This is a genomic window from Paenibacillus rhizosphaerae, assembly GCF_014192015.1.
Lineage (GTDB): Bacteria > Bacillota > Bacilli > Paenibacillales > Paenibacillaceae > Paenibacillus_AQ > Paenibacillus_AQ rhizosphaerae.
In genome coordinates this window covers 1-42293 of record NZ_JACHXJ010000014.1, presented here as the reverse complement: position 1 = coordinate 42293, position 42293 = coordinate 1, and the positions used below count along the sequence as shown (strand labels likewise).

The following is a 42293-nucleotide window of genomic DNA, read 5'->3' as shown; positions in this document are numbered from 1 at the left end:
GGCTCTAACCTGAGAGGAGAGTTAATTATTAATAAACATTTTATAAGCAGCTTTGTGTTCGCGCTTTTAGGTGTAGTACTTATATTTGTAGGCTTTGCAAAAGGAAGAGCTCTGGCAATACAGTTTTCTAAGCCTCCTAACACTCAAGCGTGGATTACTTCAAATGGACTAATGAATGCATTCACTTACACACCTGTTGCTTTAGGAATAACACTTTTAATTCTATCTTTGATCATCTTTACAATTACGTTTTGGTTTGAAAATAAAGATGGAGGCGGTGCCTGATATGGCTTCAAAATTCAAGCCTTTGCAGCAAGTAACGGCTCTTCAGGTAGGCTGGTAAACCACGAGTCACGAGTCTATTCGAACCAGTGATGGCACGACTGTGACGATCGTGACGCTTAAACTTGGACGTATTCAAAGCTCCTATTCTTTCTTCTCTAAGAGATGAGCAAAAAGATATTGATCAAATGATCATAATTCCTCCTGTCGTAGAGAGAAATACATCCGATAAAGAGGAAATCATAGACAAAGTCAAAGAATATCTCTCAGAAGACAGATATCATATTAAATTGGATGACATAGTGAATCAACAACTGAGACAAATGTTGACCTATCTCGGTGAAAACTTCTCTATAGAAGGCATTATTAGCCAGGATGAAGTCCTTGAAAAGTTGAAAAAATATGAGGATGCAAGTGAGAATTTACAAACGATAATGGCAGCTATTGCTTATTGGGGAGATGAGAGAAAAGAAGTAATTGTAAGGAAAGTTATCAGTCGCCTATCCGAAGCCAACGAAACTCGCTCAGGAAGTGTAGTTTTGCTTAATCTGAGGTGGTATCCTTTGATACTAATGTTGTATAGTACTGGAATCAGTGCTATAGCTACTGAAAATTATGGAATGCTTGCTACTTTGCTTACAACTAAAGTTAGAAATGAACGGCGTGGTAGAACTCAAGAAATTATAAAGGTTTTCCCTCACAATCGAGAATTTGAGGAAATATTTAAAGCAATTCCTGATCATGATCGTATGTATGTACCTAGAAGCGAATACTTGTTCAAGGAAATTCAACCTGTCCTTGATGACTTGTTTTTCATGGGAAAAAGTTATGAAGAAACCTTTGATAAATTTGAAGTTTTTTATGCCTTAGTCTACGCAGATATTTACTATGATGGTGAGGATCGTGTTTGGGGACCGCCAGGAAGATTCGCATGGAAACATTCTGCCTATCAAGACAGTGTTTTAAATGATTTGATAACAGAAGCAGAACAAAAGCAGAATGAATGGTTGCCGTTAAAAGCAGGTCTTTTCGGCGGTTCATATGAGAGATTTAAACTTATTAGTAGTAAGTATGTTTCGTTAATTGAAAAGCTCCATTGGTAATAGGAAGAAGCTGCCGCGCTGATGATGTCGAAGGACAAGAACATAGTCCCATTGAAAGTCGCTATGTTAGCGGCTTTTTTGTTTTATCGGTACAAATTCTTGTCCCGAGCTCAGGACAAGAACTTGTTCCGATTGCCGTAATAGACAAGAACATGAGCCGATTACCGATAAGATAAGTATTTAACATCCATGCAATCTCATTAAGCTAACGGGCAGGATAATGTAATGATTTCTAATATATTTCCATGCACAGGTTACAAAAATCCATCCTACATCTAATACACAAAATGTAAACTATTATTATGATTTATTTAAGTTTTATTTCTGATGGCTAGAAATGCAATAATAAGGGGTTTACTAAAATGGAGGGTGTGTAAATGGATTACATACAACATTTAAGGTCAATGGTAGGAAACGAGAAGGTTATTATGGTTGTTGCGGGTGCATTCGTTTTTGATATAAAAAATCGAGTACTGATGCAGAAACGTTCTGATACTGGTCAATGGGGTTTTCCAGGTGGGTTTATGGATTTAGGAGAAAGCGTTCAAGATACAGCGAGAAGAGAAGTCTACGAAGAGACAGGTCTTAAATTGGATGTACTTGAGTTATTTGGGATTTATTCTGGTCCTCAATATGACAAGACATTTTCTAATGGCGACCAAGTATCACTGGTTCTAATATCATTTATTTGTAAACAGTATAGTGGTGAGTTAGTTGAAAGTAACGAGGAGTCGATACAGAATAAATTTTATTCACTTAAAGAGTTACCAGAGAATATTTTCACCGAACATAAGATGCTTATCGATGATTTATTATCGAAAAAACAACTACCGATTATTGGGTAAAAATAAATTAATAAACGGATACAATAGCACCATGAGGAGTAGGCTGCCGGCAAGGATCGATAGCCGCGTTGCGCTTACGGGCAGGATAGCATAATATTTAGCAAGAATAGAGGTCAAAAGTGGGGGAGTAAATGAAGTTTTGCATAGCGTCCAGTCTACCGGGTACGGTATCAAGCCTTTTAACGTCGTATACGAAGATTTTATTCAGGACTATGAAGGAACCGTTATACGTGTGCTGGATTTCTTGGGCATCCAGGCGGATAACGTAAAGATTCACCCCCCTGCATTCGATAAACTTGCAGACGATACGACAAAGCAATGGGTGCAGATGTGTAGGCAGGAAAGCCAGAAGGGATGGGATAACGTGCGATAGTAACGTATATCATCCGCAACTCCATGGTAGGTGTAAGACAACAAAACCTGCACGCTTAATAACCGCGTAACAGCGGTTTTTTGTTTAAACGATATATGTTCTTGTCAAAATTCGACGACAAGAACATATATCGTTTGCCGAAGAAGACAAGAATGGATATGGTTAGCCAGCTGATTAAAGGGGGCAGTTAAACTTATATACATTGTTGGATTCATGTTGGCCAAATGAGAAATAAATTAGATAACTTTTTTTAAAAAATGCATTGCTTTTTATAGTAAATATAATTACTCTATAAAGTAAATACATTCTAATTGGGAGGAATAACCATTGTTACTTCAGAAAGCATCCTTGATCGATAATAATGAAGTTTCATCAAATGATCATTTGGCCGAAATGTTAAACCGATACGCTACAATAGAACCATATGTAAATGCTTTTGTTCGAGAAGTAGATCTTAGTGAGCGATTGCTTCTTAATATGGAGAATTTATTACATACATTTCCTGATGAGAAACCAGCACTTTTTGGTATTCCCTTCGCAATAAAGGATTTAATCCATGTCGATGGATTACCAACTCAGGCTGGTTCCAATTTGCCTGTAAATATTCTGACCAGGAAAGAAGGATCTTTTATTACGAATCTCCGTTCAAAGGGGGCCTTAATCGCGGGTAAAACCGTAACAGAAGAATTTGCATACCACAGTGTGACCCCGACACGAAATCCCCATAACATTGAACACACGCCTGGTGGTTCTAGTGCAGGATCTGCGGCTTCAGTCGCTGCAGGTATATGTCCGATAGCTGTTGGCACTCAAACCCTTCGTTCTGTCATTGCTCCCGCTTCGTTTTGCGGTGTAGTTGGGTTTAAGCCCAGTTATGAACGTATTGCATTAGATGGCGCTATTTTGCTTTCCCCTTCATTTGACACCATCGGATTTTTTACGCAAAACATAGAAAGCATGATTTATGCAGGTACTCATTTAATTCCTAACTGGCGTCCTTTTCACTCTAATCGAAAGCCAACTCTGGGTGTTCCAAAAGGCCAATATATGAGCCTGATGTTCGATGATGTTAAATGTGCTTTTGAAAAACAGCTTGAAACCTTGGAACGTGCAGGTTTTGCCATTCGTTATGTAGAGATGCCTTGGGATGAAGACTTTATAACGGGTGATGGCATGCTTCGAATGGTGCAAGGTGAGATGGCTCAAGTTCACGAAAGTTGGTTCCGACAGTATGAACATTTATATGGTTTTCCGGTTCAGTCAGCAATCCGAAAAGGCCAAACCGTACTATTGGAAGAATTAGAACGATACCGTGCTGGCCAATTGAAATTAAGGATGGATCTGCAGAATTCAAAGGTAAAGAACGGTATAGATTTGTGGATTTCTCCTGCTCAAGGAGGAGTGGCACCAAAAGGCTATAAAAAAACAGGATGGGCGGGAATGACTGCAATCTGGACATATGCAGGTCTTCCTACGATAAGCTTGCCTTTGGCAAAAATAGATGGAATGCCTTTAGGTCTCCAATGTATTGATACATATGGCAATGACGAGATTTTATTATTTTGGGCAAGAGAGTTAGTTTGGAATTTGCAGTCAGAGCAAAGGTAACGAAAAAGAAGGGTGTCGCGAGTTCTATGCAAGGGGGAACGATAGTTGAATAAACGACCAAGACTAAGCTGCCGGCGCTGATCGGTGGCTTCATTACGCTAACGGGCAGTTTAAGTTCATTAACATTTTGTAAATAAGGTACTTACGTATGAAGGATTAACAGTCAAGTTATCGAAAGAGACCCTGTAAAGAATGTCCTTTTTTAAAGACAGAAATATGCGAAAATCATTAAGTGAGGGTCGGTTATCAGGAATAGTGATTCACTATTGAGCAATGTATATGGAAGTATTCCCATGTCATAAAACAATTGATTATGGGGATTTAGATGATGATGGTATTCCAGTTAATAGGTCTGAAGAACAACATTGCCTCGATTCTATGGTATATTTACAGAAAGTAGGACGCCCACATGTAAGCCAGCGAAGAAGTTATCGTTTATCCTGTAAGTGCATACAAAAAATTGGACCTAATTGGTATATTTTAATATAAAGAAGGAGAAGAAAAGCTTATGAGTGAACCAGCCAAGCAACAAAGTAATCCATTCTCTACCGGTGGAGGTGGAGGGAACTTTGAGACACGTGTCCAAGCAGCGTTTGTTGTCCTGATGCTAACTGGACGAATAGCTCCCTGCCTACCGCCTTGGCCGATCACAAGAATAAAACTTCAAGGTCGTTACGCGGGTTTCCATACAGATGACTTCATTGTGTATACACAAGATCCACTATCTGGGACTGAGGCGAGATTACTAGCACAATTAAAACATTCTATTAGCATTACTGAGGGAAATGATACCTTTGGGGAAGTAATTCAGGCGGCTTGGAATGATTTCAATGATCCGTCTCTTTTCAATATTGAAACCGACGCTTTTGCTCTAATTACTGGTCCTTTAAGTGCTGCTGAAATCAATAACACTCGTACTCTTCTGGAATGGGCACGGCATTGTGTGGATTCAAAAGAATTTTTACATAAAGTCAATACTAGTGGTTTTAGCAATGAAACAAAGAGAAGTAAGTTAGAGGTCCTTAAATATCATCTGAAAAGATCTAATGGCGGGAACGATCTTTCTGATGAACAACTTTGGAAATTCTTAAAAAGCTTTCATCTACTTGGGTACGATTTGGATACGGAATCGGGAAGTTCACTTTCTCTTATACAATCATTGATCGCACTAAGTTCCACGGAGAATGCTTCTTTACTATGGTCAAGTATATTAGATGCAGTTCAAACAGGAAACCAAACTGCAGGGACACTCACCCTTGAAAATTTACCGGAAGGTATTAGAAGAGAATTCAACACAGTAAAGTACTCTGAATGGGATCAAGATCTTAAAAAGCTGAAAGCACATGGGGAGTACATTATCGAGGGAATCAAGTCGGATATTGGTGAAGTTCATATCAATCGTACTGAGTATTTCGACAAGATCATTGAGGTAACTGAAGGCGATAAGTTTGTTTTTCTAACAGGGGAACGTGGATGTGGCAAATCAGGCTTGATAAAGGAATTTGCAGAGCATATGAAAGATCGCGCTCCGGTTTTTTGTCTTCGTACAGAGGATTTGGACAAGCCGCATCTTGATCAGGTATTTTCTGGAATAGGCTTATCAAGCTCTCTAAATGAACTTGAGGCAGGATTCGCCTTGATCCCCAAAAAGTATTTGTTATTAGAATCTCTTGAAAAGCTACTTGAACTAAAGAATACTGCTGCATTTACAGATCTCATTCGATTTGTGCTGAGAAACCAAGGATGGACAATCATTGCTAGTGGACGTGACTATGCTTATCAGCAAATAATGTTCAATTACTTAAGCCCGGCAGGTGTGAAGTGCTCCTCATTATTAATAGAGAATTTTAAAGACGAAGAAATCCAGACACTTTGTGCTAGATTTGAACATTTGCAACCGCTTTCGCACAATCAGTTGCTTAAGAACCCATATTATGCAGAATTGGCGTATAGAGTTGTTGAAACTGGTACTCGCTTCTCTAGCAATGATGGTGAACGAGAATTTAAAATTGCGGTTTGGAGAAATGTAATCTCGAAGGAACAAGTCCGGATAGCTGGCATGCCATTAAAACGAATAAGGACGTTTATCGATATTGCTGTTAGCAGAGCGAAACAGATGGTTTATGGTGTGCCGGAAATTAGTTTCGATTATGATGCTTTATTAAAGCTGGAAGAGGATAATTTAATTCGTCGGGACTCATCGAATGGATTGGTCAGTCTGTCGCATGACATTCTTGAGGATTGGGGACTTGAACGTTACATCGATGAGGCTTTTCAAGCCAATTTCAGAAGAAGTGTTAGAGAGTTTCTTAATGCGATAGGACACGAACCTGCCATGAATCGGGCATATCGCTTATGGTTACAGCAGAAAATGAAATCTGGCGAAAGCGTTTCTCATCTTATTATTCCCATTTTGAATGATAAGACAATCGAAAGTTGTTGGCGAGATGAAACTATTACAGCGGTACTGCTTTGCGATAATCCTTATGATTTTCTAAATGAATTGAAAAACCAACTTTTTGAAAATGACGGCGAACTTCTGAAGCGTTTCTGTTTTATACTTCGCATTTCTTGTAAAACGCCAAATCAAGAATTGGTAAAACAGTTTCCAGATGAAATAGCAGGGAGATTAAGTGCGATGTTTCTTAAACCTTATGGAGTGGGATGGCAGGCCATTATTCGTTTCCTGTTTGAAAACCGAGTTTTCGTTGTACAAAAGTTTGTCCCCTCTGTAACGGCAGTTTTAAAAGACTGGTCTGCTTTAATTCATATCGATAAAGAACTACCTGATTTATCTCGAGAAGCGGGTTTGCTGGCTTTGCATTTACTCGATATGCTTAAGGATTCATATCGTGATGAAGGTGACAGAAAAAAAATACTCGGAGTAATCATCGGAGCTGCCCCAGTCATCTTTAATGAATTCAGTGAACTTTTAGATAGAGATGTGTTTGTTGATGTTGATGGGAGACGCCGAAAATCTTATGTTAAAGAATTACTTGAGTTGGCTTTAACGGGTATAGAAACAATCTATTTATGTAAGCATATTCCAGACACAGTGATCAGGCTTGCAAAACATGAATGGGCAATTAATGAAAGTAAACCGCATAATATATGGGATCAATTTAGACATAAAGACGTACCGGAATACTTTGGACTTGATAACAATAGATCACAAGCCTTTTCTCCTGCCAGCGGAGCCAAGGGACCTTTTGTGCATCTTCTTCGCTTCCATCCAAGGAAAGGATTAGATTTCATTATTGAACTTTTAAATTATAGCGCTGAGAAATATGCTCATTCTGATTTAGATTCACCAGAAGAAAAGTATTCACTTCTTCCTATAGAAATTTATCGATCAGATGTAGAACAAATCGAGTTCATATTGGATGACGGTACAACGATTAAACAGTACTCATCTCAAAGACTGTGGGATGCCTATCGTGGCCATTCTGTGGTTCCGGCTGTACTTCAATCTGCTCTTATGGCATTAGAGAATTGGTTGATCGCCACAGTGGAAGGTACAGATAATATGGAAGCGATCGAATGGATTTTCAACCATATTATGAGAAATAGCAATTCGGTAATGCCAACGGCAGTATTAGTTTCAGTTGCCACGGGTCATCCTGGTAAACTAGCAAAGGTTGCATTTCCTCTTATGAGAGTGCCTGAGCTGTATGAAATGGACTTGATTAGATCTGTCCATGAAATGGGAGAGAGAGGACCGAACTGGCATGCACTAAGTAGGGACACGCTGGCAAAAGTTTATTCTGAAGAACGGCGTACCGCGGCGTTGAGATCGTGGAGAAAAGAGCATCTTGAGAACTTGATAACGTGCCTTCAGTTTACTGAGCATAGGGAAGAGACGCTTACAATTATTGATGACCTTCGTTCGAGAGTATCTAGTGACGAGAGTTGGCAATTTAGGTTCCATCGAATTGACAGTCGAGGATGGGAGCCGGAAGTGGACGAAGAAAACAACCAGATAGTGTTTACCTCTAAAAATCTGGAACCTCATTTAAAAGAAATTCAACAAAAGAGCGAAGCACAGCAGGAAATTACTAACCGATTTATGGCACTTCTTCTGTGGTCAGAAAAGGTACTGAAGAATGAACCTCTTGAGAGTGAATATTTCTCCAACTGGAGTGACGCGCTAAAAGAGTCAAAAAGCTTGTATACAATTGTACTTAATGGTGAATTAAATGAGTTTTCACGATTGCACCCTGACGCTATAACAAAAGCGGTTACTATCTTCATTAGGGATCATTCTACAGAGATGGAAGAAGATGATCTATCTTGGTGCAAAGAGCTTTTAACTCAAGCAGTGTTGAAAAATGCAGATAATGAGGGCAGAGATGTCACTTTAGATAATACGGATCTCTATGGTGCTTCTGCAGCAGCTACAGTGCTTCCAAAGATTTTTGATTTTATAGAAGAAACTGATAAATATTTTGTTAAGAACCTGATAGCTGTTGCTCTCACACATTCGAATTCTTCTGTCAGAGTAGCTGCTTCGAATGGTGTAAAAATGCATTTATGGGTGCGTGATTCAGATTTTGCCGACAAATGTGTTGCAGGTGCTATCGAATTTTCCAAATTGGAGTCGGAGGAGCTTTCAAAAAATAGGAATCTTGCATGGGAAGATTTTAAAAATGATGAGGGCGATGAGGAATCGCTCTCTTGGGTAAAAAATTTCCGTAACCGGCTCGTAAGCGGAGATGTTACAGCTGATATTGAAAGTATTTCTTTCCTTACACATAGTCCGTGGAACATTTTAAACTCCTGTTTGATGATTCCGGATGGGTCTACTGAACCTGATCACATTTTGCTTTTTTCTCGAATGCTAATTCTCTTGTTTGAAGCTGAGGAAGCAAAGAGAGCACATCGTTATGAACAGGAAAATGAATTAAATATTCCTTACGAATTACCGATTAAGTTTGCAGAAAGGTTCGCTAACTACTTTTTAAGCATTTTTGATTCTAAAACAAATGTGTTTATTGAGGAGTTACGGTGTGGATGTGATTCTGCACCAGAATTTATGAGTTCGATTTTGCTCCACATAGAATACCAATCTGAAAAATTGGGCAATAAGGAAATTTATTGGAGACTTTGGAAACAGCTTTCCGACAAGGTTCAAGGTATTTCTTTAGATATTGCTAGTAAACAAGGTTTGGGCTACAGGGGTGATGATAGGACTAAATTGATCCGGAATATGCTGCATGTAGATCTTTCGTGGCAAAAAGTCGACTATGAAAGTCAAGACATTGCTCTTGGTAAGGAAGCGATAATAGAATTTGTTAAAAACACAGGTGTAAATTCTGATGTTTTTGAAGCAATGGCTTCCCTCATGTATCACTTCCCTTCAGTTTTCCTTGACCCTGGATTGTTAATTATTTCAAAATACCAGAGGGATGTAGGTGGAACGCAATTACTTTCTGGGGTGAATACAACTTATTACTTGCTAAGGTGTATTCAGCGGTTTTTATTAGTTGATAATACTGAGACGATATCAAGTGAATGGTATCAAGCATGTTTGATTTTACTTGATGCAATTGTGGAAATGGCTTCTTCGGAAGCATATTACCTCCGAGAGCATCTAATTAGGTCACGTAGAATTGTTAACGGTCTTGCAGGACTTTATTGAAATTAAACAGGATAGCCATAAGTAAAGCTCATATTGGTAATGTGAAAGGTGAACTTTGAGTCCCAATAATCATAAATGATTATCGGGACTTTTTTTATTTTCACATGGGAGGTGAGTGAGGCCGCTACACCATGGTCGGTAGGTGTTGGGTGACAAAAACATAGATAACATTCCCGACTGATGACAAGAACATGGTTACATTCCCGATCTGATCTCATCGATGGCGGCAGACGCCCTTTTATTAAACTAACGGGCAGGATAGTTACAATAAATGGTTGAATTATAAATGGAATAAGCAGCACTCCAAACATGCTCTAGGAGGTGTAAGCCATTTTGAGGTCATTATTTATATTTGGGGACATAGGTGATAATTTTGATGTTACTTCGTTGCCATTTATACAAGCCGCATCCGTTACTAATGAATCCAGAATCTGCGTGTTAGGAATTGGCGGACCATCCTGGGATACATATTTTCAGAGAGTTTTTTATGAGCGTTGGATTAGATTAGGGGTCAAAAATGTAACACCTATTACGCTAGATGTGAATTCTGAACCTTCGATAGATGTATATGAAGAACTTAGCAACTGTACAGGATTGCTGATTTGTGGTGGAGACACACGTGAGTATTATAAGACTTGTGTCTGCAATTCAGAAATGAAAAATAAAATCAATTCATTATATAGAAGTGGAATCCCCATTGCTGGAGTTTCGGCAGGTGCATTAATTTCTAGTTCACCATGTACTGTGTGGGGGAGTAAGGTAACGTCACAGGATAACGAATTTATTGTAAGAAGTGTCTATGATAATACAGTTCCAGAACAGGAGTTAATAACGGGTGATGGACTTGGACTTTTAACGGGCTGTCTTATAGAGCCTCATTTTAGTGAATACGGTGGTTTTCCAAGATTATTAGCTGCCATGCAGAAAACTTCAATGCAACAAGGGATTGGTTGTGATGAACCAATATGTCTTGAAATAAAAAATGAATTGCATGTAAAAATTTATGGAAGAGGTCGTACATACTTCATAAAAAAGGATACAAACATGAACCATCATACTGTCCAAGTTTTTGAACCAGGACAAGAGTTTTACCTGAGTAAGACTTTAAGAGGCAAGGTCGTTAGTGGGCAAGGTAACTTCTCTTACTGGATAAATAAGTTGAGTAGTTACTTCAAAGCTAAGACAGGAATGACCTTATATCCTGGTACATTAAATATCATGCTCGATGAACCTTATGATTTGCCTACAGATGTTATTCGATTAGAAAAAGAAGAATACGGCGGCTCCGTTTCAATCAGTATTCAAGATTGTGAATTTTTGGGGAGAAAAGCATTTATTCTTAGGACAGACGGCAATGCATCCGGAAATGGTGATCACCCTAAATCCATTATTGAATTGGCAACTGACATAAAATTAAGGGATTATTACAGTCTTATAGATGGTGACATTGTAGAGGTTAATTTAAACTACTGAGGAACGATAGTTGAATAACACTCGAAAATAGCTGTCGACGCTGATCGGCAGCTAATCGTTATTGACCAGTGAAGGGATGTTAAGCATAAACAATCTGTTAAACTAACGGGATACGATAGCTCAATAAAGACAAGAAACCAGCCGGTCACTTTGACCGGCTGGCTTCATTCAACTAACAGGCAGAATAGTGTAACTTCTTTTAGCATCGCTTTACTTACAGCAGTGAAATTCGCGTACCCGCCGGATCCGGTGAATATCATCGAGAACAGATTTGGGCAATACTTGTCGTCCGTTAGCACCACATTTGTCCTTGAATTCCATTTCACGTGCCTTTATGCCGGGAATCAAAACGCCTACACGGTGCCTTTTTGTTCGTCTGGTATCGTGTAGGTATTTTTTATTACGTCATAATAAAATTACGAGAGCTGTATCCAAAAAAGTCAATGATTTGAGCCACTCTGAATTTCGCTTTTCTTAATTGATCTTTGGACTCCCCTTGCATATTTCAACAGTTCATTATCTTCATAAGCAACATAAGCATCAGGTGGAAGAGGAGGATCAAAGGGTTTAAATCCAAGAGAGGCGACTTTTTCTATATAAACCTTTTCTATCTCAGACGCTAATCCACCCAACTTCATTGGATTGTCTAAACCTTCAACCAGTAATGTTCCTATCCCTTTACCAAAATCAGGCAACTTAGAGAACTCAGTATACAACCATTTTTCATAAGGAGCATATTTTTTACTTAATAAGAAACCGGATTTCATGGCATATTCCGCAAATCGCCCCCAATTAAACCGAGCCGAGGTAATATCACCCCGTATCACAGCTCTTTTAATATACTTGACGCTCCATAACCAGAGATTTGATAAGGTTTCTGACAACCTCATTTTCCAAATATCCTCAGGGTACGTAGCGAATTTTTGAAATCGTCGGCTTACCTCGCCACTCGCATCATAAAAAATCGGACGATGTGTAATTTCGAAAAGATTTTCTTCTTTGATGTTTAACCATTCCAAATCATTTTCTGGAGCGTCTTCATAACCGGTAATCTGCTTAATATATGAATTGATTTCGAATATAGGACAAGCGCGTTGAGCTCCTTTGGACCATTTGTAATTCAAGTACTCCTTGGGAAGTTTGTCTAATGTCTTTTGTAAACTTTCTCCATACAGGTCCTTATTTTCCTTGCTTAACCATACACCAAATCCTGGTCCCCATCCGTGATCTCTTGAGACTTCATCATCATTTCCATGACACTGAGATCCACCAAACAACCCAGCTGCTAAAAACGGCAAGACTTCAGGAATCTCTTTTTTTATTTGGGGGAGACCAATTTCAAAAAAGAATTTTTCGCAGATTTCAAGACCCTTCATAAAACACCTCATTTGATTGGATTTATGTCCATAGCCCAAGGAGATTTTAGTCTACGCCATTTATTATACATCTTCAGGTATGCCGGATTAGCGTTCGCGTCCATCAAGAGTTAATCCTGGGAAAACAGTATAGGATTTTATTACTTCTTTCCCTTTTACCCAAATGCCATCGATTAGATAAACACCTTTCTTATTAAAAACATCAATATCTAATTGAAGCTTCTCAAAATGAGTCGGGATTACCTCCATATTAGTGTACTTCACTACTTCCACGCGGAATTTAAACCTGTAGGGATCATCTAGAGTGCCGATAAATTTCGCATCGATAATGCGGTAGTCAATGATCTTGTCTTGGACCTTCGATATGATGGTTTTCGGGTCTACAAAATCACTTTTGAATGTTGACGTTACCAAATCATCGTAACCGGTTTCTTTAGTGTTATAATAGTTAAAATACGAATGGAATAAATTATCAATTTCGATGATATTAGTACTGATAAAATTTAAGTCATCGTTCCAAATATCTGGTTTCGAATTAATGATTACGGACTGCGTTTTCGCATTCCATTGGACACCCGACCCCAGTGCCTTCGAAATCGTACTGATAGGGACGAGAACACGCCCGTTTTCATTTTTGGGAGCAACATCCGCTGCAGCCTCTTTACCGTCGACGATGATTTTGATTTTACCAGTCGCCGCAAAAATTGTGCCGCACAATAAGATTGAAGCCATAAGAACGGTAATCCCAACAAGAATTTTATTTTTCAAAATGTAATCCCTCCGAAAAATGCCTTAATCTGAATCGTCTTACAGTATAAGAACGCAAACAAAAGAATAAAGTTACAAAACCCAACGGGCTTCATTTGAAACAGAATTTCTAAGTTTCGATTTAAAAGACCTTACATCCATTTATTACACTGGAAGGCAAAGTTCTTTATTTTATGGTAAAATTTACATATATGAAAGTATATAGTAATAAAATAAAAAGGGAAGTGTACTTATGAATAAAGTTACATTAAGCATTGCTACCCTAATATTTTCGGCAACATTTCTAGCGGCTTGTGGAAATCAAGAACAAGCAGTATCCAATAATACCGCAGAGTCTGTCACTCCGGATACAGGTTCCATAACAGAAACAGATAACAGATCTACACTCTCCAGTAGCGATAACGTCAAATGGAGTGAGATTAAAGATCCGCTAATTGATGATGCCATAAAAGAAAAGCTCAAGGCATCAATTGAGGCGATCGTCGCTAAGGATGTACAAGCGTTCCATAAGACGCTAAGTCCGAATATCGGTACCGAGCATGACTATCTCTTAGACAATCCCGTAAATTTCACGGATGTTGATAAAGCGCATGAAGAAGGCGGGCGCACTCTGGTGCAAGTGAGAGGAAAAGAACAAGGTGATGGAGCAAAGGAAATGGGATATACATTCTATTTTGAAAAAGATCAAAGTGGTGAATGGCAGATTATAACCATAGACTAAAGATTCCTATCAGACACTATAGGAAAGAATAAAGTAAGGTGAACAAGGAGGGGTTCAAATAAAAGCAGATAACTTTTTACCGGTTATCGGGTGGGCAACAACAACAACGGGGATATTATATTTCCCACCAATATTACAGTTCTTTTGGGGTGTAGAATCGGCGGAATTGAGCTTAATATGGTGTTTTATTCAAATCTTTTTGGGAATCGCGATATACTCAAAAGGTTGGCATCGTATGCGAAAGCCCATATTTTTACTTAATTTCACGTATCAGTTGACTTGGGGGTTTTTAATAATAGACCAAATGGCAAGAATTCCAGAAAGATATATTGAATACTCACCTTATCTGTTACATCTTGTAATCGCTTTTAGTTCAGGGTGGTATTACTGTAAGTACAAAAACAAATTATCCTCGTTAGGCTAACGGGAAACGATAGTTGAATAATCGACCAGGAAGAAGCTGCCGGTGCTGATCGGCAGCTTCATTACGCTAACGGGCAGTACAGTTTAATCCAAGGCACAAAAGTCAGAACAAACGTTCTTTACATATGTGTTGTTAATGGATAAAATTAACTTATTTGCATATCTGAAATGGAGGTTAAATAAATGAGTAATAAAGCAGCTTTAAGTTATGGTCAGACAGCAGAAGAAATACTGAAGTATAAAGAATTCGATGAACAACGTCTTCTTGAGCCAATAAGTGAGGGTAAGTGGTCAGTCAAGGAAATCATAGGACATCTATATTATTGGGATAAGTTCATTTTAGGGAATCATGTACCATATATGAATGAGGGTGCAAACTTGAACGCTTTCCCTGATCATGACTTACATAATAGAGAAGCCATCGAATACATAAATGTTTTTACAACAATAGGTTCTTTAATAGATGAGTTTGTCCTGAATCGAAGACTATTAATTGAAGCCATATCTGGAATCGACAGTAATGCTAAGTTCACAATTGGTTCTGGGAAACGTCAATTTACAGTTGATAAATACTTGAAGATATTCATTGATCACGATATCCATCACCTTAAACAAATGAATGGGCGACTAAGCTAACGAGAAACGATAGTTGAATAAACAAACGTTTGAAGAAGCTGCCGGCGCTGTTCGGCAGCTTCATTACGCTAACGGGCAGTTTAGTACAACAAGCCTGCTGCGGCGATTGGAAAATGAATTGATAAGTAGTGAGAACTTATTAGATACAATCATTTTTCGAAAAAATTCCATTGAAAAGAGGGGATTATTTACTTAGTGGAGAATGTATGTTTCCATTAATGGAAAATGGGGAGGAGGATAATGGTGAACAAGGTAACTGACAATGCATTGATCAGTGAAATGCTAGAAAACGATGAAATAACCGACAACTCGGATTCAAATATCGCATGTCACTCTAGGATTCAGACGATATGTAGGAAGAAATTTTTCTAGGAGATGCGAGGTAGATCACATATGAATCCCATTCGAATCCGAGATGCGAGACTCCATAACTTACAATCGTTATCCCTAGATATTCCAAAAGGGAAATTCGTAGTTATTACTGGAGTCAGTGGATCAGGGAAATCGACGCTGGCGTTTGATTTGCTCTATCGGGAAGGCAGACGCAGATATGAACGGGCTATTGGTTCGTCTCCAACGATGGAAGAGGAACTATACGATGCAATAACGGGCATCGTGCCAACCGTCGCTGTTGAGCAGGGGATCATTAGGCAATCTAATCCTCGAAGCATGGTAGGGACGCGGACGAGATTGCTTGGTCTGATGCAGCTTGTCTACTCGCTTGGTGGGCAATATCAGTGTACATGTGGGGAACGAACGGATCATTCCCGAATTTGCCACGCTTGTAGGCAACAGACGGAAGCACTATCTGTTGAGTGCTTTAACTTTCTTTCGCCGCAAGGCATGTGTCTGCGGTGCTTGGGTACAGGAAGCATCTCCACATTAACGGAAGAGCAGGCGCTAGTCGAGCGGCATTTCGAGCGGTATTCGATCATCCGGGGAACGCCAGGCAAGTTGAAAGATGGCTTGAGACGACTTGCGAAAGCCTATCACTTCGATCTCGATGACTCCTATTATCATCTAGCTCACGAAGTTCAACAAGCCTATCTCCATGGGGACCTATCTGTTGGATACGAAGGATTAATGCCTTTCCTGAGAAGGATCCAACTCGGGACAGACAGTAAGGCTAAGACAATCTGCACTTCTTGTCACGGCGCTAGAATCGGAGAAGAAGCAAGACAGGTAACTATTGCAGGACTGGATATTAGTGCGCTGGCCGAGAAGACATTGAATGAACAAGCCGATTTCTGGGAGGCACATGAATCGCGAATTACCAATGCGATTCCTAATCTCGCGCGTGTGTTGCAGCAAATTCGGAAACAGCTTCATGATCTCAGCGATCTAGGGTTGTCCCACCTCTCATTATATCGGCGTACACCTTCGTTAAGCGGCGGAGAACTCCAGCGACTGTTTCTTGCATCACATTTGGAGTCGGAGCTGGAAGGTCTCATCTATATTTTTGACGAGCCTACAGTTGGATTGCATGAGAGAGAGAAAGCGAAGGTCATCGATCGGTTAAAAGAACTTCAACAGCAAGGGAACAGCGTCATCGTTGTTGAGCATGATCTTGGTGTGATTCGGTCAGCCGACTGGATCATCGAGATCGGTCCGGGAGCAGGGACAGAAGGAGGCAGACTTGTCTACGAAGGAGACTTGGAGGGCTATTTGGAGTGCGTGACATCATCTATCGCACCTTATCTTCAAACGAAAGCTGGCACGATCCATGAAAGCTATTCTGTGTTTCGTCAAGGGATGCCAATTACCGATACAACGCCCAGACTGACAATCAAGCATGCTATAACCCATAATCTGAAGGATATAACTGTCGATATACCACTAGGGAGGTTGGTCGGCGTAGCTGGCGTTTCGGGAAGCGGAAAAAGCTCGCTGATCTCCGCAACGTTGGTCCCACTTCTCGAGCAATGCTTCACACGATCCAAGATTGCCGCTGAAGTGGAGATGGAGGAAGCACACTCTGATGAAGAGCAGCTGTTAGAAATTAATCATGCGGGAACAGCACTCGAAGGCCAATCCGACCTAGGCGGCGTATCTGTCGTTACCCAATCCCCAATCGGGCGGTCTAAGACATCCACGCCAGCAAGCTACATCGGGATCTTTGATCATATTCGTGGGTTTTTCGCTCATCTGCAATCGTCCAAGGAACAGGGATTCACTGTAGGGGATTTCTCGTTTAATTCCACTGGTGGATGTTCTGAATGTCAAGGTGAGGGATCCATTCAGAAGGAGACGCGTGGATATGTCTTTACATGGACTTGTCATGTGTGCGGGGGATTGCGATACCAACGAGATGTACTGGACATTAAGTTAAATGGTAAGAACATTGCGGAAGTGCTTGAGATGTCGGTTACAGAAGCGATCAACTTTTTCGCGCAAGAAACTCGGATTTCTGAACCACTTCATCTATTAGAGAAGATCGGCATGGGATATTTAAGGTTAGGACAGCCGGCGACAACAATTAGCGGTGGTGAAGCGCAACGGATTAAGCTTGCCAAAGCTTTAGGAAGAAGCCGTAGTGGCGGGATACTCTATATTCTGGATGAACCTACATCGGGACTTAGCTGCGCGGATGCAGAGCGGCTCATGGACGTATTGCGAAGCCTAGTCGATCATGGTAATTCGGTGTTGATTATTGAGCATGATTTGTCGGTGCTAAAGGTATGCGATTGGATCATTGAACTCGGTCCAAACGGGGGAGAGGAAGGTGGCAGAGTTATAGCTGAAGGTTCGCCTGCTGAGCTTATGCGTCAGCCAAATTCCATAATCGGTACATATTTCTAAGGAGGTCGCACCATGGAAGCTTCATCATGGGTTCAAGCAGATACGGAGATTATCGCGAAATATCCGAATGTCCTTAGTATGGTCATACTACGTAACGGTGCTATCGTTCATGAGCGTTATTATCGTAATACCGGGCCTGAGGATGCTTTCCCGGTGATGTCGGTCAATAAGAGCATTTTATCTGCCCTTGTTGGGATTGCATTGAATAAAGGGATCATCTCGGATCTTGATCGGTACGTATTGGACTTCTTTCCTGAGATGAATAGGAAAGATGTGGACCCTCAAACATCACGGCTAACACTGCGACATCTCCTGACGATGAGTTCAGGATTCTATTACCCGCGGTTAGCAGGAGACGCTCAGCCCATCTGGGAGCGAACGATGCGGAGTCGCCATTGGGTAGAATTCAGTCTAACCCTTCCAGTAAGAGACGTAATGGGTCAGCAAATGGTCTACAAGAATACGGATGCACTTCTCCTTGCAGCCTGTCTGTGCCGATCTACGAGTAGGAAGATTGGAGAGATCGCGCAGGAATGGTTATTCGAACCGCTCGAATTATCGATCAATCCTTGGCATGCAGAGGATCCACAGCAATTAGGGATTGGTATATTATCGATGACCGGACGAGATATGGCTACTATCGGTCAACTCTATCTGCAGCAGGGCATGTGGAGTGGGCGTCAACTTATTCCTAAGGAATGGATCCATGCATCGACAAGCCGGCAGATCGGGAACTACGGATTTTTATGGTGGGTCGAGGAAGACGGGTATTCAGCATCCGGTGCAGGTGGATCATTGATCCGCGTGATCCCAGAGCAGAGTATGGTGGTCGTATTCCAGACTAAACATCTCAAGCGATTCAAGGATCCAAGGGAAATCGTTGATCGATTGTTGAAATAAGGGGGCGGGGAGTCTGCCACATCTGCCGGCAACTTTCGGAGATGATTTTGCGGTGACAGTGGCGTTTCGTATCAAGCGCATCAATAGTTTCAGCGCATCCAGGTAGAACAGATGCAAATGGAGGCCAGTTGATAATGTGCAATGGACCGTCAACCTATACTATAATTGATTCAACACAGTAGGAGGATTGCCCGCTAGCCAATACAATGAAGCTTTCAATTAAAAAGAGCAGCACGCTGATTTAGCGTGGCTGCTCTTTTATATTTGGACGAATTCTTCAAACACCGGGAGCCTTAAATATCCTTCATCTGTCCAGTGTCTGAATCGAACCCTGACTTGGATTTCAGGTAACACAAAAACGAAGTTTTTGTTTTCGCTAACCTTGGTATTTAACAGGATCGGAAAAGCCTTTTTCCGAATGGTGTCCGTAAGACCGTACTTCAGCGTCCCGGCAGGAACCAGTTGGCCATTCCGGAGAACGCCGAGGGTCCAGGCAACTTCCTTTTTCGAATATCCGGTAATAAAACAGTCCTCACGCTGATAAACTACTACACGCTGCCAAAGCTCTTTAGGTCGCTTGCCCGCGTGGTACAGGCTGCTTCGCTGTTTTAAGACAATTCCTTCAAGCCCTTGCTGGCGGCAGAGCTCAAACAAAGGGACGAAGCCATGTTCCATAAAGCGAATCCTTTTGAAGATATCATTTTCTTGGACCGCCTCTTCGAGGAGCTGCTTTCGTTTCATTAGGGGGAGGGATCTTGTGGACTCTCCTTTGTATGAAAGTATATCGAACGCTACAAAGGTGAGTCCGGGAGTGTGTTTTAATCTCGGAGTACTCTGAAACCGCCTCATCGTTGCAGCAAAGTCAGGTTTCCCGCTCTCTGTATCACAGACGACCAGCTCACCGTCCAATATCGTTCCTGTTGCTACAGCCGATTCAGCTGCAGAAACTACTTCTTGAAATCGATAGGTGATCTCATTTTGATGACGGGTATATATGCGGGAACGCTGATTTCTTGAAATAATCGAGCGGATCCCGTCAATTTTAAGTTCAGCGATATGGTCCTGAGATTCAAAAGGTTTCTCTAAATCATCTAATAACATGGGATCAATATACATAGGTATCACCATATTTAGCGTATCATATGGCCTTTTGGTAAAACACAGGTAGATGTTACCTTGAACGAAAGGAAGGGGAGGGATTCCAGGTTTTAGGGAAAGCTCGGTTTCCCGAGCTAGCTTTAGTCACTGAAAAAGTGCTGAAGTCAGTTTCAAGTACACCAAGCGAGCCAATCCCGGATTACTTCTTTATGTACTGGCGGCTATGATATCGCCAAACTTAATCCATTCCCATTCATCTTGGTCTATGCTGAGCTTGATCTCCTTACGGAATGTATTAATGACCGTGACGAAACCTGTAAGATTCCTTATATTAAATGGATCAAATATGCTTAGGGTTACTTTCGCATGGTTATTAAATGAATCTTGAAGTAGCTGCCCAATCAGCTGCCACTCCTGCTCATCGAGGACTGGCTTAGCCAAGCGATTTAGTTCCTTCTGGTGAACCAGAATGGTCTCTTTATGCTGCGGTAACATCATTCGAGAGCTGTCAAACAGCCCATTATCGGTCAGTTTCTTGCTCATGGTTTACCTCCTCAGTTAATACATGGTCCAGTAATCTGATCCTCGGCTGATGTTTGGACTCCTGGGCGAAGCTGTATCTCTTTCCCATGCTTGCAAAATCATGATGTTTTCCACAGAGGATTTGTTCTCCCATCGGATACGTTCCTGTTTCTCCAGTTCTTTTAGCGTCTGTAATATTTGATCCTTACGCTTGCCGGCCATAGTCTCCAACTGCTCAAGGTTCGGCAGCTTATTGTGCCGGGATAGATAATTACTAAGGATCCGCAGTATCTTGCGCCCGATGTCTTTTAACAATCCTGATGACCCCATACACAAACATTAGTTCTCATAAGGCATTATAACCAAATGTGTGTTCGATTCTCAATGTAAAAATTCCCCCGCCTGTCCAGACAGCTCCTCGTCACGGCCTTGAGGAACATTGGAAATACAGAAGGAGCCAGATCGACATTATGGAATCGCCAATGGAGGACTGGCTAGGAAATTTTTAAAAGTAACTTCAAGTGTAAGGAGAGGGGTTGTATGAGGTATTTCAGCTCAAAAGACACAGTTGCTCCAATCGTCGAACAGCTACAAAGTTGGGATATCGGTCATATTATGTTTTATTTATTTCGAACCATGTCGAGGGACAAGTAGATGATTCCAAAGAAAGTCGCTAATTTGGTCATAACCCTGTAAAGTAGACAGTACAAAAAAGACATGATTTAAGCTGCGACCGTTTCTCGGTATTCTACTGGGGAACGGTCGTTTAATTTTTTTCTGGAATCGGTTCTGGTTATAGAACAGAATGTATTCATTCACTTGCTGTTCAACCTCCGCTTTGTTTCGGTCTTTAGATGAGAGAAGAAAGACTCGATACAGCCATTGTCCAGGCAATTTCCTCGCCTAGAGTGACCAAGAATCGTAGACCAAAGAATAACTTTAATTACATATACTTATAAACATCAAAAAAAAGATTCGATATTTATAAGTATTAATAATATCGGAGATGATAATAATACTAATAGAAGTTAATAGAGTATAAAGGAGAAAAGACAATGACAATTGGAAGAGTAAAGTTCGGTATAGCATTAGTAACAGCTAAGGGATTGCAATTTAATGAGAAACTTTATACAAACTCTCAAATGATAAGGCACCAATGGTTTGAACATGCAGCTAAATATGGGGAATGGGAATGTCCAATTGGATACATCGAATCTAACCTTGAATTTATTGTGCTGTTTGATAAAGAAGAAATGGAAGTGGCATCTAGTATCGAACTTAATGGAACACTCAAAGATGAAAATGTAATACAAGCATATTATGAAGGGATTAATAATTTAAAAGCAAGACTTATCTCAATACGGGATGATAAAAAATAATTTGATATTTGGCCTTACAGGAGGTGAGCCTTTTGGTTTTTGAAATAACAGAAGACATGAAGAAAAAAATAAGAGCGTGGGACACTTGTAAAGCAATTGACGTTAGCGGTGCCAAGTTTGCCTACACATTCATTCCAACAAGTATTGGATTATTTATAGTAGTTCATTGTGATGTTTGTAATAGAAGGTTGACTCTTTCTGATATCTCATGAAGTAAACGCTACATGTGTTGAATGCTAAGAACTATGAATAAAGCCTGATACTTGATTGTAAAAAAAGAAACACTTCTGCTTTGAATGAGGAAATGAAGATCCTTCCTATTCCTCATTCAAAGCAGAAGCTTTTTTTAGTCCAATAATATTGTAAGTATTTGATACTTCTCAGTTCCTTCTAAGTTTTCTTAATGCGAGCTGATTCTTTGTTTCAACAGCACTATTTTGCCCTTGATGTTTAATTCCAAATGAATGCCTTAACTGCCAAGTGGTAATTACATTTTCTCCGTACTTATTTGAATATTTTTAACCATTTTTTGTATTGCTGTTTTAGTTATCCGCTAACCAATACTTTGACCTATGCCCTAAAAACCATTGATAATATAACCAATAATTATATTAAAAGAAAAAAGTTAAGGAGCCTCAATCACCGTTATTCAACGGGGTAGAAGGCTCCTTATTAGTTAAAGTTATGTGAAAATTTCATCGATTAATCGATTTAATTTCCGTAAATCAGCTGTAGACATCCCAACTATTTTATTATGAATTTCACTAAGAAAAACATCCTTAGCGTTACTTTTTGAACGTATTATTTGCCCGTTATATATAAAGATTTCGTGCAGTGGAACATTGAGGGCTGCAGCAATCTTCTCAAGATTAAGAAGAGTAATATTCTTCTGACCGCGTTCCAATCCTCCAATATATGAGAAATGAAATCCCGCAAGTTCCCCAAGTTGTTCTTGAGAAAGATTATTCTGTTTACGAAGATCCCTAATTCGTTGACCGATTAGGGTAAGTACTGAATTATCCATGGATACACCTCATCCTCAGTGTAATCAATGGCTTAATCCAGATACATGCTTGTATATATATCATCTTCATATTTTAATACATATATGTATCATTTCATCTTTTTATGGGCAGAATATGTATTGATATAAAGATTAGTGGAAGAAATGGATAGATACATGCGGACTAGCTACAGTCAAAGTTAAGTATTACTATCCAATGTTTACTACTTAATTGCTAGCGTACATAAATCACAATTTTTTGCATTTGATGAACCTTAAGGTTGCTAACATTCCCGATACTTTATGAGGTAAATGAATATCTTCATATCATTTTAAGGGGAAGCGATCATCTGGACTTGCTTCGACGGTTGAGCATCATAATGATCCTACTGTTATTTAAAGATACCAGGAGGAGACTAGATGATTAAAGTTTCTGCTCTCTATGCTGCGAAAGCATTGACTCTACAAGATTTACAAATGATTCATCCAGAACAGTTAGTAATTCATAAAGCGTATATACACTTAAATGGTGCCTTCCTGTCTCAATATTGGAAAGGGAGGACCTAGATAAATGAAAATTATTACATATTTCGGATTGTGTTAAGCGACAGCTTTTTCGCAACTCTTTCAGGTATTGGCCAAGCCATCGATAAAATTCATCTTCGCTCACGTAATTCCCTCCAATCTATAAACCTATGAAACTATTATGTACTGATAGATTCACTAATATACAAGGAGTTTGTATAAATTTTGAGATTAATGATTATGATTATAAGCAAAAATGTTTGTAATGGGCATCAAAACCATTCTTTTGAACTTTGTGACATTGAGGTGAGAAGCCATTTATCAACCAAAAGTAATGCCTAGAAGTGCGAAGTACGGAAGTAATTACTGGAATACTGAAGGGCCCAAGGTAAACATGAGGGAAGTTGTATTATACAGCGACTTAGAATTTGATAACTGGGTTTTTGTTGAGTCAGATTCAAATGTCGAAACATATTGCGAACAATATCCCGAAATTTCCTATGTATACGACGGAGTTCTTCACACGAGTGTATTTGATATGTGGATTAAAAATCATGATGGATCCAAGATATATCGCGAGGTAAAGTATGAGGCAGAACTAAACGAGAATGATCCTCGCAATGAAAGAACTATACGCCAGATTAAAGCACAAAGGGCTTACTGCATTGAAAACAACTTTACATATGAGGTTGTAACAGAAAAGATGCTACGAAGAAGTCATCAAGAATTGGAGAACCGATTGAAGATAATTTCATTCATTAAGAATAATCAAAAACCAAAAGCTGCTGATCACGTACTTAGTCATATAAATAATAAGCGGCGCAGCCTGCAGACCATATCAGAATTAACTTCAACGCCTTACGCTTTAATCCATGATTCTTGTCTATGGCTTTATTATCATGGAGCAATTCAAATCAATTTAGATGAAACAATTATCTGTAAGCAGTCGGAGGTTTGGTTACATGAGTAGATTGAAAGTCATTCATAATGGCAGATTAGCCACTGCACAAATTGATCAAGATTTATGGATGAAAGTAGATGAAAGCTTGTTAGGGGAGGATGATCGAGCGATATTTTTGAAACGTAAAGAAGCTATAGATCTTTATGTGGCAAATAAAATAAGCTTAAACGAAATATTCGAAATAACCGGTATTAACCGAATTAATTTATTTCGCTTGTTTAATAGGTGCATTACATTTGATCCTTATGGTGTACCTTGGGGCTATCGTGGGCTCATACCGAACAAAAATCTAAAAAAATACGAGTTGAGTCCTTTAAATAACTTATTTAATGAATCAAGAAAGACAGGGGAATTTGGATTACTTTTAGAAAAATATCCGGCGATACGTGATGAAATAGATAATTTATTTTTTGGCAGAAAGAAGCTTTCAGAACCTGTCATGCGGCCTAAATATATACATAAAAAGTTTGCAAATAAATGCCGCGAAATCGGGATATCTAGAAGCGAATATCCCTTTAACACATCACATTTAGGCTATAGGGCATTGTGCAGGTATTTAGAAGGTCTTAAAAATACTCACTTTGGTAAAGCATCGTATCGCTATGGAAAAGATGCCGAACAAAAAGCAAAGAACTCAGGTACTGGTCAGTTAAATTACCCGCAAACCATAACACCATATCAACATGTTGAATTCGATGGCCATCGTTTAGATGGCATGTTTGTAATTAAAGTGACAACTAATCAAGGGGATGAAGCAATTCTTACTTTGGATCGACTTTGGTTCCTTAGCTTTATTGATCGTGCCACTGATACAGTAATAGGCAGACCGCATATTTGTATCAATAAGGAGTATAACGCTAGCGATGTAATGATTGCTGCTAGAAAAGCAATTATGCCTGTAACAAAATTAAAACTATCTATTCCTGGTTTGTGTTATCAGCCAACAGGGGGTTATCCTTCAGAACGTTTTCCTGAATTAGAATGGGCAGTATGGGATGTGGTCCATTTTGATAATGCTAAAGCACACTTAGCAACTATGGTACGTGAACGTTTTCGTAATTTAATCGGGTGTACTACATGCTTAGGGGCAGTAGACAGACCTATGAGACGTCCGCACATTGAGCGCTTTCACCAAACCTTAACTACAAGCAGTATTCAACGTATGGTTAATACAACGGGAAGTCATCCGAGTGACCCTCGACGTACAGATCCTGAAAAAATGGCTATCCGTTATGAAATGACTTATGAGCACTTAGAGGAGATTCTTGATGTTGTTGTCGCAAATTATAATGGCACTCCACATGGCTCCTATTTCTACAATTCGCCGCTTGAGGTGTTAGAGCAACGAGTAAACAAGGGGATGATACCCAGAGTGCTACAAGAATCCAAACGATCAGAATTTACTTTCACACAAGTTGAACAAGCAAAAACAATACGTGGCAATATTCGCACTGGTAAGCGCCCTTACATCGAATACATGGGGGTTGAATACCGAAATGAGTTGTTAGCCCAATCCGCACATATGATCAACACGAAGGTAACAGTACATGTGAATGTTGATGATCTGCGCACTATTCGAGTATACCTACCAGATGGGAGCGAATTCGGAGAGCTAGTAGCTGCTGGCAAATGGTCATTAACTCCTCATTCTTTACAAATGAGAAAAACGATTAATATGCTAAAAGCTAAGAAGTTAATTCATTTCACTCAATGGGACGACCCGATCTTTGTGTATCATGAGTATCTCTTGTCACAAACAAAGTACAAGAAAAAAGATACTGGTAATAAAATCGCTAAGGTACAACAAGTTATACGGAAAAGCAAGGAAGAAAAAGGCAAACAACAAAGTGAGGAATTATTAAAGCAGCACGAAGAAATCGATGCTTTAGATAAAGCCAGGGAGCAGCAAGAAAATCTCCAAAATGTGAATATACCATCAACAACTTCTGTCCGGAGGTTTAAAACAATTACTCTTTAGGAAGGTGGCAACTTCATTTAAGAAAAGTGTTTAATATGCTATCCATTTCAGTCAATGGGACGATCCGGTCTTTGTGTATCATGAGTATCTATTGTCACAAGCAGAGCATAAGAAGAAGGATATTGCTAATAAAATCTGTAAGGATCAACAAATACAAAATGAAAGGAAGAAAAAGGAAAACAACAAAGTGAGGAATTATTAAAGCTGCACGAAGAAATCGACGCTATAGATAAAGGGCAACAAGAATTCTCTTAAATGTGAATATACCGTCAACAACTACTGTCATAGCTTTAAAACAATTGCACTTTAGAAAGGTGGCAAACGTCATTGAGTAGGCCGATAATTCCATCAGGCACACATCCGATAGAACAAGGAATTTATGTTCTACCGACATTAGAGATCCACAGATTAATGGACAAGATCGTCCAAATCATAACGGATGGGGCGCCAGGAATGATTGTATATGGGCGACCAAGACTAGGTAAAACTAAAGCAACTACATTTGCTGTAAATTATTTGCCAGAAGTATTGGAATACAAACTTCCTGTTTTTGTAGCAGATAGCAAAAGCTATAAGGTTCCATCAGCAGAGAAGTTTTTCAGAGATATGCTTACAGATTTTAACTTTGGGTTTCCTACAAAGAAAGATGAAATTGTACTGAGGAATCAAATAGTAAGTATAATGCATGAGAAGGCTGAGCAGTGCGCTCATCGAAGAGTAGCTCTGATTATGGATGAAGCTCATAAGATGACGGAGTGGCAGTATGATTGCTTAATTGATATATATAATCAACTTCTTAGAAGAAACGTTAGGTTGACCACAATATCAATTGGCCAAGAACAGCTCGTGGAACGTCGCACATTTTTTTTAGCAAATTCTAAAACCCACATAATCGGTCGGTTTATGCCTTCTGAATATCGTTTTAGAGGGGTTACCAATCAAGAAGAAATGGAATTTGTACTTCAAAGCTATGATGAGTCTGAGTTTCCTGCTAATAGCGGGTGGTACTACACTAGATATTACTTTCCTGAAGCATACGAAGCGGGAAAGAGAGTTACAGACTTCTCAAAAACCTTATTCAATCTCTTTCTAGAAATCAGACAAGAGTATGGACTTTCCAGCAAAATGGTTGAATTACCAATGGAGTATCTAGCTTTCACAGTTGAGAATGTTCTAAAGATAAATGGTTCAAATGGAAAGAGGACGGAGTGGCTTTCTACAGATCAATGGAGAGAGGCTATTCAAAGATCAGGTTATATCGAATCAGAAATCTACATGGCGATTGCTAAGAAGGCGACTTAAGATGATTGTCTGGAAATCGGAATGGGTTAATGTTTACGAGACACCGTGGTCGATTTTTGAAAAGTTGTGTTTTGCTAACCATATTACACGTACAGACGTTATAAGAACACTCGGCAGCAAGGAGATACAACAAATTAAAAATGTGATAATTGGGGATAAATGGAGGGAACTAATTAAGTTAAGCGGGTTTGATCATCAAATGTTACATAACTACATTGGTTTTAACATAGCGGATCAAATTAATACTGACATAAATCTCATTTTAAAACCAATTGAGTACATATACGAAAATATACTTACTTGGTTTCCTAAAAGCATTCGTTGGTGTCCGGACTGCATGAGCAAAGGATATCATAGTTGGGTTCACCAGTTTACACTGACTCAACAGTGTCCGTATCATGCAAATAAAATTATTAATTCATGTCCCAATTGTTCAAATGAAATTCCATTTTTGTTGAGTGACCGTAGTATGGATGAACCATTTACTTGCACATGTGGTTATAAGTTGGCTGAGTTCTCACATTGGAGAGAATGGAATCAAAACATTGATATCAAAGATCCTTCTATGGCATATTGGTTGAAGGGAGCAGGTAGGAGTAACACAGAACGCTTTATATTTGATCCAATTACAGTAGGTTTAAATTTGTTTAACTCAAAACCAACCATCATGTACAAAACAATACATAGGGCAACTAACAAAAGAAGATATTTGGATCAATTATTTACTGAAAATATAAATTGTTTCAAAGCCATCGATCGGTATATCCATAAGAAATATTTAAAAAGACACAAAATGTGTATCTCTTCTTTTCAAGAACTTCTAAAGCTTGAGCAAGGAGACTTTCCACCAATTTGCCCCTACGCATACGCATATGTGTTATGGAAACATACGTTACTTCAAACATCTACGTTTTATAATAATTCTAAGCATGGTGACCTTAACGAATATGATGGAAAATCATATGTCACAAAGTTATTCAAAAAGAATATTGATTACATAAAAAAAATACTGAGTTCTCAATTGAATCTTTCTGATATTGATAGCAGGCCAGTATTTCATCAAATTCTGAATCGTTACACGACAGAATTACTTTTGAATTATTTCCACCAATGGTTAGCCATTGCTGAAAAAGGGGCAAGACTTGCTGTTGCACCAAAATGGAAACAGATTAATGAAATGATTGAAATGAGCTTACCGTCGATAATCTTTAAGTTAGATGCTGATTTAGGAAAGAAGATTGATACAGTTCAAGTCTATTATAAAAATAATAGACTTGATCTACCAATTAGTTTGGTGTGTACGAATAGTTCTAGCAATATGAAGAATGAAATCCGAAAAATGACATCGTTTATTCCATCAATGGTTGCGATGAGAATATTTGACAACCCAACACAAGAAAATAAATTACTACGTGAATACGTTGATAACTATGTAGACAGATTTTCATTTTAAAGTAAACAAACCATCATTCAAGAAATACAATGATGGTTTGTTTTTTGACTAATTAAATTATAATGTGAGAAGGAGCTGTGGGGAATGTTATCAAGATCTTGTCATTTATGTTATCAAGTTCTTGTCATCCGACATAAACGCGGTTGGTTGACTGGACGACAAAAATTAAGCTGGAATTATAATTACGTAAAATAATAATTTGACGAATAAATGTAAATGAGATATTCTGTACATAAGGAGGTTTAGCAATAAATGGATAAAAACATGAAGCTGCATTACATGAAACGGGTTGATGATAAATGTGCGGAGCTTCCTTGGTACGTGACCGAATACGTCGATAGCCGCAAACGCAAGCTGTCGCACACGACGCTGCTGAATTATTGCCACGATTACCTCATCTTTTTTGATTGGCTTGTGGCTGAGAAACTGGCTGCAGATGACCGTAAAGACATCGAACTGACTGTCCTGGAATCGCTGACCGTGCGTGAAATCGAAAATTTTCTTTCGTTTCTGGAGTATCAACTGGGCAACAACAAATACACGATCAACCGGAAATTGTCGGCGTTAAAGTCGCTGTTTGATTACCTGCAAAACAAGGCCGAAACGTCCGACCTCAAGCCGTACATCCAACGAAATGTGATGGCCAAGATCGACTTTAATTCCATTAAAGAAAGCCAGGAAACCGTCGCGAACCGTATCGAAGGCAAAATATTACGAGAAGACGATTTTGAGAAGTTTCGGCAGTTTGTAGCGCATGATTTCGGTGAACTGAACAGAACCAACAAACGCATGGTTCGTTTCCATGAATTTAACCGCGAGCGGGATACGGCTATCGTATCGCTGATCCTCGGTTCCGGATTGCGTTTATCCGAGGTAGCGGGAATCAACATTGAGGATTTGGATATGAACAAAGGCCAAGTGCGCGTACTGCGCAAAGGCAATAAGGAACAATATGTGTATTTTAGCCATCAAGCCTTATTGGACCTGGAAAGCTATTTGAAGATCCGGGAAACGCGATATGTACCGGAAAAATCAGAAAATTACTTATTTATAGCAGCGCCGATCGGCCGCAAAGGCAAAAGCCGGCGTTTAACACCGAGATCGATTGAAAAGCTGATCGAAAAATACGCTGCAGCGTTTGGCAAACCGGCGCTAACAGTGCATTCCTTAAGACATTCATTCGCAACCCGCTATCACCTGGAAAACAACGATGTGCCGAGGCTGAAGAATCAGCTGGGGCATTCATCGATCCAGACGACGATGATCTATACACATTTAACGGATGAAGAGATGAGAAAAGCCGTTAATAATATGGATAAGTGAATTAAGTAGAGAGTAAATGTAAATTAGATAAATTGGCCGTTATCCGGCTGTTTCTTTAACACATTTTCACAAAACTCGTATTTTGTACATATGTCTCACCACACGTTCCGTTCTAAGTGTGAAGCATTTCGTCGTACTCTCTTGCGATTCTTCTTAAACGACTTCTCTACATTGATCCGATTTCCACGAAAAATCCATTCTTGGAATAAAGTTGGCATGTTCCTCAGAAGTATTAAAGGGGATTGTAGGTAGCACATATGCATTCAATTGTCTTCCATAAGCGATTGCATATAATTCAGCAATAAGAGTATCTAAATGCATGGGCAAATACGGTCCAAATTGTTCCGTTGCTCCAACCGATAAAATTGCAGTATCAACCCCACTGCTTGAAATATCCGTTGTTGTGTTTCTAAAACTTAGCATAATAACACCCCCAAATAGGCTGACTTTTTTTCTTTATTGAGCTATCGTTTCCCCGTTAGTTTAATATCATCAATCTTTGCCTCATGGTAAGCTCCAAACTTCAATGAAATTTCCATCCAGGTCGTAGAATGAAAATGATTTCCCCTGATAATCAAAAAATTCACCAACCTTAATCCCTATTCTGCATCGTCCACCATAAAGCCATAGGACGATTGAACCGCTCCATTGGGATAGGTGAAATGAGAATTGAGGTTATGTTCATTTTGTTGGAGTAGGATTTTAACCCCTGATTCATTTTGTAATTCTACGTAAATCGCGTCTTCTGTTGTTACCTTAAAACCGAAGTGTTCTCCATACCAATCCGCAGAGTTGTTAAAGCTTACTGACGGGAATAGTTAGATACGCTGAATTAAGTTTCAACCCCACCCTAAACTCCCCTTTCACCTCCCATATTTTACTAAAATCATAACAAACAGATGTTCGTGTGTAAAGTACGAAAAAACACCCCTTTTTTGATTATGTATGAACATATTATTTTGAATGGTAATTACGTTATCCTTCCAGTTAGCTTAATGAATTTGTGAAGTGAAATGTAGTTTGATGCTTATCTAATCGGTAATCGGATTATGTTCTTGTCCTTTACGGCAAGCTTTAAAATTCAGTTAGATATTTATCTAATCGGTAATCGGAACATGTTCTTGTCCATTACGGCAAAAGGTACAAGTTCTTGTCCTCGACTCGGGACAAGAACTTGTACCGATAAAACAAAAAAAGCCACTAAAATAGCGACTTCAAATGGGACCATGTTCTTGTCCCCCGACATATCCTGCCACGTGATTGAGGAAAAGGCAGCCGGCTTTGGGGTCGGCTGCCTTCAAATGTCTTCATTTAGCTATCGTCCCCCGTTAGTTCAATAAGAATCAAAATTCCTATTAGTAAACGATTGTACATATTTGTTTAGATCTTCTCGAAACACTTCAGTATACTGGCCAGCGGTATAGTGGTTTACTACGTCCCGCCAAAAATGTATTGCTGGTTCATTCGTTTTCATCTGGACTACTTTCCAATTAGCACGGTATAGATTAAATGCTTGTACTGCCGCCAACTTTCCTAATCCTCTTCTTCGGTATTTACTTATGATCAAAAAATCAAAAATAACATGTGTTGGATCGGGGTCAGTATCGTAATTTTCAAAGAGGATAATTAAAAAACCAATAATCCGCTTTTCACTCCATATCAAAAAAGGATTCCACCGTGGATCTTCCCAATAATGTTCCAAGTCAATTTCAAAACGCCCTTCAAGGCCCAAATCTTCTTCGGAATACGGACTAAAATCATATTGGTAATATTGATAAAGATTATAGAGGACGTCTTTGTTTTCTATATCAACAGCCTTAAGTGTTATTTCCACGCTCTTTTCTCCCACCTTTAGAATAATATAGCCTTTAATAGGGTAGTAGTTGGAAAAAAATATCACTGAACTATCCTGCCCGTTAGCGTAATGAAGCTACCGATCAGCACCGGCAGCTTCTTCTTAGTCGTTTATTCAACTAACGTATCCCGTTAGTTGAATCAACAACTTCTAGGTATCAGTTGAAATGTAGTTTGTTCGAGTCCAGGATAAAAACCAAGATTATAATATAGTGCTTCCGCTGAATTTCCTATTGTGACAAAAAGACGAAGGACTTCATATTCTCCATTCAAAACAGTCAATGCTCTTCTTAGTAGCTTTGATGCAATTCGGTTTGAGCGGTATCTCGGGATTACAGCGATATTCGACACCAAAGGAATTTCTTCCCACAAGGAGATCAAGCAGACTGCAACCATTGCATTGCTCGATTTATCTATAACAAGGCTGGATGCGGCTGTAAGAATATCTGAATTGTTATTTTTGAAGTAATATTCTAATGCCGACCTCTGGTGTTCCATTGTATTTTCACCTGAATACCCAATGCTATCGGGACCCGAATATGATTCTAGCAATAACTCCGAAATCTTCTCTGTATGTTCAGAAGTAGGCGTTACTACCTCAAGTTCTTCTCCTAACTCTTGTGATTCAAATAATTCAGTTGGTCTCATCATTACCCGTCTTATTTCAGAAGGCAAAAAACCTAATCGAAAAAAGTGTTCCGTTTGATAGGGTAAAATCCCGAATGCATGAATTGGTTTGCTTAGATCTGAAATTTTCAATAAAAATAATGAGGATATCATATTCGGTTCGATGGAAACTCCACCGATTCGATTTCCTTTAAGTGAAATCCAGTAACAAGGGGTGTCTTCATTAAAAATAGACAGTCTTCTCTCCCAATTCTGTCTAAAAAAAATGTTTTCTCGATACGTTGAGTAGTGAATAGCGAATATCCTGTGGTTTGCTTTTACTAGTTCAAACTCATCATCAAGAATGTATATTGCATCAGTAGTCATTTTAAACCTCCCTTATTAAGTCACACTCTAAATGATTATATCAAATGTAATCCCAAGTTTTGGGGAGAGTTCCATTATAACTAACCTGCCCGTTAGCGTAATGAAGCTGCCGATGCTGACCGGCAGCTTCTTCCTATTCGTTTATTCAACTATCGTTCCGCGTTAGCGTAACGATGAATACCGAGAACCCATACATTCATCAAGTACGTCACGATGCCTTCAATCCTCTAAAATTTTCACATTCTTAGCTGTCCTGCGCTGGGAATCCGCTATGCTCGGAAATTCAAATAGCTCGAATGCAACTTTTTGGCCCTCTTTAAGAAACCGAAAACCGTTTGGTAACCTAATTGGGTCTGGTAGTATATCGCTAAAGTGAACAAATACATGGTTACCGTCCTGGCCGTCTAACATAATCCGCCCGTAACCTTTATCTTCTTTGAACCATTTGACAATACCCCATCGTCTTTCCCCCAAATCGGCACCTCCTTTGTCGCTTATTAAATTATCACTGGAATTCGGCTATCGTTTCCCGTTAGTTGAACGAAAGCAGCCGATCGTTTCTGGCCGGCTGCCTCCGTGAATGCATTGAACTATTGTTTTCCGTTAACTCAACGAAGTCGCTTAATAGGTTTTTATTTCGTATTAATCGTTGCTATCTTCTTTTCATTATCCCAACTAACTGTTGCCCCTACAGCTTCACTTATAAATCTAAGAATCACATAAACAGTTCCCTCAGGAGAGTCAAACGGAGTTTGAGTTAAAGTATATTCCTTTTCATTGACAGTTGCTTTAAAGCTCCCCAGAGCCATTTCAATTGTTAAATCATCTTTTGTTGCCGTAATATTCTTTGTTTTGGAATCCCAATTAACATTCATCTTTAAAGTTTCAAATAGTCGACGGAATGGCACCATCGTATTTCCATTTATCACAATCGGTTTTGCATCAAAGCTAAGGGGTTGTCCATCTAATATAACGGAACCGTTAACAGGAGGTGTTGCTGCATTAGCAATAGAAATTGAAAAACATGAAACAGCTGTCGTGATAACAAAAATTTTGATAAATAATTTTAATTTCATAATTCATCCTCCAATTAGTGGTTATTAGGAGGTTATATAGATACTTCAATAAAATTGACGTTCCCATGTCCTAAACTATAGCATTTTCTAAAAACAAATTCTGTTTGCTTCGTTGAATTTCATTAATAATCGGATGATTATATGAAGTTAACCTGCCCGTTAGTTGAGAACAAGGTAGCCGACCAAAATGCCAGCTGCCGTCCTGTCATGTTTGAGCTATTGTTTCCGGGAAGTTGATAGGAAATCAAAAATGTCCAACGGAGTATAGGCCAACATTGTTGGGCCAATCGCCTTAAGTCGTTCAAATTTACCCTCTCCCCAAAGTGCTGCAATACTCCTCATTTGTGCAGCATCAGCTGCTTTTATGTCTGAAGGTTGGTCTCCTATATATACACAATTCTCAGGGGAACATTTAAGGCGACTTGCCGCAAGCAATAGGGGATCAGGGTGAGGTTTATGTTGTAGGGTGTCTTCTTGGGCTATGATAACATCAAACAAGATGTCCAAAGCTTTTGACTTCAATTCATTCACAACATGAAAACGTCGTTTAGAAGATACGACTCCCATTCGATAACCTCTTTGCTTCAATTCTTTCAGTAACTCCGGGATACCTGAGTAGCAGGGGATTTGTTCTGCCCGTTCTTGGTAGTAGTGTGTTCCCGTATCAAGAATCTGTTTTGCTAGTACGTCATCAAACCATTCTTTGTAAACTACTGGAACAGGACGTCCGACAAGCTGAGCGAATTCGTCTTCCGTTGGCTCCCTACCAAGCACCTCTTTAAATCCATATCGCGTCCCTTCCTTAGCAAGTGACTCGCTATCTTGAATAGTTCCATCCAAATCCCATAGAACAATGGTGATCAAAAATAATCATCTCCGTTCAATAAAAGGAATTACTATGCATTCACTCTCTTAGCCTACTCTATATCATAAGGCAGCTGCTGATTAATGTAGGCAACCTTGTCTTAGATATTAATTAAGCCTTAGTCCTCGTTAATTGAATCATTTATCAGCAAGTGGATTACACGATAAATTTCTCAATTGCAACAGCAACACCATCATTATCATTTGAATCGGCTACGTGGGCTGCACAATTCTTCAGTTCAATGATCGCGTTTTCCATTGCGACCGGAAATCCGGACATATGGAATAGGCCTAAATCGTTAAAGTCATCCCCGAATACCATTACATTTTCTGATTTCACTCCGATATCGCTTAACACCCATTTCACGGCTTTTTCCTTTGAGGCTGATTTATGCATGATTTGAACCAATACTCCTTCATCGGTTGCTATTACGTTCACATGGTCACCGAACTGCTCGCATATATCCCCCCATGTGCTGCAACCTAGAACCAATATTTTGGTCGGGGAAAGTGAACTTATATAATCTTTATCAACAACTTGGGGTTTCGGGTCATTCGAGCGGATACCTAATTGAGCGTATTGCGAATCGGGAACTGGCCTACACGTATACCATGAATCATTAACCTCGTATGAGATTATCGATTGAGGTACTCGTAACTCGATGAATTTATTAATCTGTTGGCTAATCTCTATAGGGATACTAATATGCCGTTCATTTTGCTTAGATTTGCATGTAACTAAGGCACCATTGTAATAAACCATGTAGTTCACAAAAGGAAAATTTTTCAAAAATTGATTAGCCGCTCTAGGCGGCCGCGCCGTGGCAATAATAATATGAATCCCTGAATCAAAGCATCTTTTGACAGCCTGGATAATTCCTAGGAGATATTGATTTATCACTACCGAGCAAGGTTCCGTCCAAGTCCAGTACAATTGCCTGAATATTAGACATCTGTATCCTCCCCACAAAATAAGCTAAATTGGTAAAATAATACTACCCAATAAAGAGGTCGTCAACAGAAAGGTTGTGTTATCCTGCCCTGTAACTTAACAATATGAGCAGGCTACAGCAGCCTGCTCAACATAAAGTTTTATTCAACTAACGTTTCCCGTTAGCTTTAATCATCGGTTCTAAGGAGATATTAATTTATCAGGGTAAATTTTCTAAATATGATGGATCGTCTGACGGAATTTTAAGGCTCTCTTCTTCCCACGGAAATTATATATGCGGCATTTTGAATATTATCAAAACGTTGTGTGACAGTAAGTGAAGCACCTTTCTTTACCTCAGGCAGATCCGGATAAAACGGTCTGCTATAGGCGTCGGTAGAAAATCCACCATTGTTTTTAAAGGTGACCAATGGATGAATATCTGATTTTCCTTTTGGAATATCTAAGCCTGATATGTTATGAGCTGTAATAGACAAAGAATGGGGAGTCATTACAAAGGAACTTAAGTGAAACACACCATCATCATGACCGGATGTAACATCATTGTCTTCAAAATATGTAAATGGCTCCCCTTTCACCACTCGTTCATCCGTGATATGAAGCAATTGCAGTTTACTATCCCAATCATATTTTACATCTGTATAATCCAGAAATAATCGAATCGGCAAAAACATAGCGCCGCCTTTTAATACGGGTGTTGTATCCATTGTAATCGTTTTGCCGTCAACTATTGCAATTCTTGAAGCGATAGTTATTTGAAACGTATGGTTTAGTAAGGTTACAGTAGCCGTTTTTGTCGAACTCTCATATGAAACAACTCCACCCATCAAGTCTTGATTGGCTCGAAGCGGCAATAGTAAGCGGTTATTGGCATCAACAAAAGGAGAGGATGGCTGGGTATATAGAATATAATATTTATCGATTTTTAGATGGATCGGAATCCCACCTTGTCCTTCTGCCTGTACAATGTTTGTTCCTGTGAAGACAGCAATGAAGGAGAAACATAAAATAAACGCCTGTAGTACTCGTGAATTCATTATTCATCCTCCTTTTATTCCATGCAAATTGATGGTGTTGGCGCTAATCGAATGCTCTTGGATCTAGATCACGTTTCCCCACAGCTGATTAGACGAAACTAGCCTAATATTGTTGCGCTATCCTGCCCGTTAGCTTAACAAAAACAGCAGCCAATTACTTGCCGGCTGCTGTTTGTTGTTTTGAACTATTGTTCCCTCAGTCGACGTCCGAGATTTTCCACTCGCCATTTTCCTGCATGAACACGATTCCTGAAGTGCCCGTCTTATTGCCGTGCTGATCGAACAGGTAACTGAACGTCACATACGCCAGCAGTGCGCCGCCGGGACGGTCTTCGAACGTCACGGAGCGGACGCCCGTAATGAGTCGCTGGCCGATGATCTCGAACGAGAGCGCCGGCGTGCCGTTCTTCACGAACAGCCGGCCGAGCTCAGCGGCGCCGCGGCCATTCATGGCGTTGACATAGCCGTTGAGCAGTTTCGCGGCAGCCAACTTCTTCGCTTCTCCCGCATACGCGCCTTCATCGAGTAACTGTGGCCTGAATACGAGCAGCGCGCCGCGAACGCTTGGTGTCCACGTCAGCTGGAAACCGAACGCTTCCGCCGTCGCGCGCAGCGGCAAATAAACACGTCCCTTCACAATCACCGGTTTGGCGTTCGCGCCGGTAAGCTTCTTGCCGTTCACCCATAGCGACAACGCTGCGCCTTTTCCTGGGTTGATTCCCTGCGTATCCGGCTGTGTTGAAACGAAGGCGGCTTTATACGCGGCGTCCCATCTTACATACCAGCCGAACGATTCCGCAAGCGCGCGCATCGGCAGCAGCATGACGCCGTTCGAGACGATCGGCGCAAGCGCCGGATCGTTCACCGTGACACCGTTGATGGCCAGCGTAGGAACGGCTGGAGGAGCAACCATAACGCTGCGTATGGTTCTTCTCGAGCCGGTGTCGATGTAGAGGTCTTAAGTGCCAGGTGCGATCGGCTTGAAGGTACCGTCAATCGCCTCGCCGTAGGCCGGCATCGTGAATTGAAAATCGTACCGTGCTTCAGAGTAAGGCGCGGTATGGACGAGCAGTGCTCTTTTGGATGGATAATCCACGCCCTTAGCTGTCATATAGCCGCCGGATGAGCCGGAAGTCTCGACGAAGATCCGAACCGTTCCTTCATAGTTACTCGCGTCACTGCCCTTAATACGAACCGTCTGTCCAATGGTCGGCTTGAGCGTGCTTACATCGGTCTGCGGGGATACCGCCAGCAATTCGTAAAACTCTTTGAGGGCTGTGGCATCCTGGGCGATATAATTATCTTCGCCGATATGGATGAGAACGTGCTTCGAATCCTTGAATTGCAAGTAGATATCGGTCCCGTCGGTTAGCATGACATCGACACTAGTGGTGAAAAAGGCGTCCTCTCCGACCAACTGCTCCGTCGACGGCTTTGCGTTCTTAAGCAGCCGGTTAACGAAGTTAGCCGTCTTTGCAATAGCGCTTTGATCTGCTTCGCGCGAGGCGAACAGCGGCACCCACGCCAGATCGGCGTGACTCATTTGGACCCGCTGAACAGCATCCGCTTGAATGGCCGATGATGCCGGCACGGTCGCAATATCGTTTTCGGCGGCAGGCGGCACATTGGCGGCTGTTGACGCTGCCGCCTCAGCCTCCCACGAGGTCCCGCCCGACCAGTCGGGAACTCCGACGGTGAGCAGCACCGCCAGAGTGAACATATAGAACTGTTTCATTTTCATCTCATCGTCCCTTCCGTCAGGAAGATCTATAGGCCATGAAGTCTGTTATTCTTATAGACGGCTGGGGGAGCGAGAATGTTTCAGGCTCTGGGAGTGTATACTTTTATAGTTCAAAGATAAGACCTAGTGGCTATAAGTTAGCTACATAGAATAAAAGGAAAGAGAGTGAATTAATAATTCACTCTCTTTCCTTTTATTATTTCGATGCTATTGGTAAAGTGATCTCTAAATCAGGAATATATTCAATTTTTGGAGTTCCATTAGAGTTTAAATCAAGTTGAGTTCGATTTTTATCTTTATACAGATATTTAAATGTCTTAATGGTTATCGATCGTGGGATTGAGTTAAATGGTTCGAATCTGGAATCATAGATCAAGTAATTACCGCCAGTAGGATTCCATCCATTTCCATTTACTAACTTTAATTTGTTTCCCTTTTCGTCTAATATGTCGTAACCCAAAAGTGGAAGAGATGTTGCTATCTTAAGATTTTCCGGTATTTCAATACGTGTAGTAATAGCGGTGGTTATGGGTGTAAATTCAACCTTTTCCAATTTTAAGTTAATATCCCCGGATTTTCTGCTTATTGAAGGATTAAGAACAAGATTATCGTTTGTATTCTCCACAACTGGAAGATCAATTTTATATGGTTCCTCGATACCAGGTACTTTAATGTTTAATGTCAAATTGAATTTTTCAGGGAATTCCTCGCCTCCTTGGTTAAATCGATCCGAGAATTGAATGATTGCACTATTGTTATCTTTGCCAGGAATAGTATATGGATCAATCGAGTTGCTTGTGTTAACGGGCGCATATGAACTAATTGGTTCTCCGTTAATTGACAAACCAATATCACTAATCATTTCTTGAAAATTACTCCTTAAGTATTTTTGTTCCAAAGTCTCACGCTCTATTCCGATAGACACTCGCGTACCGTCAAACACTACAACAGGAACCTTTAGTGTCAAGTTATTATGAGAATCTGAGGCGTCAAGCGTCTCAGCTAGTCCTTTTTCATCTGCTGTCTTCAGCCCCAAATCCCCGGCGATTTGAAAAATTGTATTAATACCAGGAATTTGTTTAATTGATGAAGCCATTACAGGGGAAACAAATCCAGTTCCTATTGCGAGGGCGAAAACTGCAACGACTGACGCAGCAGTCACAATGGCCTTATTTCTCAATTTTATCTGGCGTATTCTTTTATTTTTCTTATTATTTGTACCAGAATAATATCGATTTATAGTTTTTTCAGCCAAATCAACTTCAATTGGAGTATCTCTTATCAGCCTTTTTAAGTGCATAATTTCTTTATCTTCCGAATGATTGCTCATATAACTTTGCTCCTTCCAATTCTTTTTGCTGCATTAGTTTTTTTCGAATTCGCTCGTATTTTTTTCGAACCGTAGTCGGTTTAAGATCCATAATCAAAGAAATTTCGCTGTAGCTATACTCTTCTAGGGAACGTAACAAAAGAATTTGCCGTTCTTCAAGAGTAAGATTTTCTAACAAATCATGTATGATGTCTGTATAGTCTGTTTGGTTAGGTTCCTGCCTTTGATATTGTTTTATGACATTGTTATGCTTGCTTCTGATCTTAATTAGATCGGTGCAATGATTGTGCGCTATCTTATAAAGCCAAGCAGAAAAGGATGCATTATAAGAAAAGCGATTAATATTTTCTAAACCTTTTATAAAGATTTCCTGAGTAGCATCTTCCGCCTCTTCACGATTTTTAAGTAGATAGTAACAATAGAGAAAAATTTGTTTTTGGAAGAGACGTATTACGTGAGTATAAGATTGGACATCTCCTGACTTCACCTTCTCCAATATAAATATTAGTTCTGTATTATCAACACTCGATGAACCCATGAGCAACCTCCTTTCTAAAATGTATAACTGAAAAAGAGGGTCTTTTGTGACAAAGTAAATAAAATTTTTAGTTACGTGATGATAAAGGCACCGGAGCCAAAGAAAGGATATTGGCAATAGTAAAAATCGTTGAATTTACAGATTGCGTTGTAAAAATTGGCGATAAATATGACGCATGAAGTTTTAAGTATTTATGCTAATTAAATAAAAAAACCTGCTCGCTTGTGCCGGCAGGTTACACATACTTCTTCACATCTTTTGTCCATCATCAACAGAAACGGAACTTTCCTTATCCTTATATCACTCTCTGAATTGAAACTAAGACGTCCTGTGTTTTCAATATAGCATCATCTCCTACAACGATCAATCAATAGGTCCCCCAAGCAACCTCCACTTCTTACGTGATCCATTCTCAAACTCACAGGAGTAACATAAAATGCTTCCCTTCCATCTTCCTCCGTTGAACAATATGATCTAAAAGTCAATGGAGAATCCAATAAGTTTTATTTTGATGTGAAAATGATGTGAAAAGCGATGCTTGAATTCGAAAATCCTTTGCTATTTATCTCTTACGGGTTCATGGCATTATTATCAGAAAGGAAAACTTTAGGGTCGCTTCCCATGGACGGTGCAGTGGAGAGTGTGGCTTTACTTACAGGGAATAATTTAAATAGACAGTAGCTCCTCAACCGAGGGGCCATTTTTCTTGGAGGAAGGAAATGTCTAATACCATTGGGCGTTCAATTCTCTATTACTCAGAAAACCTAGTATAATTAGTTCCATAATGCAAATGTATTAATTCTCCCTGCCCAAATGATGAAGGGAGTTGGTGAATAGTGACTAAAGATGAGATAGATCATTAGACGCACTACGAGAGGATCTACATAACTCTAACATCGTTTTTTTGCCATTACCAACACCATCCTCATGGAAGAATACTTTTTGACAGGAATAAATCAATTACTATAGCAAAATGAATTACTGTGTATGAAAATTCTATTTTTTTATATTTGGCAGTTTTCCGTTTTAGTTAAGTCAAGGTATTACAATGAAGAATAATAATGAGCTAATCGAAATTCGTTCAATTAGATGTTGATCCAATTATAACGAATCTGCATCACGTTTGGCCTCCTTATATTCTCTTTCATCTGGAACTGCTCGATTCCATTCTGTTTTTGAATACCTAGCATTATAATTAGCTTGTTTTATAAACATTCTTTTTGAAAAATTAGCCTGTTTCCGTTTTGCTCAGCTTTATCATATGCCTGACTCTTTGGCGCAGTCAATGAAGGGTAAACGCGGATCAAAATGGTATTCTATACTCTATATATCGTCCGAAAAATTTCACTAATTTATAACGATGAAGACGACAGTTCAAAACGGCCATTCGTTTGCACACTTAAGACGGAAGGCTGTTCC

General features: G+C 39.7%; 36 protein-coding genes and 1 pseudogene. 17 read left to right on the top strand and 20 right to left on the bottom strand.

Translation table 11 applies throughout. The annotated features are described in order from the left end of the window. The 7 genes from FHS19_RS34285 to FHS19_RS34255 all read left to right on the top strand — a co-directional run. On the top strand, positions 1 to 285 hold a 285-nt coding region (locus tag FHS19_RS34285; protein ID WP_183587934.1), incomplete at its 5' end, for a hypothetical protein. A 122-nt stretch (positions 286 to 407) separates the two neighbouring features. Further along, positions 408 to 1385, top strand: a complete 978-nt coding sequence (locus FHS19_RS34280; RefSeq protein ID WP_183587932.1) for a hypothetical protein — start codon at positions 408 to 410, stop codon at positions 1383 to 1385. Positions 1386 to 1762: 377 nt separating this feature from the next. Next, complete coding sequence (locus tag FHS19_RS34275; protein WP_183587930.1) at positions 1763 to 2230, top strand: NUDIX hydrolase; 468 nt, start codon at positions 1763 to 1765, stop codon at positions 2228 to 2230. 139 nt (positions 2231 to 2369) lie between these two features. After that, positions 2370 to 2603: a Stf0 family sulfotransferase gene (locus tag FHS19_RS34270; protein WP_183587928.1), complete on the top strand. Its 234-nt coding sequence runs from the start codon at positions 2370 to 2372 to the stop codon at positions 2601 to 2603. A gap of 327 nt (positions 2604 to 2930) precedes the next feature. Next, positions 2931 to 4211: an amidase family protein gene (locus FHS19_RS34265; RefSeq protein WP_183587926.1), complete on the top strand. Its 1281-nt coding sequence runs from the start codon at positions 2931 to 2933 to the stop codon at positions 4209 to 4211. 508 nt (positions 4212 to 4719) lie between these two features. Next, positions 4720 to 9849, top strand: a complete 5130-nt coding sequence (locus tag FHS19_RS34260; protein WP_183587924.1) for an ATP-binding protein — start codon at positions 4720 to 4722, stop codon at positions 9847 to 9849. Positions 9850 to 10182: 333 nt separating this feature from the next. After that, entirely contained in the window at positions 10183 to 11322 is a 1140-nt protein-coding gene (locus tag FHS19_RS34255; protein ID WP_183587922.1) for a DUF120 domain-containing protein, read from the top strand. A 440-nt stretch (positions 11323 to 11762) separates the two neighbouring features. Here the strand turns inward: FHS19_RS34255 and FHS19_RS34250 are convergent, their stop codons facing one another. Continuing rightward, entirely contained in the window at positions 11763 to 12698 is a 936-nt protein-coding gene (locus FHS19_RS34250) for a DUF4037 domain-containing protein (protein ID WP_183587920.1), read from the bottom strand. Positions 12699 to 12785: 87 nt separating this feature from the next. After that, on the bottom strand, positions 12786 to 13466 hold the full coding sequence (locus FHS19_RS34245; protein ID WP_183587918.1) for a stalk domain-containing protein: 681 nt from the start codon (positions 13464 to 13466) through the stop codon (positions 12786 to 12788). Between the two features lie 232 nt (positions 13467 to 13698). Between FHS19_RS34245 and FHS19_RS34240 the strand changes: the two genes are divergently transcribed. From FHS19_RS34240 to FHS19_RS34225, 4 genes are all read left to right on the top strand, one after another. Further along, on the top strand, positions 13699 to 14187 hold the full coding sequence (locus FHS19_RS34240; RefSeq protein ID WP_183587916.1) for a hypothetical protein: 489 nt from the start codon (positions 13699 to 13701) through the stop codon (positions 14185 to 14187). Positions 14188 to 14793: 606 nt separating this feature from the next. Then, entirely contained in the window at positions 14794 to 15246 is a 453-nt protein-coding gene (locus tag FHS19_RS34235; protein ID WP_183587914.1) for a DinB family protein, read from the top strand. 393 nt (positions 15247 to 15639) lie between these two features. Beyond that, positions 15640 to 18045 (top strand): excinuclease ABC subunit UvrA, encoded by a 2406-nt coding sequence (locus tag FHS19_RS34230; protein WP_183587912.1) that lies wholly within the window; start codon positions 15640 to 15642, stop codon positions 18043 to 18045. A 12-nt stretch (positions 18046 to 18057) separates the two neighbouring features. Next, positions 18058 to 18945 (top strand): serine hydrolase domain-containing protein, encoded by an 888-nt coding sequence (locus tag FHS19_RS34225; protein WP_183587904.1) that lies wholly within the window; start codon positions 18058 to 18060, stop codon positions 18943 to 18945. A 258-nt stretch (positions 18946 to 19203) separates the two neighbouring features. Here FHS19_RS34225 and FHS19_RS34220 read toward each other — a convergent pair whose 3' ends face one another. The 4 genes and pseudogenes from FHS19_RS34220 to FHS19_RS35185 form a co-directional block, all read right to left on the bottom strand. After that, positions 19204 to 20061, bottom strand: coding sequence for an ATP-dependent DNA ligase (locus tag FHS19_RS34220; RefSeq protein WP_183587902.1), 858 nt, complete (start codon positions 20059 to 20061; stop codon positions 19204 to 19206). Positions 20062 to 20250: 189 nt separating this feature from the next. Then, positions 20251 to 20586, bottom strand: coding sequence for a YolD-like family protein (locus tag FHS19_RS34215; RefSeq protein ID WP_183587900.1), 336 nt, complete (start codon positions 20584 to 20586; stop codon positions 20251 to 20253). 15 nt (positions 20587 to 20601) lie between these two features. Next, a complete protein-coding gene (locus tag FHS19_RS34210) occupies positions 20602 to 20880 on the bottom strand; it encodes a hypothetical protein (RefSeq protein ID WP_183587898.1) in 279 nt (92 codons plus the stop codon). Positions 20881 to 21287: 407 nt separating this feature from the next. Next, positions 21288 to 21476, bottom strand: a pseudogene (locus FHS19_RS35185) (IS3 family transposase); the annotation flags it as partial. 144 nt (positions 21477 to 21620) lie between these two features. On the opposite strand from FHS19_RS35185, the gene FHS19_RS34205 reads away from it, so the two are divergent. Further along, positions 21621 to 21944: a hypothetical protein gene (locus FHS19_RS34205; protein WP_183587896.1), complete on the top strand. Its 324-nt coding sequence runs from the start codon at positions 21621 to 21623 to the stop codon at positions 21942 to 21944. A gap of 682 nt (positions 21945 to 22626) precedes the next feature. On the opposite strand, the gene FHS19_RS34200 is transcribed toward FHS19_RS34205, so the two are convergent. After that, complete coding sequence (locus tag FHS19_RS34200) at positions 22627 to 22968, bottom strand: helix-turn-helix domain-containing protein (protein ID WP_183587894.1); 342 nt, start codon at positions 22966 to 22968, stop codon at positions 22627 to 22629. A gap of 403 nt (positions 22969 to 23371) precedes the next feature. Then, positions 23372 to 23617 (bottom strand): helix-turn-helix domain-containing protein, encoded by a 246-nt coding sequence (locus FHS19_RS35840; protein ID WP_183587892.1) that lies wholly within the window; start codon positions 23615 to 23617, stop codon positions 23372 to 23374. A 249-nt stretch (positions 23618 to 23866) separates the two neighbouring features. Here FHS19_RS35840 and FHS19_RS34190 point away from each other — a divergent pair, with 249 nt between their 5' ends. From FHS19_RS34190 to xerS, 5 genes are all read left to right on the top strand, one after another. Then, positions 23867 to 24442 carry a TnsA endonuclease N-terminal domain-containing protein gene (locus FHS19_RS34190; RefSeq protein WP_183587890.1) on the top strand — a complete coding sequence of 192 codons (576 nt, stop codon included), beginning with the start codon at positions 23867 to 23869 and terminating at the stop codon, positions 24440 to 24442. After that, on the top strand, positions 24435 to 26411 hold the full coding sequence (locus FHS19_RS34185) for a hypothetical protein (protein ID WP_183587888.1): 1977 nt from the start codon (positions 24435 to 24437) through the stop codon (positions 26409 to 26411). Before FHS19_RS34190 ends, FHS19_RS34185 begins: the two co-directional genes overlap by 8 nt. Positions 26412 to 26822: 411 nt before the next feature. Further along, a complete protein-coding gene (locus tag FHS19_RS34180) occupies positions 26823 to 27713 on the top strand; it encodes an AAA family ATPase (protein WP_183587886.1) in 891 nt (296 codons plus the stop codon). A gap of 1 nt (position 27714) precedes the next feature. Beyond that, positions 27715 to 29166, top strand: coding sequence for a TniQ family protein (locus FHS19_RS34175; RefSeq protein ID WP_183587884.1), 1452 nt, complete (start codon positions 27715 to 27717; stop codon positions 29164 to 29166). A gap of 252 nt (positions 29167 to 29418) precedes the next feature. Beyond that, a complete protein-coding gene (gene xerS / locus FHS19_RS34170; protein ID WP_183587882.1) occupies positions 29419 to 30489 on the top strand; it encodes a tyrosine recombinase XerS in 1071 nt (356 codons plus the stop codon). Positions 30490 to 30642: 153 nt separating this feature from the next. On the opposite strand, the gene FHS19_RS34165 is transcribed toward xerS, so the two are convergent. The 12 genes from FHS19_RS34165 to FHS19_RS34110 form a co-directional block, all read right to left on the bottom strand. After that, positions 30643 to 30912 carry a creatininase family protein gene (locus FHS19_RS34165; RefSeq protein ID WP_246426969.1) on the bottom strand — a complete coding sequence of 90 codons (270 nt, stop codon included), beginning with the start codon at positions 30910 to 30912 and terminating at the stop codon, positions 30643 to 30645. A 910-nt stretch (positions 30913 to 31822) separates the two neighbouring features. Continuing rightward, the gene (locus FHS19_RS34160; protein WP_183587874.1) at positions 31823 to 32323 is read right to left on the bottom strand and encodes a GNAT family N-acetyltransferase; all 501 of its coding nucleotides are present in this window, start codon (positions 32321 to 32323) and stop codon (positions 31823 to 31825) included. A 161-nt stretch (positions 32324 to 32484) separates the two neighbouring features. Then, on the bottom strand, positions 32485 to 33336 hold the full coding sequence (locus tag FHS19_RS34155) for a GNAT family N-acetyltransferase (RefSeq protein WP_183587872.1): 852 nt from the start codon (positions 33334 to 33336) through the stop codon (positions 32485 to 32487). Between the two features lie 219 nt (positions 33337 to 33555). Continuing rightward, positions 33556 to 33810, bottom strand: a complete 255-nt coding sequence (locus tag FHS19_RS34150) for a cold-shock protein (protein WP_183582692.1) — start codon at positions 33808 to 33810, stop codon at positions 33556 to 33558. 158 nt (positions 33811 to 33968) lie between these two features. Then, positions 33969 to 34412, bottom strand: coding sequence for a copper amine oxidase N-terminal domain-containing protein (locus FHS19_RS34145; protein WP_183587870.1), 444 nt, complete (start codon positions 34410 to 34412; stop codon positions 33969 to 33971). A gap of 216 nt (positions 34413 to 34628) precedes the next feature. Next, complete coding sequence (locus tag FHS19_RS34140; protein ID WP_183587868.1) at positions 34629 to 35276, bottom strand: HAD family hydrolase; 648 nt, start codon at positions 35274 to 35276, stop codon at positions 34629 to 34631. Between the two features lie 157 nt (positions 35277 to 35433). Beyond that, positions 35434 to 36177 carry an HAD-IIB family hydrolase gene (locus FHS19_RS34135; protein WP_183587866.1) on the bottom strand — a complete coding sequence of 248 codons (744 nt, stop codon included), beginning with the start codon at positions 36175 to 36177 and terminating at the stop codon, positions 35434 to 35436. A 293-nt stretch (positions 36178 to 36470) separates the two neighbouring features. Next, on the bottom strand, positions 36471 to 37265 hold the full coding sequence (locus FHS19_RS34130; RefSeq protein WP_183587864.1) for a copper amine oxidase N-terminal domain-containing protein: 795 nt from the start codon (positions 37263 to 37265) through the stop codon (positions 36471 to 36473). 196 nt (positions 37266 to 37461) lie between these two features. After that, the gene (locus tag FHS19_RS34125; protein WP_376772028.1) at positions 37462 to 38178 is read right to left on the bottom strand and encodes a copper amine oxidase N-terminal domain-containing protein; all 717 of its coding nucleotides are present in this window, start codon (positions 38176 to 38178) and stop codon (positions 37462 to 37464) included. 45 nt (positions 38179 to 38223) lie between these two features. Beyond that, positions 38224 to 39006 carry a hypothetical protein gene (locus FHS19_RS34120; protein WP_183587859.1) on the bottom strand — a complete coding sequence of 261 codons (783 nt, stop codon included), beginning with the start codon at positions 39004 to 39006 and terminating at the stop codon, positions 38224 to 38226. A 196-nt stretch (positions 39007 to 39202) separates the two neighbouring features. Then, positions 39203 to 40336 (bottom strand): DUF4179 domain-containing protein, encoded by a 1134-nt coding sequence (locus FHS19_RS34115; protein ID WP_183587857.1) that lies wholly within the window; start codon positions 40334 to 40336, stop codon positions 39203 to 39205. Continuing rightward, a complete protein-coding gene (locus tag FHS19_RS34110; protein ID WP_183587855.1) occupies positions 40314 to 40874 on the bottom strand; it encodes an RNA polymerase sigma factor in 561 nt (186 codons plus the stop codon). Before FHS19_RS34110 ends, FHS19_RS34115 begins: the two co-directional genes overlap by 23 nt. Between the last annotated feature and the right edge of the window lie 1419 nt (positions 40875 to 42293).

Coding starts and splice junctions, on each gene's coding strand:
- FHS19_RS34275 (WP_183587930.1), top strand. CDS start 1,763: ATGGATTACATACAACATTTAAGGTCAATGGTAGGAAACGAGAAGGTT.
- FHS19_RS34260 (WP_183587924.1), top strand. CDS start 4,720: ATGAGTGAACCAGCCAAGCAACAAAGTAATCCATTCTCTACCGGTGGA.
- FHS19_RS34250 (WP_183587920.1), bottom strand. CDS start 12,698: ATGAAGGGTCTTGAAATCTGCGAAAAATTCTTTTTTGAAATTGGTCTC.
- FHS19_RS34240 (WP_183587916.1), top strand. CDS start 13,699: ATGAATAAAGTTACATTAAGCATTGCTACCCTAATATTTTCGGCAACA.
- FHS19_RS34235 (WP_183587914.1), top strand. CDS start 14,794: ATGAGTAATAAAGCAGCTTTAAGTTATGGTCAGACAGCAGAAGAAATA.
- FHS19_RS34230 (WP_183587912.1), top strand. CDS start 15,640: ATGAATCCCATTCGAATCCGAGATGCGAGACTCCATAACTTACAATCG.
- FHS19_RS34225 (WP_183587904.1), top strand. CDS start 18,058: ATGGAAGCTTCATCATGGGTTCAAGCAGATACGGAGATTATCGCGAAA.
- FHS19_RS34220 (WP_183587902.1), bottom strand. CDS start 20,061: ATGTATATTGATCCCATGTTATTAGATGATTTAGAGAAACCTTTTGAA.
- FHS19_RS34215 (WP_183587900.1), bottom strand. CDS start 20,586: ATGAGCAAGAAACTGACCGATAATGGGCTGTTTGACAGCTCTCGAATG.
- FHS19_RS34205 (WP_183587896.1), top strand. CDS start 21,621: ATGACAATTGGAAGAGTAAAGTTCGGTATAGCATTAGTAACAGCTAAG.
- FHS19_RS34200 (WP_183587894.1), bottom strand. CDS start 22,968: ATGGATAATTCAGTACTTACCCTAATCGGTCAACGAATTAGGGATCTT.
- FHS19_RS34190 (WP_183587890.1), top strand. CDS start 23,867: ATGAGGGAAGTTGTATTATACAGCGACTTAGAATTTGATAACTGGGTT.
- FHS19_RS34185 (WP_183587888.1), top strand. CDS start 24,435: ATGAGTAGATTGAAAGTCATTCATAATGGCAGATTAGCCACTGCACAA.
- FHS19_RS34180 (WP_183587886.1), top strand. CDS start 26,823: ATGGACAAGATCGTCCAAATCATAACGGATGGGGCGCCAGGAATGATT.
- FHS19_RS34175 (WP_183587884.1), top strand. CDS start 27,715: ATGATTGTCTGGAAATCGGAATGGGTTAATGTTTACGAGACACCGTGG.
- xerS (WP_183587882.1), top strand. CDS start 29,419: ATGGATAAAAACATGAAGCTGCATTACATGAAACGGGTTGATGATAAA.
- FHS19_RS34165 (WP_246426969.1), bottom strand. CDS start 30,912: ATGCTAAGTTTTAGAAACACAACAACGGATATTTCAAGCAGTGGGGTT.
- FHS19_RS34155 (WP_183587872.1), bottom strand. CDS start 33,336: ATGACTACTGATGCAATATACATTCTTGATGATGAGTTTGAACTAGTA.
- FHS19_RS34145 (WP_183587870.1), bottom strand. CDS start 34,412: ATGAAATTAAAATTATTTATCAAAATTTTTGTTATCACGACAGCTGTT.
- FHS19_RS34130 (WP_183587864.1), bottom strand. CDS start 37,265: ATGAATTCACGAGTACTACAGGCGTTTATTTTATGTTTCTCCTTCATT.
- FHS19_RS34125 (WP_376772028.1), bottom strand. CDS start 38,178: ATGGTTGCTCCTCCAGCCGTTCCTACGCTGGCCATCAACGGTGTCACG.
- FHS19_RS34120 (WP_183587859.1), bottom strand. CDS start 39,006: ATGAAAATGAAACAGTTCTATATGTTCACTCTGGCGGTGCTGCTCACC.
- FHS19_RS34115 (WP_183587857.1), bottom strand. CDS start 40,336: ATGAGCAATCATTCGGAAGATAAAGAAATTATGCACTTAAAAAGGCTG.
- FHS19_RS34110 (WP_183587855.1), bottom strand. CDS start 40,874: ATGGGTTCATCGAGTGTTGATAATACAGAACTAATATTTATATTGGAG.